Below are 57,428 nucleotides of genomic sequence, written 5' to 3'. Positions count from 1 at the left end.
GCCCGCCGAAATGATGATCGGCATCCGCCGCGTCGGCAGCTTCGTCATTTCGGTCAGTGCCTTGCTGATGGTGCTACGGGTCATCGGCGTCTCGGGCGGCACGTTGTGGACCGCATTCACCGGGTTCGCAGCCGTCGGCGCAGTGGCGTTCTTCGCTGCATGGAGCGTGCTGTCCAATATCTTCTGCACATTCCTGATCATCACCACGCGGCCATTTCGCCTGCACGATCACATCGAGGTTCTCGAAGGCGGCGACAAGCCCGGCTTGAAGGGACGTGTGATCGATATCAACGTGATCTACACCACGCTGGAAGAAACCGGCGAGCGTGCCGGCAGCGTACTGCAAGTTCCCAACAGCCTGTTTTTCCAGCGCACGACGCGTCGCTGGCGCGAGACCGGCAGCTTCAACGCCAACTAGGCGCAAGGCCAAGACGCGGTACTGCGGCGAGTTCGCCAGTGGCAGAACCCATACACGGCGATATCGGCAAGCGGCAACCTTCGACGACCGCAGTAGGCTCCACTGCGGCGCACGCTTGCGATAGCGGCGCCGTCTGCGGGGATTGCAGTCGCGGTCGCATCGCGGGCATGACCCATCAGCCACTCAACGCAGCTGACTGTCCTTGCTGCCGCGACGGTTGTAGCCGCTTTGCCCAGCCTGCTCCAGGTCATGCGCCTCTTGGCAGTGCACGCACAAGTGCACGCCGGGCACCGCCTTGCGGCGCGCCTCGGGAATCGGTGCCTCGCACTCTTCGCAGTGCGTCAGGCTCGGGCCGTGATGCAACTGACTCCGCGCGCGCTTGATCGCATCGTCGACAGTGGCATCGATCTGGTCCTGTACCGCTCCATCACCCGCCCATCCGGTCGCCATGATCGCCATACCTCGCTGGTCTGGACACATATATGGTCACTCGCGCAGGCAAATCCAAGCCGCGTGTGCACAGTACGCTCAAGCTGGTTGAACTAGCATCAAATCAACACCGCCGGCCGCCGCGCGCGGCAGTGACCAGTACTCCGCCATCCGCACCCACGAAGGAACAGCAATGGAACAGCCCGTCCACCCGTTTTCCGAACTCTTCGCCCAGCTTGGCCTGCCGTCCGACGAAGCCAGCATTCGCAGCTTCATTGCCGAGCACTCCCCGCTGCCGGGCGATATGCGCCTGGAAGAAGCGCCGTTCTGGACGCCTGCCCAATCCCAGCTATTGCGTGAAGAACGCCTCGACGATGCCGACTGGATCGTGACCATCGATCAGCTCAATATCGCCCTGCATACCACTGCCGACGATACCGGCGTTTGAGCCAGGCACGCGCTCGCGTGCGCCACGCTTGAGATCGCCTGCGGCTGACATGCTTGCCAGCGCATTGGTGAAAAAAAGGAGCGGCCAATGGGCCGCTCCTTTGCATCGCAGGCAGGACAGCGGGCAGCCACGCGCGTGCCCGGCCGTGCAACCTGCGTCAGGTCACTTTCTTGGCAATCGTCATGCCCAGCACGAACAGCACGATGGCGATGATGATGCCCGCCCAGAACAGGAACTTGGCGATACCCATCGCCGCGCCGGCCATGCCGCCGAAGCCCAGCGCACCGGCGATCAAGCCGATAATTGCGAAAATAATGGCCCACTTGATCATGATGTTGTCTCCTCATCGGCACCGTGCCGTTGTTCGATCGTGTGCTTGCGGCGCAGCGCCGCAGAACATGCACCGCACGCTACCGATTCGAATGTGCCGCACTCGTGAATACGCCTGACACACACTGCAATACACGCGTTGCATTCAGAGAGGAAGCGCCGTGTCCACGCGAGCGCACGCGCCCCTGGAGGGATCATCGCAGCTGCGCGCGGGGCCGTCCTTGCACGACGAAACACCACATGCGCATGGCATCGTGCAAGCCGCACTGGGCGCAACAGATGCACGCGCTTGCCGCATCGACTCTCAGCGCGCATGCGCGGCTGGTTCGTAGTCACGCATCTGCACGGATGGATTGGTCAGTGGCCGACACATCGGCGATCATGCGCGCCTGCCCGCGACAGATCGCCATGGACACTCTTCGCTACCTCACCGGCTACCCGCCCGCCGTCCTGGATCAGGTGCGCGAGCTGATCGCCCAGGACAAACTCGCCACCGTACTGGCGCGACGCTACCCCGACCGGCACGCGATCCGCACCGATCGCCATCTCTACGAGTACGTCAAGGCGATGAAAGAGCGCTACATGCGCTCATCGCCGACCCTGCACAAGGCGACGTACGACAATCATCTGCACGTGGTCAAGCACGCCCTGGGCACGCATACGGCGATCTCCCGCGTGCACGGCGGCCGCCTGAAGGCCAGCCGCGAGATCCGCATCGCGTCGGTGTTTCGCGACGCGCCGGAGCCGTTCTTGCAGATGATCGTGGCGCACGAACTGGCGCACCTGAAGGAGGCCGATCACAACAAGGCCTTCTACCAGCTCTGCAACCACATGACTCCGGACTACCATCAGCTGGAATTCGATCTGCGCCTGTATCTGACGCAATTAGCCCTGTCTGGCGATCGCTGAGCGTGCAGGACACGCGCAGGACTTGGCGCGGCTGACCGAACCACTGCGCTCACCGACAGGCGGGCGCGCACGCCATCGGTGCCCGGAATCGGCAAGTCTCCTTCGCACACTCTCGTACACTGCAGTTCCGAGCGCGCCGCCCACCTCCACCTGACGACCGCTCGCCACGTGGTGTTGGCCACTTTAGGATGCGCGCATGCAGCCCTCCTCTTTTGCAGACCTCACCCGCGCGGCGCAACGCCAGCAACCCGGCGCGATCAACGCGCTGGCCCAGGCGCTGGTGCGTGCCGGCCAACCGGAAGAAGCGCTTGTCTGGTATTTGCGCAGCGCGGCCGCCGGCGATGCGCTGGCGCAGGTCGAAGCCGGGCGCATGCGGGCCTATGGCGTCGGTTGCGAGGTGGACGTCGGTCAGGCGCGTGCGCACTGGGAGCTGGCCGAGCGGCAGGGCGCGGCAGCAGCACGCTATTTGCTGGCGACCCTGGCTGTGGGAGAGCAGCCGCTGACCCTGGCCGGCACTGCGCAGGATCGACTGCAGTCGGCAGCCAATGCCGACTACCCGCCAGCACTACGCGCCATCGCCATCCAGCACGGACGTGTGGCGCATCCGGAGCGGCAACGGCAGTGCGTCGCCTTGCTGGAACGCGCGGCGGCCGGCGGCGATGCCGTGTCGGCCGCCCTGTTGGCCGAGCGCCTGCTGCGCGGCGAAGGCGTGCCGCCCCAGCCCGATGCCGCTGCACAGCTCTTGCAGCAGTTGCAGCCCCTGGGCATGACCGCGCTACCGCCGGTGGACGTCGCGCCGCCGGACCCCGCAGACGACACCGCCGGTCACCGCATCGCATTCGCGCCGCGTGTTGGCCCGGTGCGACGCCACACAGCCCCACGCATCGAAGAATATGCCGCAGTCCTGTCGGCCGACGAATGCCGCTTGCTCATGCTGCTGGCGCGACCGCATCTGCGTGCCTCGAAGGTGATCGATCCCAACGATGCCAGCACCGGGCGCGCGCCGGTCCGCACCAGCCACGGCGCGACATTGGACCCCATCATCGAAGACTTCGCCGCGCGTGCCGCACAGTCGCGGTTGGCGGCCTGCGCGCAGCTCCCGCTCGCCCACGCAGAACCACTCTCGGTGTTGTGTTACGCACCGGGCGAGCAGTACCGCGCGCACCGTGACTACCTGCCGCCCGGAACGATCGCCGCCGACCGCCCCACCGCCGGCAACCGCCAGCGCACCGTCTGCGTCTATCTCAACGACGTCGGCGCCGGTGGCGAGACCGAATTCCCGGTCGCCGGCGTTCGCGTGCGGCCACGTCCCGGCACACTGGTCTGCTTCGACAACCTGCATGCCGATGGCCGCCCGGACGCCGATTCGCTGCACGCCGGCCTGCCGGTCACGGCAGGCAGCAAATGGTTGGGGACGCTGTGGTTCCGCCAGCAACGCTACCGGGATTGGTGAACAGATTCATACACACCCCCCTGCCGACGTGGTTTAAAATGTTGCAGCGCGACGTGATCGGACAGGATCTGCAAACGTCGCGTTTTTTGTTTCCCACGGCACGGGTGCACGCCCGGCTTCAGGGAAGGCACATCACGCAGCCCCGCGGAGCCTTCGATGCTTTTCGAAACCCTCGATACCACCGGCCACGAGCAGGTGATTTTCTGTCACAACCGCGACGCCGGGCTCAAGGCGATCATCGCCCTGCACAGCACGCGCCTTGGGCCAGCGTTGGGTGGCGTGCGGATGCGCCCCTATGCCAGTAGCGAGGCGGCACTCAACGACGCGCTGCGGCTGAGCCGCACCATGACCTACAAGAACGCCCTGGCCGGCCTGAATGTCGGCGGCGGCAAGGCGGTCATCATCGGCGACCCTCGGACCGACAAGACCGAAGCGCTGTTCCGCGCGTTCGGCCGGTTCGTCGATACCCTCGGCGGGCGCTACATCACCTCCGAGGACGTCGGCACGGACGTCAATGACATGGAGCAGATCTACCTGGAAAGCGAGTACGTCACCGGTGTGCACCAGGTGCACCGCGGCTCCGGCGACCCTGCCCCGTTCACGGCCTACGGCGCCCTGCAGGCACTGATGGCCTCGCTCAACCGCAAGCTCGGCCACGAAGAAGTCGGCAAGGCCAGCATTGCGATCCAGGGGCTGGGCCATATCGGCATGGAGTTGGTGAAGCTGCTCAAGGAGCGCGGCGCAAAACTCTATGTGGCCGACCTGAATCAGGCGCTGGTGGACCGCGCAGTGGCCGAATACGGCGCAGAAGCGGTGCGCCCGGATGAAATCCATCAGGTATCGGCCGACGTATTTGCTCCCTGCGCGCTGGAAGGCGCCATCAACGAAGACACGCTGCCGCAGCTCAAGGCCAAGATCATCTGCGGCACCGCCAACAACCAGCTTGCCAGCGCCGCCATCGGCGAAGAGCTGCACCGGCGCGGCATTTTGTATGCACCCGATTACGTGGTGAATGCCGGTGGGGTGATGAATGTGTCGCTGGAGATCGACGGCTACAACCGTGAGCGTGCGATGCGGCTGATCCGCAGCATCTATCACAACCTGGAAAAGGTCTTCGATCTATCCACGCAGCTGGACGTTTCGCCGCAGCAGGCGGCCGATCAGATTGCCGAAGCGCGCATTGAGGCCATCAGCAAACTCAAGCTGCCGCTGGGTCGTACTGCGCCGCGCTTCCTGCACAAACTACGCGGCGAGTAACTGGCAACAGATAGATTGGGCGTAGCGATCAGCGCAGTACGAGATTGCCGCTGAAAACGCCACGCCCGGGCATTGCGCCCGGGCGTCATGCACGCCGATCAGAAATCGGCGCTGTACTTCAGGCTCAACGCACGGTCGTCGCCGCGCTCGCCCACCCGCTGGTCGTAACCGAAACGCAGCTGGCTCTGCTGGCCAAGCGGTGCTGCAGCGGTGATGCCGAACAGACCCCCCGAACGTGCGGGCTGCATGCCACGCAGCGGCGCCCACGCATCCACCCCCACGAAGCTGGCATCTAGCGTCAAGCCATCGCTGCTCAGCGCCTGCTGCCATTCCGCATAGCCGCCCAGCTGGATACCGCGCCAGCGATACGCCGATCGCACACCGGCAAGCGCCTGCGTGCGCGATGACGTACTCGCGTCGGCACGCAAGCCGAAGCCATCGCCGCCGCTTTCGCGGAAACCGTCGCTGCGCAAACGCACGTAATCCAGGCCCATATACGGCGTCAGGCTTGCATGCGCGCCACCCAGGCGGTACCCGGTTTCCAGATTGCTGCTGAGGTAACTGCCGCTGTAGTCGCTGAAGGCGCTGCTGCGGTCTTCGCCCAGCTGCAGGGTGCGCTCGATCTGCCGATTGACGTTGCCAAAGCCCACCTGGCCCAGCGTGTACGCAGCGCCCAATGTCGTGCCCCAATACAGCTGCGCCTGCACCTGACGATCGCGCCCGCGTGCCCCATCCAGGTCGCCCAGACTACTGGAGCGCGTTTCGCCGAACGCAAAACCGGTGACCGCACCGGAAGCCAGACGCACATCGTTGCCCATCATCCAGCCGGAGGTGGCAAAGCCCGAAGTAGTTGCACCGCCCTCGCCCGGCCCGCCGAGTGCCCGTTGCCAGTTGCCCAACAGACGCGGCTGTTGCGAGAGCCCATCGAAATGCGCTGCCAGCGCGCGGCGACCCAGATCGATGGTGTCGAAGGTCATCGCCGCAGAGTCGGCATGCGCACGGCCGGACAGGCTGCGCAGCGAATCCGCCGCGACCTTGGCGGTTGGCGATTGTTGCAAGGCAGCTGCAGCGCGAATGAAGCCGCCGCTGAGCGCACCATTGCCCTGGAACTGCTGCGCATCAACCTGCTGGAACGCCTGCTCGACGCGGATGGCCGAATCCATCGACGCGGTGCCGATCGCGCCCAGCGACGCAGCGACCGCGGTGACATCCATGCGCTGCAGCGACACATACGCGGTGTTGGCGTCGTAACTGCGCGTGGCGCTCAGAAAGGTCACCGCCGGCCCGCTGCTCAGCGTGTCGAATGTGCCTTGCAAGCCATTGGTCGCCTGCAGCACCGCGTAGGTCGTGTTGTTGGCGACATAGTCGCGCCGACCGAGCAATTGCAGGTCGCCGGCGATGGTCGCCGTGCCCGCGACATTCAACCGGTCACCCACATTCAGTGCCAGGCGACCATTGCTGGCCTGCGTGTAGTTGCCGGCAATGGAGGCGGTCGCGCCGTTGACCTGCAAGGTTCCGGCGTTGTCGACCCGACCACCGATGTTGCCCGCGCCAACCAGGCGCGCGCCATTGGCGACGCTCACTCGCGCACTCTGCAAACTGGCGGTCTGCAAGGTGCCGCCAAGGACCTGGGTGTCGCCGCTGAAGGTATTGGCCGTGCTGCTCAATACCAAGGTGCCGGTGCCGCGCTTGGTCAGGCCGCCGGTGCCACTGATGTCGTTGGCCCAGGTCGAACGCAGGGTCGTGACATTGACATCCACCGTGCCCCAATCAAAGCGTGCCGGCCCCAATACTGCCTTGCCGACGTTGAGCAGGCCGTAGCCGAAGACCGGATCCACGCCCGCAGCCCCCAAGTCGGTGGCGGTTCCCAGCAGCGTCTGGCGCACCAGATCATTGTTGAAATACGGAAATGCCTGCCACACCAGCGCAGCCGCACCGGAGACCAGCGGCGCTGCGAACGAGGTGCCGCTGCCGTAGAAATAACGGATGTTGCCGGCAGTGGCGTCCGGGTCGATGAACAGCGAAGTGCCTGGCGCGACCAGGCAGTAGCGCATCGCCACACCACAGGCGTTGGAGTACGACGCCAGTTGCGTCGGGTTGGCGGTATCCAGCGCGCCGACCACCAACCAACCGCGCTCCAGATCGGCCGCCGGTAGCGTCCCGTTCGGGCCAGGCTGACTGGGCAGCGCCGCCGTATCGGAGGGCTGCGAGCGCGATTCATTGCCCGACGCGAACACCACCAGCCCATCGTTGCTGAGGATGAAAGGGCGGTATTCCTGGGCAATCTGATTGGTCACCGTCGGGTCGTTCCAATACAGGCCGCCCCACGAATTGTTCATGATGCGCACACCGGCACTGATCAGATCGGCATGCACCGGCCCCAGACCGAGCGGTTCATCGACCTCGTTGCCGTCGCCGCTGCCGTCATCGTCCGGCGCACGGTCGCTGATGATGCGCGCAGACACCAGGCCCGCACCCGGCGCGATGCCGCCGGGCCATTGCCCGACCGCACGCCCGGCGGCCAGCTCGGCCACCACGGTCCCGTGCCCGACCACATCGCCCACTGCGGTGTTGTTGGTGCGTGGATCCACATAGATGAAGCTGTCGCTGACGCGTCCCTGCAACGCCGGATGATTGGCATTGATGCCGGTATCGATGACACCGATGCGGTACCCCGCGCCGGTAAAGCCAAGCGCCTGAGCCGCACGCGCGTTGGTCAGCGCCAGATGCGCATCGATCGCCGGCTCCGGCGTCGTTGGCGTTGTCACCGGTGGCGGCGGTGATGTTGGCGGCGGAGGCGGTGGTGGCGAGGTCACCGGCGGTGCGGCCGGGGTGCTTGGACGGATACCACCTCCGCCACCACCACCGCCACACGCGGTCAACGCAACAGCCAGCGCCGAGGCCAGCACGGTCCTGGCGACGTCTTGCTTCTTCATTGGTGTTCTCCCCGAACCCATTCCATGGATGGGGCCCAATCGGGCCCGAATAACGCTTTGCTTACTTTAATCGGAAAGCGTGCGCGTGGGGCGCGTGCTGGCGCGGCGCCGCCATGAGGCAGATAATCGTTTCACTTTAAACGGTATCTGCTCATGTCCGACATCGTCATCGTTGCTGCCAAACGTACTGCCATCGGCTCGTTCCTCGGCCAATTCAACGCGGTGCCGGCACCCACGCTTGCCGCGGCTGCCATCCGGGGGGCGCTCGCGCAATCGGGTATCGCGCCTGCCGATATTTCCGAAGTCATCGTCGGCTGTGTGCTGCCGGCCAATCTCGGCCAGGCACCTGCGCGCCAGGCCGCGATTGCCGCAGGCATTCCTACCTCGACCGGCGCCACCACCATCAACAAGGTGTGCGGCTCGGGCATGAAGGCGATCATGTTGGGACACGACCTGATCAGGGCCGGCTCGGCCAGCATCGTGGTGGCCGGCGGCATGGAGTCGATGAGCAATGCCCCGCATCTGCTGCCCAACTCGCGCACCGGCAACCGCTACGGCAATTTCCAGGCGGTCGATCACATGGCCTGGGACGGCCTGACCAACCCGTATGACGGCCAGGCCATGGGCGTATTCGGCGAAGCCACTGCGGAGAAGTTCGGCTTCAGCCGCGCCGACCAGGATGCGTTCGCGATCGCCTCGGTGGAACGCGCGCAGGCGGCGCAGCGCAGCGGCGCGTTTGCCGACGAAATCGTGCCGGTGACGGTCGCCACGCGCAAGGGCGAAGTCGTCGTGGACAGCGATGAGCAGCCGGGCAAATCCGACGTGGCCAAGATTCCGACGTTGAAGCCAGCCTTCAAGAAGGACGGCAGCGTGACCGCGGCCAGTTCCTCGAGTATTTCCGATGGCGCGGCAATCACCGTACTGATGAGCGCGGACGACGCGCAACGCCGCGGCGTGACGCCGCTGGCGCGCATCGTCGGCCATGTCACCCACTCGCAGGAGCCGGAATGGTTCACCACCGCACCGGTCGCTGCGATTCAATCGCTGCTCGGCAAGCTCGGCTGGCAATTGGACGATGTGGACCTGTTTGAAATCAACGAAGCCTTCGCCGTCGTGGCGATGGCGCCAATCAAGCAACTTGGCATCGCGCACGACAAGGTCAATGTGCATGGCGGCGCCTGCGCATTGGGTCATCCGATCGGTGCATCCGGCGCGCGTTTGGTGGTGACATTGGTGAACGCGTTGCGCAGCCGCGGAGGCAAGCGCGGAATCGCAACGCTATGCATCGGCGGCGGCGAAGCGACCGCCATCGCTATCGAATTGATTTAATTATCTTTAACGGCGATTTTGCAAAACTGAATGCGCGTGCGCTTGACACTCGTCTTGTGGCCGTCATCATGTCGGGGGCGCGCAATAGCGCGTTGCCTAATCTAACGACGAGGATTGAAACAATGACCATCAACAAGCTGCTGATCGCAATGGCTCTGGGCCTGGCCCTGACCGCTTGCTCGAAGCCGGAACAGGCTCAGGACGCTGCTGCTTCGGCTAACGAAGCTGCTGCCGACGCTCAGACCGCTGCCGACCAGGCTGCTGCCTCGGGCTCGCAGTCGGCTGACGCCGCTCAGGCTGCTGCCAACACCGCTGCTGCTTCGGCCGACACCGCTGCTGACGCTGCTCAGGCTGCTTCCGGCGCCGCGACCGACGCTGCTGCTGACCAGGCTGCCGACGCTGCCAAGACGGCTGAAGACACCGCCAAGGCTGCTAAGGACACCGCAGAAGAAGCCAAGAAGTAATCACTTCTTGACTCCAAGCGAGTTCGGAAAAAGCCGCTGGTTTCCAGCGGCTTTTTCTTTGCCTGCGATTCAAACCTCGCACGCCGTGCCCGCCGACAGGAACACGAACAACCTGCGAGATTGCGCCTGTCTCCCCGGCGGCTGAATGGCCGGCTGCGCATTGACGCAGACTGCATCGCCTCCTGCATAAGCTCCGGCTTCCAACACCGGAACAGGAACAGGACCACCCATGAAGACGATCCACATGCTGTCGTTGAACGCCATCGCCGCCCTTACCCTTGCTGCCTGTCAGGGCCCGGACGCCGAGCAGGCCCGCCGCGATGCCGCTTCTGCCGCCAAGCACGCCGCCGCCGCGACCGAACAGGCCGCCGACCGCGCGGCAGTGGAAGCGAAGGCCGCCACCGCCGACGCACGCGTGGCTGCGCGCGAATTGGCCGCAGACGCCAGCCGCGCCACCGCCAATGCAGCCGATGCCACCGCCGACAAGACGCGCGAAATGGCCAACAAGGCCGAACAGAATGCCGACAAGCACGACGCCGACCACGCGCAGCACTGAGTCCGTCCCCCCCCTTTCGCAGCACCCGCAACGCGCCGGCCATGTGCCGGCGCGCTTGTCTCGGCCGACGGATGGCTCGTGTTGTCGAGGCCGGCAGGCTAGCATTCGCATATGTCCTCTTCTTTTACGTCGCGCCGCCGCAACCAGCTGGCGCTGATTTTTTCTGCGCTGATCTTCGTCGTCATCGGAATCGGCATCTTCGTCGGTGCCCGCCGTTCGCTGGCCGATGCCGCGCTGGTGTCGCACACCCACGAGGTGATCGGGCGGGTCGACGAGATCCAGGCGCGCCTGCTCGATGCCGAGTCGGCGCAGCGCGGCTTCCTGCTCACCGGCAACGACGCCTACCTGCTGGGCTACCAAACCAGTGTCGAACGTCTGCCGATCCTGCTGGACAACCTGCGCCGCCTGATCGTCGACAACCCCGCACAGGAGCAGCACCTGGCGCAGTTGCAACGGCTGGTGGAAACCCGCCTGCGGCAGATTCAGCACGTGCTCGACATTTATACGCAAAGTGGGCTGGAGCCGGCACGTGCCGACATCCGGCAGAGCGCCTTCCGCACCACCAGCGCGATCCGCGAGCTGGCATTGGCGATGGTGCAGCGCGAACAGGAGCTGCTGGCACAACGCGCGCGAAGCAGCGAACAAAGCGCCAACCTGTTGCTGGCACTGGCATTGGCCGGCATTCCGTTCGGGCTGTTGGTGGTGGGCATGGTCTATGCGCTGTTGATGCGCGAACTGCGCCACCGCGCGCAGGCAGAACAGCTGGCGGCGCAGGCCAATCGCGAGTTGGGCGAGAGCATCGAGGCACTGCAGCGCAGTACCGCCGATCTCAACCTGCTCAGCCGTTACACCGGCCTGCTGCAGAGCTGCATCAGTGCCGAAGAAGCGTTGATGGTCAGCAGCCGTACCCTGGCCGGCCTGCTGCCGGGCGTGGCGGGAAGCGTGTACCTGCTGCGCGCCTCGCAGGACCGCGCTGAGGCGATCAGCCACTGGGGCGAGCCGCTGGTGCGCAGCGCGCCGCATCTGTCGCCCGAGCAGTGCTGGGCGCTGCGCCGCGGCCAGCCGCATATCGTCCAAGACCTGGGCCGGGATGCGCTGTGTGCGCATATCGAAGAACCCGCACACGATGCATCCGTCACCACCGCGTGCCTGCCGATGTCGGCGCAAGGCACCCAGCTCGGGTTTCTGTTCCTGTCTGCCGCCGGCCCGGGGCCGATGCCGCGGCTGGAAATCGCCGAGGCGGCCGCCGAACAGTTGTCGTTGGCGCTGAGCAACCTGCGCCTGCGCGAGTCGCTGCGCCGGCAGTCGATCCGCGATGCGCTGACGGGGCTGTATAACCGCCGCTATCTGGAAGAATCGCTGAGCCACGAGTTGGCGCGGTGCGCACGGCGTGGTCTGCCGTTGTCGGTCTTGATGCTGGACGTGGACCATTTCAAGCAGTTCAACGACAGCCAGGGCCATGCCGGCGGCGACCTGTTGCTGGCAGCGGTGGGCGAATTGCTGCTGACCCGCCTGCGCGCCGAGGATGTGGCATGCCGCTACGGCGGTGAGGAATTCACCGTCCTTCTGCCCGAAGCCGATGGCGAAGAAGCCATGCGCGTGGCCGAGCAGATTCGCAGTTACATCGCCGCGCTGGCGGTCAGCGACGGTGCGCGCGCCTTGCCGAAGGTGACTGCCTCGATCGGCGTGGCCAGCTTCCCTGCCGATGGCGAACAGGGTGCGAGCCTGATCCAGAAAGCCGACGCAGCGCTGTATCGTGCCAAGCATGCTGGGCGCAACCGGGTCGAGCGATACGGTGCTGCTACAGACAGTGCGGACTGAAGGCAGCTGACAAGGCCACGGCGGGCAGCCAGGCGCGGCCGCGCCCGAAGCCGGGAGGTAGCACGCGGAGACTGTGGCCCTGGTGCGCCGCGCGCACCCACTTGACGGCTGCTCGCAGCGTTTGCCGACAGCTTCGTAACGCGCGCCGTCCATCCCGGTTTGCGGAGTTCGTCACACAAAAGATCCAGTTGCGCAGCGATAGTCGGCCTCGACCCCTAAAGCGAGGCAGTCCGATGTCGATGTGGCGCGATCAAGGTCCCAATAAGAAAGACGGCGTTCCGGTCACCCCCGAGGTTCCTGCGGCCGATGGCAGGCTCTTCACCGCCGAGGCCAGCCCCGCGCCGCCGGTGCCCGCCGCCGCAGCGCCCAGCGTCGCGCCGGCAGCTGTGGCCACGCAGCGTCACAGCGAAGCGAAAGAGTCGCTGATCGCTGCCGACATCAGCATCGAAGGCAAGATCGAAGGCGCCGGCCATGTGCGTCTGGCCGGCCGCTTCAAGGGCGATGTCAACGTCAAGGGCGATCTGACCATCGAACGCGGCGCCAAGCTCAATGGCGGCGTGCGCGCCAACAAGGTGATCATCGCCGGCGAGCTGGAGGGCAACATCGAATCTGCCGCGCAGGTCGAACTGCAGACGTCCGGTGTGTTGGTCGGCGATGTCAAGGCCGGCAGCCTCACGGTGGCCTCGGGTGCGCGCATGCGCGGCCAGGCCGATTTCGGCTGGGGCGATGATGGCGGCAAGCCGGTCACTGCCAGCAAGCCAGTGGTCAGCGGAGACAGCGACGCCACATGAGTGCACCTCGCCCGGGCACGCCCGGCGCCACGCGCAGCTGCCCGCACTGCAAGGCGACGATCCTGGAAAGCGCCAGCGTCTGCCCTGCGTGCAAGCACCACCTGCGCTTCGATTCGGCGGCTGCGCAACACGCGCAGCCGGCGCCGATCGTGCCGCTCAAGGTCGACGGCACCATCCGCCACCCGGCCGACGGCGATCCGTGGGAATACACGGTGGTGGTGGTGGTGCGCAACGGGAAGGGCGAGGAGATCCGTCGCCAGGTGGTCGATGTCGGCGCCATGCACGGCGGCGAAGAACGCGGCTTCACCCTGGCGGTGGAAGCGAGCGCGGTGCGTTCGCCCGGGCGGCGTACGCGGCATTGAGAACAGCTGACAAAACGACTGCGCAGCGGCCAGGCGGGCGCGGCCGGTGCTCGGAATCGGCATGTACCACGCGTACACCGCGGCTCCTTCGTAGCGTCCACGCCACCTGACGGCCGCTCGCTACGTTTTGTTGGCCGCTCTGAGGCGTCCACGATCCACGCGGCCGCCAACACTCTAAACGCGCACTGCCGGACGAACGTGGCGGTGAGTTCATTGGTATGTGCCACGTGCACCCGTAGCCTCCTCGCACCGTCCACGCCCGTCCGGCGGCTGCTCGCGAGGGAGTGGCACCTGCCGGTAAGCGCGCGCCGCGCGAAGGCACCGCCGCACGCGGTTCCCATTCTCAGGATCTGCACACCGGCTTGGCCAGAGTTGCCGCATGCGCAACGGCAACGATGAGACATCTCACACACGCGGCGATCTGGTGGTGCTCGGGCCGGAGGGCCTGTATTGCCCGCAAGGCGATTTCCATATCGACCCGTGGCGGCCGGTGCCGCGCGCGGTGATTACGCATGGTCACGGCGACCACGCCCGCAGCGGCATGGGCGAGTACCACTGCACGCGCGAGAGCCTGTCCATCCTGCAATGGCGTCTGGGCGAACAGGTCTATCACACGCATGCGGACGCTGAAGCGTTTCAGTTGGGGCGTGCGCGCGTGTCGCTGCATCCGGCCGGACACGTGCTGGGATCGGCGCAGGTGCGCATCGAAGTGGATGGCGAGGTCTGGGTCGCCTCCGGCGACTACAAGCGCCAACCCGACCCCACCTGCAAGCCGTTCGAAGTGGTGCCATGCGACACCTTCATTACCGAAGCGACCTTCGGCCTGCCGGTGTACCGCTGGCCCGACACCTCCCAGGTTGCGGCCGATATTTCTGCCTGGCGCCGCGAATGCGCCGAACGCGGCGAAGCGGCCATCCTGTACTGCTATGCGCTGGGCAAGGCGCAGCGCGTATTGGCCGAATTGCGCGCGTGGGAGACGCAGCCGGCATTGCTGCATGGCGCGGTCGCGGCGGGTGTGGAGGTCTATCGCCAGGCGGGCATCCCGATGCTGGATACCCAGCCGGTCAGCGAGCATGCGCGCGGCGCCGACTATGCCGGGCAATTGGTCATCGCGCCGCCATCGGCGGCCGGCAGCGCCTGGATCCGCCGTTTTCGCAGCGCACAGCAGGGTTTTGCCTCCGGCTGGATGCGCATCCGCGGCAATCGCCGCAGGCGCAATTACGATCGGGGCTTTGTGGTCTCCGACCATGCCGACTGGCCCGATCTGCTGCGCACCATCGAAGAAACCGGCGCGCAGCGCGTCATTGCCACCCATGGCAATACCGATGCATTGATCCAACACTTGCGGGAACGCGGCGTCGCAGCAGAAGCCTTCCGCACCGATTTCGGAGCCGAGGAATGAACCCGCTGCCCGCACGTCGTTACGTTCGCGCGCGTCCGCGCATTCGCTTGAGCGGCGCGCTCGCGTTCCGCCGTCATGCCTTGGCGTTTTGCGTGCATCGCAACGCGCCAGCGGCCACCATCGGCCCACCGCGACCGCTGCGGCGCCCACGCGTGCTTGCCGCGTTTACCCGACGCGCACTGGAGCTGCGTGCTGCCGACAGGCGCGCAGCGACACAGGCGCTGCCGTGAAGCGTTTCGCGGCGTTGTACCGCACCCTGGACCGCAGCACCGGCACGCTCGACAAGCGCGCTGCGCTGGTTGCGTATTTCCGCGATGCGCCCGCGCTGGACGCGGCATGGGCGCTGTATCTGCTGGCCGGTGGCAAGGTGGCCAGCGCGCGCATGCGCATTGCCAGCAGCGGCGAACTGCGTGAATGGATCACCGACACCGCCGGCGTTGCCGATTGGCTGGTCGCCGACAGCTACGACCATGTCGGCGATCTGGCCGAAACCCTGGCCTTGCTGCTGGACGACCCGGTCGCCGAGGCGGCCGATCTGCCATTGGCAGAATGGATCGAACAGCGGCTGCTGCCGATCGCCAACCAGGACGTGCAAGTCCGCAAGGCCTGCATCGTGCAGGCGTGGCGCAGCCTGGCCTTCGACGAGCGGCTGGTGTTCAACAAGCTGCTGACCGGCGCATTGCGGGTTGGGGTGTCGCAACGGCTCGTGCAGCAGGCGCTGGCCGAATTGTCGGGCGTGGATATCGCGCGCATTGCGCAGCGCATGCTCGGCAGTTGGCGGCCGCATCCAACCTATCTTGCAGACCTGTTGACCAGCGAAGAACTGCCCGGCGACCGCCAGCAGCCCTATCCGTTCTTTTTGGCATCGCCGCTGGAAGCGGAGGTCGACACGCTGGGCCCCATCGACGACTGGCTGCTGGAATGGAAATGGGACGGCATCCGCCTGCAGCTGATTCGCCGCGCCGGCGAAGCGGCGCTGTGGTCGCGCGGCGAAGAGCGTCTGGATGGACGTTTCCCCGAAATCGAACACGCCGCACTGCAATTGCCGGACGGCACCGTCATCGATGGCGAGCTGCTGGCCTGGCAACCCGAACAGCCCCTGCCAATGCCGTTTACCGCGTTGCAGACGCGCATCCAGCGGCTCAAGCCCGGGCCCAAGACCTTGGCCGCCGCACCGGCGCGCGTGGTGGCCTACGACCTGCTGGAACTGGCGGGCGAAGACCTGCGCGAGCGCCCGTTGCAGGAGCGGCGCGCACTGCTGGAAGGCGTGCTCGCCACGCTGGCAGATCCGCGCATCGTTGCCTCGCCGCTGGTGCAGGTCAGCGATTGGCAGGCCGCAGCGCACGTGCGCGTGGAAGCGCGCGAACGCGGCGTGGAGGGGCTGATGCTCAAGCGCGCCAGTTCGGTGTATCAATCCGGTCGCCGTCGCGGCGATTGGTGGAAATGGAAGATCGACCCACTGACCATCGACGCGGTGCTGCTGTACGCGCAGGCCGGCCACGGCAGACGCAGCACGCTCTACACCGACTACACCTTCGGGCTATGGCACGAGGGCCAACTGGTGCCGATCGCCAAGGCCTATTCGGGCCTGGACGACAAGGAAATTCTTCAACTGGATCGCTGGATCCGTGCCAACACCACCGAGCGCTTCGGCCCGGTGCGCGCGGTCACCGCCCATCATGTGTTCGAGCTGGGATTTGAAGCGGTGAACCGCAGCGCGCGGCACAAGTCCGGCATCGCGGTGCGCTTCCCGCGCATCCTGCGCTGGCGTCACGACAAGCCGATGGCCGAAGCCGATCATCTGAGCACCCTGCAGGCACTGGCGCGGTGAGCGTCACGCAGCACACGTATGGCACGCCACTGCAACAGTGGCGTGCCTGGTTCGCGCAGCGCGGCTGGGCGCCACTGCCGTTTCAACGCGATGTGTGGAAGCGCTATCTCGACGGCGAATCGGGCCTGCTGCATACGCCCACCGGCAGCGGCAAGACGCTGGCGGCATTTGGCGGGCCGTTACTGGAGGCATTGGCCGCGCGTGGGCGCAAATCCCCGCGCAAACCGGGCAAACCCACCTCCCCTGCGCGCCGCCAGCCGCAACGCAATCTGCAAGTGTTGTGGATCACGCCACTGCGTGCACTGGCCGCCGACACCGCACGCGCGCTGCGCGAGCCGGTGGACGCATTGGGGCTGGATTGGCAGGTGGGCCTGCGTACCGGCGATGCCAGCGCGCGCGACAAGCGGCTGGCACGCAGCGGCAAGCTCGACGTGCTGGTCACCACGCCCGAATCGCTGGCATTGCTATTGTCGTATCCGGATACCGCGCCGCAGCTGTCGGCATTGCGCTGTGTGATCGTCGACGAATGGCACGAGCTGCTGGGCAACAAGCGCGGCGTGTTGCTGCAATTGTGTCTTGCGCGCTTGCGCGGATGGACGCCGCACCTGCGCATCTGGGGGCTGTCGGCGACGCTTGGGAACTTATCGCAGGCACGCGATGTGCTGTTGCCGCATTGCCCCGAGGCGGCGCTGGTCTCCGGCGTCAAACCGCGCACCATGACGCTTGAAACCTTGCTGCCGGACAGTGGCGAGCGCTTTCCCTGGGCAGGCCACCTTGGTCTGGCGCAACTGGCGCGCGTGCTGCAAAAGATCATGCAACAGCGCACCAGCCTGGTGTTTACCAATACGCGCGCGCAGGCCGAGTTGTGGCATCAGGCCTTGAGCGCGGTGTGGCCGGAGGAGTTGACCACGCTGGCGCTGCATCACGGCTCGCTGGATCCATCGCTACGCGCGGCCGCCGAACGCGGGCTGGCCGACGGCAGCCTGCGCTGCGTGGTCGCCACCTCCAGCCTGGATCTGGGCGTCGACTTCCCGGCCGTGGATCAGGTGCTGCAGGTCGGCAGCCCGAAAGGCATCGCGCGCCTGCTGCAACGCGCCGGGCGCGCACGCCATCGCCCCGGCGAATCCGGGCACGTGGTGTGCGTGCCTTCGCATGCGCTGGAATTGGTCGAATACGCCGCGGCACGTCGCGCGCTGGTGCACGGCCATATCGAAGCGCGTCCACCGCCACGGTTGTCGCTGGACGTACTGGCGCAGCACTGCGTCACCCTCGCCCTCGGCGGCGGCTTCCACGCCGATGCGTTGTTCGAGGAAGTGCGCGGTACCGATGCCTTCGCCGCGCTGGAGAAAACCACCTGGAACGCGGTGCTGGATTTCATCGTGCAAGGCGGCAGCGCGCTGGCGCATTACCCGGACTTCCACAAGGTGGTGCGCGACGACGAGGGTCTGTACCGCGTGATCGACCGACGCGTCGCGCTGCGGCACCGGCTGTCCATCGGCACGATCACCAGCGACGGCAGCGTGCGCGTGCAGTTCCTGCGCGGCGGGCGGCTGGGCGCGGTGGAAGAACAATTCATCGGCCGCCTGCGCCGCGGCGACCGCTTCCAGTTCGCCGGCCGCCTGCTGGAACTGGTGCGCCTGGAAGACATGACCGCCTACGTGCGCGTGGCCAAGGGCGGCAGTGGCGTGGTGCCGAAATGGATGGGCGGGCGCATGCCGTTGTCGTCGGCGCTGGGCCGCGAGGTGGAAGCGGTGTTCGCCGACCCTGGCGATGCGCCGGAGATGCAGGCACTGGCGCCGTTGCTGCACCTGCAAGGCTCGCTTTCTTCGCTGCCTGGGCCGGACCATCTGCTGGTGGAAAGCGTCAAGGCGCGCGACGGCCGCCACGTCTTCGTCTACCCCTTCGCCGGCAGGCAGGTCAACGAAGGCCTGGCCGCGTTGCTCGCGGCACGCTGGGGCCGGCGCCAACGCAATACCTTCAGCTTCGCTGCCAATGACTATGGATTTGTGCTGTCGCCGGCGCAGGATGTCGACATCGATGCCGATGTACTGCAAGCCCTGCTCTCGCCGGTGGGCCTGTTCGACGATCTGCGCGACAGCCTCAATCTGGGCGAGTTGGCGCGCCGGCAATTTCGCGAGATCGCGCGCGTGGCGGGATTGTTGTCGCCCTCGTTGCCTGGCCGTGCGCCGCGCAGCCTGCGTCAGCTGCAGGCCTCCAGCGGCTTGCTGTACGACGTATTGCAACGCTTCGACCCCGATCACCTGCTGCTCGCCCAGGCCGAACGCGAAGTGTTCGAAGGCCAGCTCGAACTGGCGCGGCTTGCACATGCGCTGGAAGACTGCGCGCGCCGCGCGTTGCGCCTGTGCAAACCGCGCAGCCTCACACCATTATCGTTTCCGCTGTGGGCAGAACGCGTGCGTGGGCAACTGAGTACCGAAGACTGGAAGGCCCGCGTCTTGCGCGCTGCCCAACAACTGGAGCGCAAGCATGGGCGATAGCGTGCAGCTGCAGCTGGCCGGCGAAACCGTGGAATTGCTCGGCGAACGCGCGTTGTATCGGCCGGCACAACGTGCGCTGTTGATCGCCGATCTGCATCTGGGCAAGGCCGATGTGTTCCGACGTGCCGGCATCGGCTTGCCGGCCGGCGGCACCGCGCACGATCTGGAGCGGCTGGATGCGTTGCTCGATCAACGCGATGTCCAGGCGCTATGGATTTTGGGCGACCTCTTGCACGGCCCTGCCCCACGCGCGGCCTGGCACCGACGCTGGAGCGCATGGCGCGAACGGCATTGCGCGTTACGCGTGATCGCCATTCGCGGCAATCACGACCGCGCCCTGGCCGGTGCGGAGTTGCACATCGAAGCGGCCGGCGAACAGGTCGAAGATGGCCCGTTCGTGCTGCGCCACGACCCGTTGCCGCATCCCAGCGGCCACGTGCTGTGCGGGCATCTGCATCCATTGGCCAAGCTACCGGGGCTGTCGCGGCGCTGGCCGGCGTTCTGGTTGCGCGAGCGCGTCACCATCCTGCCGGCGTTCTCGCAGTTCACCGCAGGCATCGTGCCGACGCTGGCCGAAGGCGAGCGCCTGGTTGCCTGCGTGGAAGGCGATGCGCTGGCACTGCCGGTGCGTTAGCCAATGACGCACGCACCGGCCGATGCTACGACTGCGCAGCTGCTTCGGCGTTAGCGTCGGCCAGCCGCGCGACTGGTCGCGCCAAAGCCTCGACGAATTCCGGCGCCAGCGCCAGCTTGCCGAACCAGCCATGCTGGGTGCCGCTGAGCACGCGCAGCATGTGCCCGCGCCCGCCCGGCACGCGCCCCATCGGGCGTAGCAGCAGGTCGCGGCCATGTGCCCACAGATCGCGTTCGGACTGGAACAGCGGCGTCAGCCAGCGGCTCCAGCGGTGATAGATCGCCACGTGCGCCTGGCGTTCGCGCTGGTAGCGCTGCAAGGCAGCGTCCAGATCGGCGCTGGCGCGCAAGGCATCGCGCATCGCCAACGCATCCAGCAGCGCCATGTTCACGCCCTGCCCCAACTGCGGGCTCATCGCATGCGCGGCATCGCCTGCAAGCACGAAACGGCCGCGATGCCAGCGCGACACCACCGCATCGCGATAGCTCGCGCGCGCCAGAGCACCATGCACCTGCACCGTGGCAAGCCGCGCATGCGCCTCTGGCCACATCTGCGCCACCTCATCGCGCCAGGCGGCAATGCCGCGCTGTTCCCACGCAACGAAATCGCTGCACGGCAGGCTCCAGAAAAAACTCAGCCGCGGCGTGTCGTCGCCCGGGCGCGTGCCCACCGGCAACAGGCCGATCATCTTGCGTGCGCCGATATAGCGCTGGCGCAATTCGTCTACAAACGGCCAGTCTTCGCGCGGCAACAGGCACCACAGCGCCCCCCATGGATACACCCGATCCAGCTGCGTTCCCTGTGCCTGCGCACGCAACGTGGAAGCCGAGCCATCGGCGGCGATAATCAGATCGAAGGGGCCATGCCACTGCCCACGTTGATCCTGCACGCGCACGCCCGCGTGATCGATCGCGGTGATCTGCGTATCCACATGCAGTTGCGCGTGCTGCGGCCAGGCCTCGCGCAGCAGCGTAAACAACGCGCCGCGCTGCATGCCCACACCCATCAGGCGCGTATCCAGATCGCGGTACTGCATGTCCATCACCGCGCGCCCGCGCGGCGTGTCGCCATACAAGCGGCGCACCGGCGCGCCATGCGCGAGCGCCTGCGGCAGCAAGCCCATGTTCCAGAGCACCTGCAACCCGCTGGGTTGCAGCAGAAAACCGGCGCCCACCGGCCCGGGTGCAGCTGCGCGCTCGAATACCTCCAGCTGATGCCCATCGGCGCCCAGCAGCACGGCCAATGCCTGCCCCGCGGTTCCGTAGCCCACCACTGCAATACGTAATGCTCGTTGCATCGTCCCTGCTCTGTTTGGCTATTGCTGCCCGCGCACAACCGGCGCAAAAAAAACCCCGCCGTGGCGGGGTTTTTCAACCGCACAATCGAGTCAGATTACTCGACCGGCGTGATGTTCGAAGCCTGGGCACCCTTGGGGCCCTGGGTCACGTCATAACTGACGCGCTGGCCTTCCTGCAGGCTGCGGAAGCCCTTGGAATTGATCGCGGAGAAGTGCGCGAAGACATCGGCGCTGCCGTCCTCCGGTGAGATGAAGCCAAATCCCTTGGCGTCGTTGAACCACTTGACGGTACCGTTCGGCATGGTGATGCGAGACCTTTGCAATAATTAATGGGTGGTGTACGGCGGTGCGTACGCGCCGAGTATGCAAAGCTTATGCCCCGATGACAATCACCCGCGTGCAAGTTCGCCAATCAGCTCGGGCAGCCCGGACGACGCCGCATCGACGTTGGCCAAGACTTCGGCCATGGTGATTTCCAGCGCGTCGCCACAGCCGGCCGCCCAGTTGGCCACGATCGCCAAACACGCATATTCCAGGCCTTTTTCGCGCGCCAGGCCCGCTTCGGGCATGCCGGTCATGCCCACCAGATCGCAGCCGTCGCGACGCATGCGTGCGATCTCTGCAACCGTTTCCAGTCGTGGTCCCTGCGTTGCGCCGTAGCAGCCGCCGGCCACCAGCGTGACGCCGGTCACCTTGGCTGCCGCAATGACCTTGCTGCGAAACATCGGCGAATACGGATGGCCGAAATCCACATGCTGTACCTCGCTGCCGGGCTCTTCGCAGAAGGTGGACACGCGGCCCCAGGTGTAATCGATCAACTGATCCGGGCACGCCAACACGCGCGGGCCAAACTGTTCGGTGATACCCCCCACGGTGTTGAGCGCCAGCACGCGCGAGGCGCCGATTTGCTGCAATGCAGCGATGTTTGCGCGGTAATTGACCTTGTGCGGCGGCAGCGAGTGGCCTTCGCCATGGCGTGCCAGGAAGGCGACGCGATGGCCGAGCAGCATGCCGACGCGGATCGGCCCGGACGGCGCGCCATAGGGCGTTTCGACGTCGTGCGACTGCACATCGTCCAGCTGCGCGAGCTTGTAGACACCAGTGCCGCCGATGACGGCCAATGCGATGGAATTTGCGGACACAACCGACCTCTGCAGCGAAAGACATGATGGGGCGCGCAGGCGTGCGCGCCGATCTGCCCGCAACGATGCGGGCATGGATTTGCAGCGTTACTGCTTCATCGCATAGATGGCAGGAATGCCGCGCAACTGCTCGTTGACGTCCATGCCGAAGCCGAATACGTAACGGTCGGGCACTTCCACGCCCACGTAGTCGGCAGTCACGCCCGGCACGCACCGGTCGTGCCGCTTGACGGTCAACACCGCCACGCGCACGTCGGTGGCGCCCTGCTCCAGGCACCACTGGCGCACGCCCTGCAGCGTGTAACCCTCGTCGAGAATGTCGTCGACCAGGATCACGCGGCGGCCGAACAATGCGGTGGCCGGGCGGTGCTTCCACACCAGTTCGCCGCCGGTGGTTTCGCCGCGGTAACGGGTGGCATGCAGGTAATCGAACTGCAGGTCCTGGCCACGTGCGCCCAGCTCCAGCGCCAGCTGGCCGGAGAACGGCAGCGCACCGTGCATGATGGTGAGATACACCGGCACTTCGCCGGCATAGTCGCGTGCGATCGCATCGGCGATGGTGGCAACGGCGGCATCGATGGCCGGACGGTCGACCAGCAGATCGGCTTGGGCCAGGGCCTGGGAAATGGTGAGCGTGGACATCAGGCAGTTGTTCCGAAATGGGCAGAAGGAGGAGTGGTAAATGAGGCGTCGGTGCCGGCAAGCAGGCCATCCCAGCCTAGTGCGCCGCGGCCGATCAGGCCGATCAATGCAGCGGTATTGAGGCTGCGGCCCTGCACGGCCTGCAGCGATTCGGCGACCAGCTCCGGATGGCACACCAGCACCACGTCGCAGCCGGCATCCAGATGCGCATGCACCCGGCCCGCCACACCGCCGGCACTGAACGAGGCAGCCATGCCGATGTCGTCGGAAAAGACCACGCCGCGGAAGCCCATCTGGCCGCGCAGGATCTGCTCGATCCAGCGCTGCGAATAGCCGGCCGGCTCCGGCGCGACCTGCGGGTAGACCACGTGCGCCATCATCACGGCGTCGGCGCCGGCCTCGATCCCCGCCACGAACGGCACCAGGTCTTCGGCCTGCAGCACCTCCAGCGGCCGCGGGTCGCTGGCGTGGTCGACATGGGTGTCTTCCAGCACGGTGCCGTGGCCGGGAAAATGCTTGAGCGTGGCGGCCATGCCGGCGCCGTGCAGCGCCTGCACATAAGCACGCGTGAAGGTGGCCACGATCTGCGGGTCGTCGCTGAAGGCGCGATCGCCGATGGCGCGGTTGCCGCGCCCCAGGTCCACCACCGGGGCAAAGCTCAGGTCCACGCCGCTGGCGCGGACCTCGCTGGCCATCAACTGCGCATGCGCGCGCGCGGCGGCCAGTGCAGACTCCGGGTCTTGCGCGTACTGCGCACCGAAGCTTTGCAGCGGCGCCAGCGCGCTGAATCCTTCGCGAAACCGCTGCACGCGCCCACCTTCCTGGTCCACGCAGACCAGCACCGGGCGCGGCGCGGCGGCGCGAATGGCAGCCGACAGCTCGGCCACCTGGGTGCGCGAGGCGAAGTTGCGCTTGAACAGCACCACGCCGGCAACCGCATCGTGCTGCAGCCAATCGCGTTCCTGCGCGCTGAGTTCGGTACCGGCAACGCCGATCAGAAGCATGTTGGGGACTCCCGGGCCAGGCGCCACGGTGGCGCAGCGCGGCATTGTCGCAGATGCGCGTGGCAGCGTCAGATCGCGCATTCAGGTGCGTGCCCTGCGGGCGCGGCGGGCAGGCTTACAGCACCTCGAGGTGGGCGCGCCAATGCGCGGCCTGGGCCTGCACCTGTGCCAGCACTTCGGGGGCCATACCGTCGAGCTGGCGGTACGGCAGCGCCAGGCGTTCGTTGGCGCCCAACAGCAGGCGCTGGCGCTGCAGAAAGTCCCAGTACAACGCGTTGTACGGGCAGGCGTTCGGCCCGACCCGCAACTTGCGCTGATACCGGCAACCACCGCAGTAATCGCTCATGCGATCGATATAGGCCGCACCGCTGATATACGGCTTGCTGCCGAGCAGGCCGCCATCGGCGAACTGGCTCATGCCCACCGTATTGGGCAGCTCCACCCACTCGAAGGCGTCGATATACACGCCCAGGTACCAGCGATGCAGCGCCTGCGGGTCCAGCCCCGCCAGCAGCGCAAAATTACCGATCACCATCAGCCGCTGGATGTGATGCGCATGCGCATTGGCCAACGAATTGCCGATCGCATCTGCCAGGCAGCGCATGCCGATCTGCCCGTCCCAGAACCAGTGTGGCAGCGCTGCATGCTGATCGAGATGATTCGAGTCCGCATAGCCGGGCATCTGCGACCAATACACACCGCGCACGTACTCGCGCCAGCCCAGAATCTGCCGGATGAAGCCTTCCACCGCCGCCAACGGCGCATGCCCTTGCCGCCATGCCGCTTCGGCGCGCGCGATCACTTCGCGCGGGTGCAGCATCTTGACGTTGAGCGCGAACGAAAGCAGCGAATGGAACAGGCGCGGGCTACGCGTGCTCATCGCATCTTCGTAGCGGCCGAAATTGGGCAATGCATGCGCGATGAAAGCGTCCAGATGCTGCAAGGCTTCGTCGCGATCCAGCGGCCATGGCAGGGCGTGCGCATTCGGTGCGCCAAAACTGCGCACCCCGGCGGCTTCGATCGTGCGCCACAGCGCGCTGTGGTCGTGGGTCGTGCGCCAATCCTGTGGGGCAGGCGGGTCGCCCGGCCACGGCGCACGGTTGTCGTGATCGAAGTTCCAGCGCCCGCCTTCCGGCTCGCCCGCGGCATCGAGCAGGATGCCATGCTGGCGCCGCATGCGCCGATAAAACACTTCCATGCGCCACGGGCTGCCGGCGCGAAAACAGCCGGCGACTTCACTGCGTGCGGTCAAAAAATGTTCGCTGCCGAGCATGCGCGTGGCAAAGGGCTGCGCGGCGCTCCAGTGCTGTAGTGCTTCGTCCAGCCGCCATTCGTCTGGGGCCTGGTACTCCAGATGGCCGGCGCGGTAATGCGCCATCAACGCCTCGAGGTTGTGCGGGATCGACTGCCGGTTGCTGGCATTGTCGATCGTCACATAGCGCACCCGATGCCCGGCACGCCGCAGGCCGGCAGCGAACGCGCGCATGGCCGCGAAGATCGCCAGGACCTTCTGCGCGTGATGCAGCACGTAGTCGGTTTCCTGCCGCACTTCCATCAATACATAGACCACGCCTGCATCGCGCGTCGCGAACCAGCTGTGTTGCGGATTGAGCTGGTCGCCCAGAACCAAACGCAGCGTATGGGCCGGCGTTTGTGGGGTGGTTTGCGCGACAAGTGCGCTGGAATCATGCATCAAAGTGACGCCCGATGATGCGGGGCGCATGGGCGCGTCCGTGCCGACGCGGCGCATGGGCATGCCTTGGACCCGAAAAAAACACTCGAATCACCGGCAACGCATGCACCAACGACTGCCATGACCGCGGTATGGACTTGCATCGCACTGCCCTTTAGTTCTGCGCTGCCCGGCACAGCGTCAGTGGCCAGCGCTGTACAGCACATCGCCGGCAGACACGCGCCGGGCCAACGCCATTGCGCTCTGCCATGCGCCCTCCACCTTGCCGCCGGCCAGCCAGTCGCCGCACATGCCCAAGCCCAGCTGCGCATCCCAGACGCAGCCAAGCTGCAATGCCGGGTCGCTGCTGGCAACCTTCCAAAAAAAAGCATCGCAGGACTGCGGCATTGGCAACCCGAGCGCTGCAAGCTCCGGCACCAGGCTGGCGCTGACGTGCCCAGGCATGGCATCGCACTGCGCCTGGCTCCACTCGGCCGTTGCATGCGCCAGCCAGGTCTCCGCACCCGCACGCGCGGGCTTGCTGGAGTTGCGCGCCACCCAGCGTAACGCGCCGGCGTTGACGAACAGCGCGTCGTAGCCCGGATCGATGGGCGCATCGAAGTGCGCCATCACCGCCCACGCAGGCTGCATGCGCACCTGCTCGGCAATCCTCGCCAGCGCAGGCGCAGCCTGCGCGAGTAACCCAGCCGCACTCGGCGCCGGGACGGCCAGCAACACCGTATCGAACAGATGCTCTGCAGCGGCTTGCGACACCGACAGGCGCCATCCCTGCCGGCTGCGCCGCAGCGCGCGCACCTCGGCACTCAGACGCACATCCAGCTGCGCGGCAAGCGTACGCGCCGGCGCGGTCATCTCGGGCACACCCACATAGCGCATCAGCGCGTGCTGGGATCGGCGCAACTGCGTGCCGTCCCAGCTTGCGATGCGCGCCTGCCAGGGCGCGGCAATACCCGCATCGATCCAGGCATCCACGACCGCTGCAAATGCAGGATCGCGCGCGGTGAAATACTGCGCTCCGTGATCGCATTGCCACTGCTCGGCGCTGTAGTGGCGCATGCGGCCGCCCGGGGTCTGCGCCTGATCGAACACCGTCACTGCATGGCCTTCCATCTGCAGTTGCTGCGCGCAGGCCAACCCCGCCAGCCCGGCGCCGATCACGGCGATCGTCTGTGCGCGGTCGGGCAGTGTCATGCCATCGCGCACGTGCCGGGGCATGCGGCAGGCATGCGGGTCACACCGGGCAGCCGTCAGGCCCGCAGGCATCGGGCCCGCCGACTGGCGTCGATTCGGCCGCCAATTGCAGCAGCGCCTGCGCAAAACTTTCCGGCGGTTGCGCGCCCTGGATCAGCGCACGGCCGTCGATCACGAAACTGGGCACTGCACGGATGCCCAACGCGGCGGCCTGCGCTAGCTGCGCTTGCACCTCGACGGTGCCTTCGTCCGATTCCAGCATCGCCTGCACACGCGCCGCCGTAAGGCCACCGGCCTCACCGGCACGCACCAGCGTGTCGGGCGCGCCCACGTTTTGGCCTTCGGCAAAATGCGCATGGAACAGCGCTTCCATGACCGCATCCACATCGCCCTCGTGGCTGGCCAGCCAGATCAAACGATGCGCACGCAGCGTGCTGACCTGCACCTGCCCACGGCGGAAATCCAGCGGCAAGCCTTCCGCCTGCGCGGTGGCCTGGGTCTGCGCCAGGATCTGTTCGACGCGTGCCGTACCGCCGAACTTCGACGCCAGGGCCGCGCGCAATGGCGTGGGCTCCAGGCCGGCATCCGGATCAAGCTGGAACGCGTGGTAATGAATGTCCAAGGCTGGCGCCTGCGGGCCAAGTGCCGCAAGGGCGGCCTGGAAACGGCGTTTGCCGATCCAGCACCAGGGGCACACTACGTCGGACCAGATGTCGATGCGCATGAGCTGGGATTCGTTTGTGGGATTGGGATTGGCAGAGCATAGACGGGATTCTGCAATCGCAAAGCGTTCGCCAGTGCCGAAACCGGGGAGCGATGATCAAGCATTGCAAGGCGGCCTGGCGCCGCGCACTCATCTGTTCTACGCATCAGCGATCCACCTCACGCATCAGGCCTCCAAGGCACCGGGCTGCGTGTCCGCCTTTGCGAGTCCAGATCCCGCATCACAAATCCTCTTTCCACTGCTTGAATGGATGCGAGGCCAGGGCCAGGTTGTAATAGCGCACGTCGTCGGTGACTTCGGTCCCAATCCATTCCGGCGTGGCGAATGCTTCGTCGGAGCGTTCGAGTTCGATCTCGGCCACGATCAGGCCGGCGTTGTCGCCGAGGAATTCGTCCACTTCCCACACATGTCCCTGGTAGGCGACCAGATGCCGGCGTTTGTCGATCAGGCCGCCTACGCACAGCGCCAGCAATGCGCGTGCATCAGCCAGTGGAATCGGATATTCGAACTCCTGCCGCGTATGCCCTACCTCGCGCGATTTTAGATTGAGAAATGCGCTTTCGCCCTGAATCCGCACCCGTACCGAGGCATTTTGCGTGCCACTGCGCAGCGCCGCCTGGTCGTTGATATAGCCCTGCGCCATCGGAATCACCGCATGCGCGGCGTCGCGCCAGCCATCGCCGGTAACCAGGAATTTGCGTTCGATTTCTACAGGCATGGGAATCGGGAATCGAGAGTCGGGAATGGCAAAAGCATAAGCCGTTCGCCGTTACGATTCCCGATTGCCTCCTCCTGATTCACCGCCTCTCAAACACCGCAATGCTTTCCACGTGCGCGGTGTGCGGGAACATGTCCATCGCGCCTGCCGAAACCAGCGTGAAGCCCTGCTCGTTGACCAGATAGCCGGCGTCGCGCGCCAGCGAGCCCGGGTGGCAGCTCACATAGACGATGCGATCGAACGTTTTCAACGGCAGCTGCTGCAGCACTTCCAGGGCGCCGGAGCGCGGCGGGTCCAGCAGCAGCTTGTCAAAGCCCTGGCGCATCCAGGGTGCGCTGCGCTGATCCTGGGTCAGGTCGGCGGCGTGGAACTGCGCATTGTCCAGGCCATTGCGCTGGGCGTTCTCTTTGGCCCGTGCCACAAGTCCGGCGTCGCCTTCCACCCCCACCACCTCACGCACCACGCGCGCCAGCGGCAGGGTGAAGTTGCCCAGGCCGCAGAACAGGTCCAGCACGCGGTCGTCGGGCTTGGCCTCCAGCAGCGCAACCGCATGGGCGATCATCTTCTGATTGAGCGACGCGTTGACTTGAATGAAATCCAGCGGCCGGAACGCCAGTTCCACCTCCCACTGCGGCAAGCGGAACGATAGCGGCACGTCCTGCGGCCACAGCGGATGCACGCTGTCCACCCCGCCGGGCTGCAGGAAAATCGCAAAGCCGTGCTCCTGGGCAAAGGCGACCCAGGCCTGGCGATCGCGCTCGCTGAGCGGCTGCATATGCCGAATGGTCAAGGCCACCGCATCGTCGCCGGCGATGAATTCGATCTGCGGAATGTCGCGCTTGCCGTCCATGCCTTCGATCAGCGCGGCAAGCAAGGGGATCTTCTCGCCGATCTGCGGAATCACCGTGTAGCAGATCGACAGATCGGCCACGAACCGCGGGTCCAGCTCACGAAAGCCGACCAAGGTCTTGTCCTTCTTCTCGACGCGACGCACCGAGAACCTGCCCTTGCGCCGATACCCCCAGTTGTCGCCGGTCAGCGCAGGCAGCACGGCTTGCGGAGTGACGTGACCGATACGTTCCAGGTTGTCCATCAGCACGCGCTGTTTGGCCACGATCTGCTGCGACTCCTCCAGATGCTGCAACACGCAGCCCGCGCAGACGCCAAAGTGCGGGCAGCGCGGGGTGACCCGCTGCGGCGATGCCTCCAGCACCTCCACGGTCTTGGCCTCATCGAAATGCCGGCTACGGGCGGTGGGTTCGGCGCGCACCAACTCGCCCGGCAAGGCGCCGCTGATGAAGGTGACCTTGCCGCCCTCGCCGTCGCGGCGGGCGACCCCGCGGCCGTCATGGCTCAGGTCGGTGACCGCGGTCTGGAAGGGGGTACGGTCGAGACGGTTTCTGGTTCTGGCCACGTGGCGACAAGCTGCGGGCAAAAAGGGTGCGTATTGTCGCAGATGCGACCGACGGAGGCCGCGCCGGTCAGCGCAACAATTGTCGCGCCCCGCAAACACAGGCAAACTTCCGCTGCGCGCGACAAATCAGGACGCGGCATCGCTGACAAGGAGGCAGCATGAACATGGCCACACGCCAGGAACCCCACCCACGCCTACTGCTGGTGGAAGACGACCCGATCAGCCGCGGGTTCTTGCAGGCTGTGCTTGAAAGTCTTCCGGCCACGGTCGACTGTGCCGATTCCCTTTCTTCCGCACTCGACCGCGCGCGCGAACGTCGCCACGACCTCTGGCTGATCGACGTCAACCTCCCCGATGGCACCGGTAGCGGGCTACTGCGTGCATTGCGCCTGCTGCACCCGGACGTGCCGGCACTGGCGCACACCGCCGACGCGACCATGTCGATGCAGCACAGCCTGCAGTCCGACGGGTTCCTGGAAATGCTGGTCAAACCACTGACCTCCGAGCGCCTGCTGCAGGCGGTGCGGCGCGGCCTGGCACGCGGTCGCTACAGCGTGGCCCCGGTGGGCGTGCTGGACATCGCCGCCAGCGACTGGGACGAGACCGCTGCGCTGAGCGCGCTCAACGGCCAGCAGCATCATCTCAATGCCCTGCGCGAGCTGTTCCTGGCCGAGCTGCCGGGCACCCGGGATGCGGTGGATTCGGCCTTGCAGATCAGCGACGAACAGGCACTGCGCAGCCATCTTCATCGGTTGCAGGCCAGCTGTGGCTTCGTCGGCGCGGCGCGGCTTGCCGGCGCAGTGCGCCTGCTGCGTGGCGACCCGCACTCGCGGACCGCACGCACCCAATTCCACGCGGCGGTGGCTGCATTGCTGCATTGAGCGAATCGAGCGCAGCACCTCCTTGCCAGAGGAGGTGTGCCAGACGCCGGCGTCGGTGTGCTTCCGGCTCGCCGCCGCGGTCGATGCATCGTCGTCCTGCCGATCGAGCTGCGTATGGCAGGCAGCACCGGCTCCAGTTGCTGGCGTTTGACTGCCTGGATGATCTACAGCTCGACGCAGGGCATATGCAGTTGCTGCTCGCCCGGTCCATGTCGGTGACGAGAGTGGCGCTCGTGGTCGAGGGCAGGCGAAGGGCTTTCTAAACCGACGGGCACGGGTGCTGTCTGCCGGTTTTCCGAGCGCCCGCTTCGCTCAATTCGCTGCTGGCTCGTGGGATCGCCGGTCGCTGCTGGACTTTTGTCCAGCGCTATCACGCATGGGCCTCCAGCACTCCGCGCCATTAGCGGCGGCGCGCCAGGTCCTCGAGCATTTGCCAGGATTTCAGACCACGCCCGCCCAGATGGTGCAGCAGTACCCCGCGCATGCTGCGCCGCAGGCCTGGCATGTCGTCGGCATCCGGCATGACGTCTTCGCCCAGCGCCAGCAGCGCCGCACCGGTGACGGTTTCGCGGCGGTCCTGGGCTAGCCGTTCGCTCAACACGCGCAAGGCGCCCTCCTGCGGATCCAGCCGATACCGCGCCGCCGGGTCGATCGGCTGCCCGTCGCTGTCATGCTGCAGATCGAAGGCGAACCCCAGCCCGTCCAGCACGTCGCGCTCGAACCGGCGCAGCCCCCACGCCAACGGCAGATCGGACGCCAGGTAAGTACGTGCCTGCGCATAACAGGCATAAAGTTCGGGCACCGGATCGTTACGCGGGGCCAGGCGCAGCAGCAATTCGCTGATATAAAAACCAGCCAGCATGGTGTCGCCGACCAGTCGCGGCGCGGTGTCCAGCGCTTCGGCCTGGCGCAGCTGGGCCAGCTCGCCGCGCTGCACGGCACTAAACTGGATCAGCTGCAAGGGCTGCAAGGCCGCGCGCAGCGCCTGCTTGCGCGGCCCCTGCACACCGCGCGCCAGCAGTCCCACCCGCCCGTGCTGCTCGGTCAGCACTTCCACCAGCAGGCTGGTCTCGCGCCAGGCCCGTACGTGCAAGACGAACCCGCGCTCGTGCTCGATCAGCATGGGGGGAAGAGCCGGGACCGGGGACACGGGACCCGGGACCCGGGAAAAGCACCGGATCGGCCATCGGAGGGCCGCGCGGGGTAGCGACGGGGGGCCGAGCCAATGCCGTCAGCGCAGCACGCGAATCTGAAAAATGCGAAAAGCCGCCTCCCCCGCAGTATGCAGACCACCTGCCTGATCCAGCTCTTCCCGGGACCCTGGTCCCGGGTCCCGGGTCCCGGCCTTCCCGGCCTCATTCGTAGCCGAACGCCTTCAGCGCAGCCTCGTCGTCCGACCAGCCTTCGCGCACGCGCACCCAGGTTTCCAGGAACACCTTGGCACCGAACAGGCGCTCCATCTGCAGGCGCGCCTTGCCGCCGATTTCTTTCAAACGGGTGCCGCCCTTGCCGATCACGATGGCCTTCTGGCCTTCGCGCTCGACCCAGATCACCGCACCGATGCGCAGCAGCGCGCCATCTTCGGCGAAGCGCTCGATCTCGACGGTGGTGGCGTACGGCAGCTCTTCGCCGAGCTGACGCATCAGCTGTTCCCGCACCAGTTCGCCAGCCAAAAAGCGCTGGCTGCGGTCGGTGATCTCGTCTTCGCCAAACATCGCCTCGGCTTCGGGCACCAGCTTGAGCAGGTCGCCCACCAACGCGTCCAGGCCCTTGCGCTTGAGCGCGGACACCGGATGCACGGCGGCGAAGGTGCGCCCCTCGCTGACCTGGGCCAGGAACGGGAACAGCGCGGTCTTGTCCTTGAGCCGGTCGACCTTGTTGACCACCAGCACCACCGGCACGCCGGCGTCGCTGAGCACGCGGAACGCCAGCGTGTCTTCCTCGTCCCAGCGGCCGGCTTCAATCACCAGGACCGCCGCGTCCACGCCCTCGAGCGAGCCGCGCGCAGCGCGATTCATCACCCGGTTCATTGCGCGCTTCTGCTCGCGGTGCAAGCCCGGTGTGTCGACCAGCACCAGCTGCCCTTCTGGGAAGGTGGCGATGCCCAGCAACCGATGACGCGTGGTCTGCGGCCGGTTGGAGACGATGCTGACCTTCGCGCCGACCAGGGCGTTGGTCAGGGTGGACTTGCCGACGTTGGGCCGGCCGATCACCGCAACGCTACCGCTGCGGTGGGGGGAAGAGGTTTCGCTCACGTGTTTGAATCCAGTTGTGCGATGACAAGAGTCGCCGCCTGTTGCTCTGCGAGGCGACGCGAAGTGCCCTGGCCCTCGGCGCGGGCGACGGGCTGCTCCAGAATGCAGGCGACGTGGAACTGCTTGGCATGCTCGTCGCCGCTCTCGCTGATCAGCGCGTAGCTGGGCAGCGGCAGTTGCCGTGCCTGCAGCCACTCCTGCAGCCGGGTCTTGGGATCCTTTTCTGCCTTGCCCACCGGCAATGCCGCCAGCGACGCTTCGAACCACGGCAGCACCACTGCACGGCAACGCTCGAAACCGCAGTCCAGATAGATGGCTGCGACGATCGCCTCGACCGCATCGGCCAGGATCGAATCGCGCCGGTGACCTCCGGACTTCAGCTCGCCTGGCCCCAGCGTGAGGCGCTCGCCGAGGTTTAACGTGCGTCCGATCACTGCCAGCGCACCTTCGCGCACGAGCTCGGCACGTGCACGGGTCAATGCGCCTTCGTCGGCCTTGGGCCACCGTTGATACAGCGCCTCGGCGATCAGCAGGTTGACGATGCCGTCGCCGAGAAATTCCAATCGCTCGTTATGCGGCGTCCCGGCGCTGCGATGCCGCAGCGCCTGGGCGAGCAGAGCCGGATCGGCGAATGCGTGCCCGATCGGATCACCGCGTTGGAAGGTTCTATTCGACACCGCGCTTCGTCAGATCCTGTGCCGTATCGAACTTGCCGACCACATCCAGATTGCCAACCAGCTCGCGGCGGACTTCGTAATTGACCTTCATGCGCCAGCCGCCTTCGATCCGCTCGAACTTGACGTCTTCCTTTTTGACATTTTCAGAATAGTTGATGTACAGGCGCTTGAAGAACATGTCCTGCAACTTGGACGGATCCATGTCGGAAGTGCCTGCTTCATTTGCCAAGCCCTTCATCGACGTACGCACTGCGTAATATTCCTGATACATCGGGAACAGCTTCATCCCGATGTACAAACCGAACCCCACTACCGCCAGCACCACCACGAACGACGTCAACGTCATACCGCTTTGCTTGCGCTTCATTGTGCTTCCCCTGGCACGCCGTGCGTGCATTTACTGGATTCCAGTCCCGATCCGCGATGGATCGAAACTCCCCTTGCAGAACCACCCTTCGCAATTGAGCCAGATCAGGAACGCCTTGCCGCGCAGATTGGCTTCCGGCAGAAAGTGCGTCTGGGTCCAGAACCGGCTGTCCTCGCTGTTGTCGCGATTATCCCCCATCACGAAATAGCTGTCCGCCGGCACGGTCCAGTCGCCCTGCCCGGCCGGCATGTTGCGGTCCAGCCATTCCAGCACGGTGTGCGTGCGGCCCGGCAGGTCCTCGACCAGAAGCGTGGTGCCGGTCATCTCGGCGCCCTTGCCCTTGCCGATGTACTCGCCCTTGACCGTGTAATGCATCGGCTTGTCGTTGATGTACAGCGTATCGCCGTGGAAGCCGATCTTGTCGCCCGGCAGGCCAACCACGCGCTTGATCCAGTTCTGGTCCGGCGCGTGCGGCGGCTTGAACACCACCACGTCGCCGCGCTTGGGCTCGCCGGTGGGAATGAACTTGGTATTGGTGATCGGCAGACGGAAGCCGTAGGCGAACTTGTTGACCAGGATGAAATCGCCGATCAGCAGGTTGGGCATCATCGAGCTGGACGGAATCTTGTACGGCTCGGCCACGAAGCTGCGCAGGATCAGCACCACCGCCAGCACCGGGAAAAAGGCGCGCGAGTAATCGATGATCGCCGGCTCGCTGTCCAGCAACCCGGCACGCGCCGCACGGCGCTTGGCCAGAAACAGCTTGTCCAGCAGCCAGATGAAGCCGCTGCCCAGCGTCAGGACAACCAGGATGATTTCAAACCATTTCATTGATGTTCCTTCGGAACGGGATTCGAGATTTGAGATTGGGGATTAGTAAGAGCAAGAGGATGGGCAAGCCGTTGCCAATCCCGAATGACGAATCCCGAATCCCTGCTACTTGTCCATCTGCAGGACGGCCAGGAAGGCTTCCTGTGGAATCTCCACGCGGCCGACCTGCTTCATGCGCTTCTTGCCTTCCTTCTGCTTCTCCAGCAGCTTTTTCTTGCGCGAAACGTCGCCACCATAGCACTTGGCCAGCACGTTCTTGCGCATCGCCTTGACCGTGGAGCGCGAGATGATCTGCGAGCCGATCGCGGCCTGAATCGCCACGTCGAACATCTGCCGGGGAATCAGGTCTTTCATCTTTTCGCACAGCTCGCGGCCGCGACGATCGGCGTGGCTGCGGTGCACGATCAACGACAACGCGTCGACCTTGTCGCCGTTGATCAGCACGTCCACGCGCACGAACGGGCCGGCATCGAACCGCACGAAGTGGTAATCCAGCGAGGCATAGCCACGGCTGACCGACTTGAGCTTGTCGAAGAAGTCCAGCACCACTTCGGCCATCGGCAGCTCATAGCTGATCTGTACCTGGCTGCCCAGGTAGTTGATGCCGATCTGGGTGCCGCGCTTTTCCTCGCACAACTTGATGATGTTGCCGATGTACTCCTCGGGCGTGAGGACGTTGGCGCGAATGATGGGCTCGCGGATTTCCTGCACCAGGTTCAACTGCGGCAACTTGGCCGGGTTGTCCATGTTGATGACCGTGCCATCGGTCTTGAGCACCTCATACACCACGGTGGGGGCGGTGCTGATCAGGTCCAGGTTGTACTCGCGCTCCAGGCGCTCCTGCACGATTTCCATGTGCAGCATGCCCAAAAAGCCGCAGCGGAAGCCGAAGCCCATCGCTTCGGAGCTTTCCGGCTCGAAGCGCAGCGCGGCATCGTTCAAGCGCAACTTGTCCAACGCTTCGCGCAGATCCGGGTAATCCTCGGCATCGACCGGAAACAGGCCGGCGAACACGCGCGGCTGCATTTCCTGAAAACCGGGCAAGGCGTGCGGCGCCGGGTCGGCCGCCAGGGTCAGGGTGTCGCCGACCGGGGCGCCGTGCACGTCCTTGATGGACGCGTTGATCCAGCCCACTTCACCGGCGCCCAGCGCAGGCAGTTCCTTACGCTTGGGGGTGAACACGCCAACCTTGTCGACCAGATGGGTGCGCCCGGTAGACATCACCAGGATCTTGCTGCCGGGCTTGATTTCGCCCTGCATCACGCGCACCAGCGAGACCACGCCCAGGTAGTTGTCGAACCAGGAATCGATGATCAACGCCTGCAGCTTGTCGGTCTCCCGCGGCTTCGGCGGCGGGATGCGATGCACGATCGCTTCCAGCACCAGATCGATGTTCAGACCGGTCTTGGCGCTGACAGCGACCGCGTCTTCGGCATCGATGCCGATCACCGCTTCGATCTCGGCCTTGGCGCGGTCGACATCGGCGGTGGGCAGGTCGATCTTGTTGAGCACCGGCACCACTTCCAGCCCCTGCTCCACCGCGGTGTAGCAGTTGGCCACCGACTGCGCTTCCACGCCCTGCGCGGCATCCACCACCAGCAGCGCACCTTCGCATGCAGCCAGCGAGCGGCTGACTTCGTAGGAGAAGTCGACGTGCCCGGGGGTGTCGATGAAATTCAGGTGGTAGGTCTGCCCGTCCTTTGCCGTGTACGGCAGGGACACCGACTGCGCCTTGATGGTGATGCCGCGTTCGCGCTCGATCGGGTTGGAGTCGAGCACCTGGGCTTCCATCTCGCGCGCCTGCAGGCCACCGCACAGCTGGATGATGCGGTCGGCCAGGGTGGATTTGCCGTGGTCGACGTGGGCAATGATGGAGAAGTTGCGGATATTCCGCATTGAATCAGAGGACATTGAGGTGGGCGCCGGCGCAGCCGTCGTCAGGGTAACGCAGCATTATCGCACGGCCGACCCCTCTGGGGCCGGGAATTGGGAATCGGGATTCGGGAATCGCAAAAGCAGGGGGGCCGCGTAGCGCGGACCCGCTGCTGCCAATCCCGAATCCCAAATCCCCAATCCCGGCCGCCCTTAGCCGCCGGCCTTCAAGGCCACGTAGCTGGTCGCCTTGCCGTCAGTCACCAGCAGCATGACCACGTCGCCCTTCTTGTAGCTGGACAGGGCGCGGTTGAGTTCGGCGACGCTGCCGACCTTGGTCCGGCCAACGCGGGCGATGACCAGGCCCGGCGACAGCGGCGGCTGGGTGCTGCGCGCCGCCGCGCCGGTGACCGCCGCAATGCGCACGCCCTCGCCCGCCTCCAGGCCCAGACGGCTGCGCTCGGCGGCGGTCAGGTCGGCAACTTGCAGGCCGAGCAATTCCACGCTGGCCGGGGCGCTGGGCTTGGCCTCATCGGCGGCGGTGCGCGGTGCGGCGTTCTCGCCGCCGTCCTGCAACGGTGCAAGGGTGACCGTCACCTTGCGCGGTTTGCCGTCGCGCAAGACGTCCAGGGTTACCTTGGTGCCAGGCGCCATCAGCCCGATCATTGGCGGCAGATCGCTGGCGACGTCGATCGACTTGCCATTCACTGCACGGATCACGTCGCCCACCTCGATGCCGGCCTTGGCTGCCGGGCTACCGGCCGGGATGTCGTTGACCAAGGCACCACGGCTGTCCGGCAAGCCCAGGCCCTGGGCCTTGAGCGAGTCGATCGGGCCGACCGCCACGCCCAGCATGCCGCGACTCACGTGGCCGGTGGCCTTGATCTGCTCGGCCGCGCTGAAGGCCAGGTCGATCGGGATCGCGAAACTGATGCCCATGTAGCCGCCCGACGCGGAGAAGATCTGCGAATTGATGCCGACCACCTCGCCACGCGTATTGAGCAGCGGGCCGCCGGAATTGCCCTGGTTGATCGCCACGTCGGTCTGGATGAAGGGCACGTAGCGCTGGTCGGCGTAGGGATTGCTACGGCCGGTGGCGCTGACGATGCCGGCGGTGACCGAGTGATCCAGACCGAACGGCGAGCCGATCGCCACCACCCACTGCCCCGGCTTGAGCGTGTTGGAATCGCCCAGGCGCACGGTCGGCAGGCCCTTGGCCTCGATCTTCAGCAGCGCCACGTCGTATTGCTCGTCACTCCCCACCACCTTGGCCTTGAATTCGCGGCGGTCGGTGAGCTTGACGGTCACCTCGCTGGCGCCATCGACCACGTGGTGGTTGGTCAGCACATAGCCGTCGGCCGAGATGATGAAGCCCGAGCCCATCGACTTGCCGGCGATGCCGCCGTCGTCATCGCCGCCACCCGGCCCCTGCCGCGGACCGCCCGGCATCTGGAAATCCGGCCCGAAGAAGCGGCGGAAGAATTCCGGCATCTGATCGTCATCGGGCATCGCGCCACCACCGCGACCACCCGGGCCGCTGCGCTGCTGACGTGCCATGGCGTCCTTGCGGGTGATGGTGGTTTCGATATTGACCACGCCCGGGCCGACCTGCTCGACCAGATTGGTGAAGTCCGGCAGCCCCGCCACCAGCTGCGGCGCCGGCGTGGCACTGCGGTTGGCGGCAATCGGGGCGAGGTCCTTGGCAGCAGGTGCGGGCTGCTGCGCGCAGGCGGCCAGCGGCAGGGTCATGGCGATCAGGCCGAACATCTGGTTGCGGATGCGATGGTTCATCAGGTTGCCTCCGATGGCAGGGCGACAGGGGCCAGAACCCGCGTAGCAACACGGGCCCGGCACGATAACGGGAGGGAGATTGCCGAACGGATGAAGGCCGGCGACAGGGTCAGTCCTGCGGGGCCTGCGCCGGCGCCGGCCGGTTCGGCGCCGGGCTGGTAACGGCCTGTGGCGCGGGTTCGAACGGATAGAACGCCGTGCCGGGCTGGCTCTGGCGGAAACTGGCATTGAGCGAGCTTTCGCCAGCCCCGGACAGGGCCGCGCGCGGCCACGGGCGTGCCTGCAGCGTGGTATCCGGATGCGTGAACGGGTTGGACGGCGTCGCCGCAACCGCAGATGCAGTGCCCGTCGATGCCGGTGCTGCCGCAGCGACCATACGGGTCGGCGCCTGCTGCTGACGCGCAGCCGCACTGCGTGCGACCTGCTGATTGCGCGTTGCCGCGCCGCGCCGGGTAGACGCCAGCGCAGCGGCAGGCACGGCTGCAGCAAGCGCGGCCACCTCATCCGGCGTCCCAGGAGCCGGCGCCGCCGGCACCTTCGGTGCCTCAGGTCCCTGCGGCGCTTGCGAGGCGGGCGGAAGCTGCGCAGCGGTGGCATAGACGGGGGTTGTTGCAGCACCCGGCGCGGTGGTGTCGGGCAGGCGCTCGCGCGCCAGGAACAAGGCAATTGCCGCGACCGAGGCGGCAATCGCTGCACCGCCGCCCCAGCGCCAACGTGCGCCAGGGCGGGTCGCCGGTTGCGCTTGCGGTGCCGGCTCCTCGGCAATGGCGCTGCGCACACGCGCCGCAAAATCCAGCGGCGCCGGCGCACTGGCCGCACCGCGCAGCACATCGCCGCACAACTGCCAGCGCTCGTGGCAGCCGGCCAATTCTTCGTCGTGGGCCAGACGGCGCAGCAGGAAGCGCGACTCGTCGGCGCTCAACTCGCCGTCGACCAGCGCAGACAGCTGCTGGCGATAGTGAAGCTCGAATTTGTCGGTGGTGGACATGGCAGGGTTCTGGTTCATACGCGGTGTCGCTCACGGGTAGCGCTTTCGGTCTCCAGCAGAGGCCGCAGCTCGATGTCGATGGCCTCGCGCGCCCGGAAGATGCGCGAGCGCACCGTTCCGATCGGGCAATCCATCTTTTGCGCGATTTCGTCGTAGCTCAGGCCCTCCACCTCGCGCAGGGTGATGGCCAACCGAAGTTCTTCCGGTAGCGCTTGGACCGCGCGCATCACCGTTTGTTCCAGCTCCTGTCGCATCAATTCACGCTCCGGGGTATCGGTGTCGCGCAACCGGGTCGCTCCATCGAATTGCTCGGCATCGCTGATCTCGATGTCGTCGGTGGGCGGGCGGCGGTTGTGCGCAACCAGATGGTTCTTGGCAGTGTTGACGGCAATGCGGTGCAGCCAGGTATAGAACTGGGCGTCGCCACGAAAACTGTTGATCGCGCGGTAGGCACGCACGAACGTGTCCTGGGCAACGTCCTGGCATTCGCTCCAGTCGGCGATGTAGCGCCCGATCAAGGCAACGATCCGATGCTGGTATTTGCGCACCAGCACATCGAACGCTGCGCTTTCGCCGCGCTGCACGCGCCGGACCAGTTCCAGGTCCAGCTCCTGAGGTGTATCGACTTCGGCCATGTCGGGCCGCACTCCTGTCAGCCCACCGAAGTCGGGCAATGAGACCGCCATTGAAAAGAAAAGTTCATACCGATCCGTACGACCGTCACGCATCAGGGTAGCGGCAGCGATGCACCGCTGGCGACGCCGCGCGCAACGCACGGATCTCCCCTGTCGACAGGTATGGGTATTTGACGTGAAGGAAACAACCTCTGGATGATAACGACCTTTCCTTCTATTGCCGGACGGCCAGACGCATGCTTCCAGGTTTCGACGGGCTCCGATTCAGCCATTGGCAGGCCGATCTGCGCGAGGACGGCGTGGTGGTGCTCAGCCTCGATCGGCAGGGCGCACCGGTCAACGCATTTTCGCAGGAGGTGCTGCTGGAGCTGGGCGCCGTGGTCGAGCGGCTGGCACTGGATCCGCCAAAGGGCGTGGTGCTGCGCTCGGGCAAGCCCAACGGCTTCATCGCCGGCGCCGATCTGAAGGAATTCCAGGAATTCGATCGCAAGGGTACGGTCAACGATGCGATCCATCGCGGGCAGCAGGTCTTCCAGAAGCTGGCCGAACTGCCCTGCCCGACCGTCGCGGCGATTCATGGCTTCTGCATGGGCGGCGGTACCGAAATCGCGCTGGCCTGCCGTTACCGCGTGGCTTCCGATGACGGTAGCACCCGCATCGGGCTGCCGGAAACCAAGCTGGGCATCTTCCCCGGCTGGGGCGGCAGCGCCCGCTTGCCGCGCCTGATCGGTGCGCCGGCCGCGATGGATCTGATGCTCACCGGCCGCACGGTATCGGCCAAGGCTGCGCGCGCGATGGGGCTGGTCGACAAGGTCGCCGCGCCTGCCGTGCTGGTGGATGTGGCAGCCAGCCTGGCGCTCGCCGGCACCACGCGTGCGCTCAAGCAGCGCGCCACTGCGTGGGCCACCAATACCTTGCTCGCGCGCAAACTACTGGCGCCGCAGATGCGCAAGCAGGTGGCGCGCAAGGCGCGCAAGGAGCATTACCCGGCGCCCTACGCCCTGATCAACGTCTGGGAGCGGGCCGGCGGCAGCGGCATCCAGGCGCGCCTGGCGGCCGAGCGCAAGGCGGTGGTCAAACTTGCCAGCACGCCGACCGCACGCAACCTGATCCGCATCTTCTTCCTGACCGAGCGCCTGAAAGCGCTGGGCGGCAAGGACGCAGCCGGTGCGGCGGCCCCGATTCGCCATGTGCATGTGATCGGCGCCGGCGTCATGGGCGGTGATATCGCGGCCTGGGCGGCTTACAAGGGCTTCGAGGTCACGTTGCAGGACCGCGAGCAGCGTTTTATCGATACGGCGCTGACACGTGGTGGCGAGCTGTTCGCCAAGCGCGTCAAGGACGACGCCAAGCGCCCGGCAGTGGCCGCGCGGCTGCGTGGCGACCTGACCGGCGCGGGCGTGACGCAGGCCGACCTGGTGATCGAGGCGATCATCGAAAACCCGCAGGCAAAGCGCGATCTTTACCAATCGATCGAGCCGCAACTCAAGCCGGATGCCTTGCTGACGACCAATACCTCGTCGATTCCGCTGACCGAATTGCGTGGCCACATCCAGCGCCCGGCGCAATTTGCCGGCCTGCACTACTTCAACCCGGTGGCGATGATGCCGCTGGTGGAAATCGTGCAGCACGATGGTCTGGATCCGGCCAACGTCGCGCGCCTGGCTGCGTTCTGCAAGGCCTTGGACAAGTTCCCGGTGCCGGTGGCCGGCACGCCGGGATTCCTGGTCAACCGGGTGCTGTTCCCCTACCTGCTCGAGGCGGCCACCGCGTATGCCGAAGGCATTCCTGGCCCGGTGCTGGACAAGACGGCGGTGAAGTTCGGCATGCCGATGGGGCCGATCGAATTGATCGACACCGTGGGCCTGGATGTGGCGGCGGGCGTAGGCGCGGAGCTGGCGCCGTTCCTGCGTTTGCCCATCCCGGCGGCACTGGCGACCGTGGAAGCCGGCAAGCGCGGCAAGAAGGACGGCCAGGGCCTGTACAAGTGGGAGAACGGACGCGCCGTCAAACCCGAGGTTGCCAGCGGCTACACCGCACCGGCGGATTTGGAAGACCGCCTGATCCTGCCGCTGCTCAACGAAGCGGTGGCCTGCCTGCACGATGGCGTGGTGGCCGACGCAGACCTGCTGGACGCCGGGGTCATCTTCGGCACAGGCTTCGCACCTTTCCGTGGCGGCCCGATCCAGTACATCCGCAGCGTCGGCGCAGACGCGCTGCTGGAGCGCCTGCACGCGCTGCATGCACGCTATGGCGAACGCTTCGCGCCGCGCCCGGGTTGGGACTCGCCGTTGTTGCGGGAAGCGGTGGCCTGAGGCCGGCAGGCATCTATCGACAAGTCTAATTTGCAAGAAGGCTGCCGTTGGCAGCCTTCTTTTTTGCGCCAAGACCGCAGCGTGCAGATGCTGGCACCGATTACCTGGCAGTCGGAGTCGATCTGGATATGTCGCGCCAGGGCCGGACAGGTGCGGTGGATTGCGCAGGTCGAAACGCGCTGATTCGACGACCTGCCGACCTGCTGCTACCAGAGGTTAATGATGGGAATGCCCATGCGCATGACTGTGCCCATGGTGCGCGTCATGGCCAGCGTCTGCAGCCGGCTTTGGTGTGCCGCAGGGTTCAGTGCCGCAGTGGCCGCTTTCCACCTGCAAGGTGACGTGGGCGATGTCGAAGCGGTCGTGCAACAGGGCGCCGAGCGCATCACGCAGGCGGTCGCGGTCGGTGGCCTCATTGACCACCACGTGCGCTGTGAGCGCGGGCGTGCTGGAGGCCAGCGCCCAGACGTGTAGGTCATGCACGTCTTCGACGCCGGGATGGCTGGTGAGTGCCTGCTGCACCTGGGCCAGGTCGATCCCCTTGGGCACGCCTTCGAGCAACACGTTGATCGCCTCGCGCAGCAACACCCAGGTGCGCGGCAATACCCACAGGCCGATCAGCACGGCCAGCACCGGGTCGATCCATTGCCAGCCGGTCCAGCGGATCAGCAGGGCACCGATGATCACTGCCACCGAGCCGAGCATGTCGCTCCAGACCTCCAGATAGGCACCCTTGACGTTAAGGCTTTCGCCGCTGCCGGCGTGCAGCAGCTTCATGGCGACCAGATTGATCACCAGGCCGAAGCCGGCGATCAGCAGCATGCCGCTGTACGCGATGTCCTGCGGAGCGCGGAAGCGTTGCGCGGCCTCCCACAGGATGTAGCCACCCACTACGAACAACAGCGCGCCATTGGCCAGTGCGCCAAGCGCTTCGAGCCGCACATAGCCATAGGTGCGACGCGCGTCGGCCGGACGACGACTCAAGCGCACCGCGACCAGCGCGATCATCAGGCCGACGGTGTCGGTGGCCATATGCGCAGCGTCGGACAGCAGCGCCAGGCTGTTGGTCACGAATGCGCCGATGATCTCTGCCAGCAGGAAGGTGGCGGTCAACCCCAGTGCCCACCACAAGGGGGCTTCGTGACGGATTTCGCTGGGTGCGTGGTTGTGGTCGTGTCCCATGGGTGTCGTGGCCTGCTGCAATGCGCGCACCTTAGGCGCACGCGATGGCGGAGACTATTACACCTGCGCGTAATGACATCACATCACGCGAGTCGTGCAGCGGGCCGCACAAGGCGCAGTGGTTGCGCTATTTGCGGGGCGAAAGAAGTCACGCTCTGGAAGCATGCCCCCTCGCACCGCCAATCCAACACTCCGCGGCGCGAGCGAATCGCCTGTTATATCTTGGCGACCAGCTTGACCACGCTGGAAAAATCCAGCGCCCCGTTGCCTGCCTGGCTGTTCATCGCATACAGGTTGCGCGCCAGCTCACCGAGCGGAATCGAGACGCCGGCCTGCACCGCCGATTCGGCAACCAGGCCCAGATCCTTGAGCATCAGGTCGTTGCCGAAGCCGCCGCTATACCCACGCGACGCCGGCGCATTGGGCAGCACGCCGGGCCACGGGTTGCACACCTCGGTAGCCCAACTGCGGCCGGTACTGACCGCCATCATCTGCGACAGCACCGCAGGGTCCAGGCCCTGCGCGACGCCAAGCGCCAGCGCTTCACCGGTGGCGGCCATGATCACGCCCAGGGCCATGTTGTTGCATAGCTTGGCGACCTGCCCTGCCCCGTTGTCGCCGACATGGAAGATGTTCTTGCCCATGGCCTGCAGCACCGGGCGGGCGCGCTCCAGCGCATCGGCAGCGCCGCCGACGATGAAGGTCAGCGTGCCGGCTGCAGCCCCGGCCGTGCCACCGGAGACCGGGGCGTCGAGCATCGTCAGGCCACGCGCCTTGGCCGCATCGGCCACCCTGCGCGCAGACACCGGCGCGATGGTGCTGCAGTCGATGACTAGGGCGCCATCCGGGATCTGCGCCAGGATGCCGGATTCGCCCAGGTACACACCTTCGACGTGGCGGCTTGCAGGCAGCATCGAGATCACGACCTCGGCATCGGCCAGCGTGTCCTGCGCGGAGCTGGCAGCATGCGCACCAGCCGCCGAGGCAGCCTCCAGGGCGGCCGGTGCGAGATCGAATACCCGCAGCTGATGCCCGGCCTTGATCAGATTGGCAGCCATTGGCCCGCCCATATTGCCCAGGCCGATAAAAGCGATCTTGCTCATGGTGTCGGTTTCCAAAATAGGACCATCTTCAACAGATGGCCGGGATCATCGCGGATTGGGCGCGCGGAGCCACCGCCGGTTTTCAGCTGCGACGACGCAGGTCAGAGATGGCAACCGCACTGCAATCCGACGTGAGCCGAACGTGCTTCGCAAATTGCCAGCCACTCACTGCACACCCAGCTCGCCTGCCCCCAGATCGGCAAGCGGATGCGATGCAGGCGACCAGGGCGCAACAAAGAAGGCTGCGGCCCACTGCGCATCGGCTGCTTCCAGCGACGCCGGTTGCCAGTGCGGTTGACGATCCTTGTCGATCAACAGCGCGCGGATGCCTTCGGCAAAATCGCCGTGCGCCGCCGCATGCAATGCGACCACGTATTCGGTACGGAAGGTGTCGGCCAACGTCGTGGTGCCCGCATGGCGATGCAGCTCCCAGGCAAGGCGTGCCGAGCCCGGAGCACCCGCGGCCAAGGTGGCACGTGCAGCCTGCAGCCAGCCGTCTTCGCTTTGCAGCGCGAGGATCGCAGCGACAACGTGCTCCAGTGATTCGCCGGCCACCAACTGTTCGATCAACTGTGCGTGGACTTGCAGCGGGCCCGGCTCGGTCGGTTGCGCGATGCCATGCAGAAATGCACTGAGCTGGGTGCGGTCGTTGTCCGCATTGCCTGTCCATGCGTGCGCGCTCAGCGCATCCAGCACTGCTGCGTACTGCGCATGCTCCAGGCGCACATCTGCCAGCCCCACGTAAATGGCATCACTGGCATCCAGCGGCGCGCCAGTCAGCGCCAGAAACAGGCCGGCCCCCTGGGGCACGCGGCGTAACAGCCAGCTGCCACCCACATCGGGAAACAGCCCCACGCTGATCTCCGGCATGGCAAGTCGCGAGCGTTCGGTGACCACGCGATGGCTGGCGCCGGACATCAAGCCGATGCCACCGCCCATCACGATGCCGTGGCCCCAGCACAGCAGCGGCTTCGGATAGGTATGGATGCGGTAGTCGAGCCGGTATTCCTCTTCGAAAAATGCGGCCGCCTGCGCGTTGGCCTGCGGCGCTGCGCGTCGCGCTGCACTGTCGGGCACTGCATCGCGGTGCGCACGCATGCTCTGGTACAGGCCATGCAGATCGCCACCTGCACAGAACGCTTTTTCGCCGGCGCCACGCAACACCACGCACGTGATCTGCGCGTCGTCGGCCCACGCGCGCAACTGCGTCTCCAGTTGCCGGGTCATCTGCAGCGACAGGCCGTTGAGCGTCTTGGGCGCATTCAAGGTGGCAATGCCGATGCGATGCCCATCGGCGCACGCACGCTGCTCGAACAGCACCGGTGCCTCGTCGGTTGCGCTGACCTGCCCCATCAGCGGTTGCTCCACTGCGGCGCGCGCTTGTCCAGAAACGCGGCCACACCTTCGGCCTGATCGGCGTGCTCGAACAGATCGACGAAGGCTTCGCGCTCGGCAATCAACGCCGCTGCGTGGGTGCCATGGCGCGTGGACTGCACCAGCTGCTTGCACGCCGCCACACTGACCGGGCTCTGCTTGCCGGCACGTTGCGCCCAGGCAACCGCCAGCGCGCGCGACTCGCCCTTGCCGACCACCTCTTCCACCAGGCCGATGCGCTGCGCGGTTGCCGCATCGATACGTTCGCCCAACAGGATCATGCGCTTGGCCCAGCCCTCGCCCACCAGACGCGGCAGGTTCTGGGTGCCACCGGCACACGGCAGCAAGCCAACGCTGGCTTCGGGCAACGCGAGCTGTGCATGCTGCTCGGCAATGCGCAGATCGCAAGCCAATGCGCACTCCAGCCCGCCGCCCATCGCATAGCCGTTGATGGCGGCAATCGACACGCCGCGGAACGCACTCAAGGCTTCGAATGCTTCGCCGAACCGGCGCGCGGCCTGGCGTGCATTGGCCTTGTCGCCGTCGGCGAACTGCTTGAGATCGGCCCCGGCGCTGAAGAACTTCTCGCCTTCGCCGGTGATCACCAACGCATAGATGCTGCGGTCGGCATCCAGTGCGCGCACCAGGTCGCGCAGGGCCGCCAGGCTGTGCACGGTCCAGGTGTTGGCCGGTGGGTTGCTCAAGGTCACGATGGCCACGTGCCCATCGCGCTCGACCTGCAGACCGGTATGGAGACATCCTTCCCAATCGCTCATCGCAATTCCTCCTCGCCATTGAGCAGGTGACGCGCCACGATCATGCGCATCACCTCGTTGGTGCCTTCCAGAATGCGGTGCACGCGGCTATCGCGCAGCAAACGCTCGATCGGGTATTCGCGGATATAGCCGTAGCCGCCATGGATCTGCAAGGCATCGTCGCAGATGGCAAAGCCGGCATCGGTGGCGAAGCGCTTGGCCATCGCACACCACACGGTGGCGTCGTGGCTGCCGGCATCGAGCTTGCGCGCGGCGGTGTGCACCATCTGCCGCGCGGCCACCAGCTGCGTGGCCATGTCGGCCAGCTTGAACTGCAATGCCTGGAAATCGGCCAGTTTCTTGCCGAACTGGCGCCGCTCGCCCATGTAGCGACGCGCGGCATCCAGCGCGCCTTGCGCGGCGCCCAACGAACATGCGGCGATATTGATGCGGCCACCATCCAGCGCCTTCATCGCCATCTTGAAACCTTCGCCTTCCCTGCCCAGCAGGTTCTCGGCCGGAATACGCACGTTTTCGAAGCTCACACCGCGCGTCGGCTGGCTGTTCCAGCCCATTTTCTCTTCCTTGCGACCGTAGCTGATGCCAGGCGCATCGGCCGGCACCACGAAGGCGCTGATGCCACGCGCACCGTCTTCGCCGGTGCGTGCCATCACCACCAGCACGTCGGTTGCGCCAGCGCCGGAAATGAAGGCTTTGCTGCCATTGAGCACATAGCTGTCGCCGTCGCGCTGGGCGCGCGATTTCAGCGATGCCGCATCCGAGCCGCTGCCCGGTTCGGTCAGGCAGTACGAGCCCAGCTTGGCGCCGCTGGTCATCGCCTGGCCCCACTGCGCGCGCACCGTCTCGGTGCCGTAGCTGGCGATCAACCAGGTGGCCATGTTGTGGATGCTGATGAACGCCGAGGTGGATGGATCCACCGTGGCCAGTTCTTCGAACACCACTGCGGCATCGAGGCGGCGCATGCCCAGGCCGCCCACGCCTTCGTCGGTGTAGAGACCGCAAAAGCCGAGCTCGGCGGCCTTGGCGATGGCCTCGCGCGGGAAGTGACCTTCTGCGTCCCACTGCGCTGCATGCGGGGCGAGTTCCTTGTCGGCGAAGTCGCGCGCGGCAGCGCGGAAGGCTTCCTGCTCATCGTTCAAATCGGCCGCGTTGGGGTGGAGCTGGATGGCTGCATTCATGGCGATCGGGTCACTTGAGGGAGATGGTGGTGTTGACGCCATGGGCCAGCGTCTGATCGTCGAACCAGCGCGCGGTCACGGTCTTGGTCTGGGTGTAGAACATCACCACCTGCTTGCCGTACGGGCCCAGGTCGCCGAGCTTGGAAGCGCGCGAGCCGGTGAAGGAAAACAATGGCACCGGCACCGGAATCGGCACGTTGATGCCGACCTGACCTACATCGATGTCTTCCTGGAAACGCCGCGCAGCCGCGCCGGACTGGGTGAACAGCGCCGTGCCGTTACCGTTGGGGTTGGCGTTGACCAAGGCGATGGCCTCGTCCAGCGTGGCGGCTTCCAGAATCACCAGCACCGGCCCGAAGATCTCTTCGTCGTAGATCCGCATGCCGGGTTTGACGCCGGAAAAGATGGTCGGGCCAACAAAGTTGCCCTGCTCGAAACCCGGCACCTGTGGCGCGCGGCCATCCAGTTCCAGGGTGGCGCCCTGCTCCACGCCGGAGGCGATCAAGCCTTCCACCCGCTCGCGTGCGGCGCAGGAAATCAGCGGACCGACCTCGGTGCCCGGCGCGTTGCCGGCGCCGATCTTCAAACTCTTGGCCTTGGCCACCAACTCCGGAATCCAGGTACGGGCGTCACCGACCAGGACCAGCGTGGAGGCGGCCATGCAGCGCTGCCCGGCGGCGCCGAACGCGGCACCGACCATCGCATTGAGCGTCTGCTCGCGGTTGGCGTCGGGCAGCACCACGGCGTGATTCTTGGCGCCCATCATGCATTGCACGCGTTTGCCGGCCAGCGAGGCACGTTGATAAACGTGCGTGCCCACCTTGGTGGAACCGACAAACGACAACGCCTTGATGCCGCGGTGATCGCACAGCGCATTGACCACTTCCTCGCCGCCATGCACGACGTTGAGCACGCCCTTGGGAATGCCGGCTTCCAGCGCAAGTTCCACCAGCCGCATGGTCACCATCGGGTCTTGCTCGGAGGGCTTGAGCACGAAGGTGTTGCCGGTCGCAATCGCCATCGGAAACATCCACAGCGGAATCATGGCCGGGAAGTTGAACGGGGTGATGCCCGCGCACACGCCCAACGGCTGCAGCAGGCTGTAGGTGTCCACGCCGTTGGCGACGTTGTTGGCCAGCTCGCCCAGTTGCAGGTTGCCGATCGCCGCGGCGTGCTCCACCACTTCCAGGCCACGGAACACATCGCCTTCGGCATCGGCCAGGGTCTTGCCCTGCTCGGCGCTGAGCAGCGCAGCCAGTTCGGGCATGTGTTCCCGGATCAGCTGCTGGTATTTGAGAAAAATACGCGCCCGGGTGCCAATCGGCGTCTTGCGCCAGGTCACGAAGGCGCGGCTGGCCGCCGCCACTGCGGCATCCACTTCGGCGGTGGTGGCGAACGGCACCTGGGCCAACACCGATTGGTCGGCCGGGTTGACCACGTCCTGCCACTGCGTGCTGGCGGACGCCACCATTTCGCCATCGATCAACAGGGAGACGCGGGGGACGGACTGGCTCATTGCAGGGCTCGCTTGTTGAGAAGGACATCGGGCCGTTGCAGGCCAATACTTCGCATTGTTTGCATCGACACCCTCCATTCCCAGCCCGCGATTGCTTAATCGCGCTAAGCTGGCGACACAATTTTGCGAATCTTGCGAATGCCCCAGTCGCACGCTCAACTCCGCCACCAGCTTGGGCTGCGCCTGCAGCGGCTGCGCCAGCGCCATGGCCTGACCCAGGCCGAGCTGGCGCGCCGGCTCGAACTGTCGCCGAGCTATCTCAACCAGATCGAGCGCAATCAGCGCCCGCTCACCCTGGCCATCCAGCAGCGGCTCAAGAGCGCGCTGGGCGACCTGGACGGCCTGCTGGACCTGGACGACCCGGCCGCACTGGTCGAGCCGCTGGACGCATCGCTGCGCAGCCTGGGCCATACGCTGTTGCCGGCCGAGCTGCGTGCGCTGACCGGCAATCTGCCGCAGGTAGCGCAGGCGCTGCTGGACCTGCACCGCGCCCATCAGCATCTGCTCGAACGCAACGCGGCGCTGGAACTGCAGATCGGGGTCGAGCACGCGGCAATCCCATCGCTATCGCCCGGCGAGCAGGTACGCGACTATTTCAACCGCGCGCACAACTATCTGCCGGAACTGGACGAGCGCGCCGAAGCGCTTTACGCCGAACTTGGGTTGACCCCGGAAAATCTGCCGCTGCGGCTGCGCCAACGCCTCGCTGATCGCCACGGCCTGCTGGTGCAGGACGCTCCCGACCTGCACAGCGACAAACGCAGCATGGATGCGCAGGCGCGTGTGCTGTGGCTGCCGGCGCACTTGCGGCCGGGCCAGCAGGCATTCCAGATGGCCGCACAGCTGGCCTTGCTGGAATGCGCGCCGCTGCTGGACGCGCGCATTGCCGATGCCGGTTTCGAGGACGCCGAGCGCATCGCGCTGTCGCGGATTGGCCTGTCGAACTATTTCGCCGGCGCGCTGGTGATGCCCTACAGCGCGTTCCTGCACAGCGCGCAAACCTCGCGCTACGACATCGAATGGCTGGCCGACCGCTTCGACGTGGGCTTCGAAGCGGTGTGTCACCGGCTCAGCACCTTGCAGCGGCGCGGGGCAGCCGGTTTGCCGATCTTCTTCATGCGGGTGGACCGCGCCGGCAATGTCTCCAAGCGCCACTCGGCCACCGATTTCCATTTCTCGCATGTCGGCGGCGCCTGCCCGCTGTGGATCGTGTACGAGGCGTTCAACCAGCCTGACCGCATCCTCACCCAGATCGCGCGCATGCCCGACGGCCGGCGCTATTTCTGGCTGGCCCGCCAGGTCAGCAGCGGTCCGCCGGGGTATGGCCGCCCGCGCAAGACCTTTGCCCTGGCAATGGGCTGCGACCTGCGCCACGCCGATCAGTTGGTGTATGCGCGGGGTTGGGATCTGAACGCGGTCGACGATGCGGTACCGATTGGCCCGGGCTGCCTGACCTGCGAACGCAGCGACTGCGTGCAGCGCGCGTTTCCTGCGCTGCCGCGCCTGCCCGCGCGCGCGCGTTAGCGAGTTGGTGGAAGTGGATCTGGTTGTCGGACGTAGCCGTGCGTCGGCCCGCGATCGCAACGACAGACACACTGCACCTGGGCTATTGCATTGGCCACTCTGGCGCTCCCGCCGCGTGCACAAGCGGCAACAGCCTTGGGCAATCGCATCAGTCCACGTCAGCCAAGCACCCGCCCCGATGCCAAAGCTTCTGCCGCATCACCGCCTTACCTTCAGGGACCAAGCAAGCGCGAGTGCCGCAGCGCAGCATTCCAAGCCGAGATAGCTGCCGCAAAATGCTTCATTGGAATGGAATGGCTTGCGCTTCTACCCTGAAGCGGACACATGCAAGACAGGGGGGACGCGAGCGCGCCGCAGCGCGCGTGCGGCGTCACGCACCGAACGACCAACAGCGATCACGCAGCACAGCACCACTGGCCACACCCGCGCAGATGCGCCCGCCCCGCTCCATGCGGCTGGCCGCACCAGCAGCTACCACCGTATTCGGTCACTTTGTCCTGGGAGGGATCAACCGATGCCTGTTCACCATACCGGCCACCCGGCCAGTCGGCGCCTGCGCCGCACGCCCGTTCGCGCCATCCTGTGCACCACCATCGCTTGCGTGCTGGCCACAGCGTTCGGCGCGCATGCACAGGACACTGCACCCGCCGCGCCGCCGGCCAACGACACCAGCAGCGCCGCCAGCAATGGCCAGGCGCCGGTCACGTTGGACAACATCACCGTGATCGGCCAGCGCGCCAGCCTGAATCAGGCGGTGCAAGCCAAGCAGATGTCCGATCATGTCGTGGAAGTGATTTCCGCAGACAACATGGGCCAGATGCCCAACGTCACCGTGGCCGAGGCGCTGGTGCGGCTGCCCGGCGTCAATGGCACCCGCGACCGCGGCAACGAGAGCCTGGCCACCGTGCGCGGCCTGGGTCCGCGCATGACCATGGGCACCGTCAACGGGCGCGAAATCGCCTCCTCCGAGCCCAACCGCGCCGTGCGCTGGGAAGTGTTCCCCACCGAGATCGTCTCCACCGTCAAGGTCTACAAGACCCAGTCGGCTGATCTGGTCGCCGGCGGTCTTGCGGCCACCGTGGACATCTCCACCATCAGCCCGCTGGACTACACCGGGCCGGGATTCGTCGGCACCGCCGGCCCGGTGTTCTACGACCACGCCAAGGATGTGGACGGCTACAGCCCGTGGGGCAGCCGCTTCGGCGCCAGCTGGGTGCACAAGCTCAACGACAACCTGGCGGTCGCCTTCGGCGCCACGTACCAAAAGCAGAAGAACGCCAGCTCGTCGATCGGCAGCTGGGGCTATACCGATGCCACCACCTCCCGCGATGTGGATGGCGATGGCACCGTGGACCCGACCCCGTGGGGCGCGGCCGACCAGCTCAAGCTGATCGACCAGACCCGCACTGGCGCGATGGGCACCGTGCAGTGGCGCTCGGGCAATGTCGAATTGAAGTTCGACGGCCTGTATTCGCGCATCGAAATCGACGAAGACCAATTGCAGAACTGGTTCAACGGGCTGGCCTTCAGCACCTTCTCCGGCAGCACCAATCCATACACCACGCCGGGCTCGTCCTACACCATCGTCGATGGCGATGTGGTGGCCGGCACGCTGGCCAATTCGAACCTGCAGGTCGACCATGTGGTCAGCCACTACAACGAGGTCAAGACACTCACCGCCGGCGGTTTGAACGCCAAGTGGAGCGGCGATGTATGGACCTTGGGCAGCGACCTGTCGTTTTCGCAGGCCAAGCGTGACAACACCTGGCAGGCGGTGCGTTTCGGCAGCAACCCGGACACCATCTCGTTCGATTTCCGCCGCAGCGTCACCCCCACCATCCGCACCAGCTCGGACACGCCCGAATACGGCATTGCCGGGCAGACCGAGCCGCAGGCGCTGCGCGACAAGATCGCTGCGCTGGCACTCAACGCCAGCCGCGCCGTGGATGCCGGCCCGTTCACGTCGCTGGAACTGGGCGCACGCGTCGCGCGTCGCGAAAAGCAGAACCGTCGCTTTCTCAGCAACCAGTCCGGCTACGATCAGCCGATCTCGGCGTATCAGGACCTGATCTACCCGGTCACCATGCCCGACTTGAACGTGCCCACGCTGACCGGCGGCAACATGGCCGAGATCGCACGCATCGGCTTTGGCGGGTTCGATCCGAACACGCTCGACGAACAACTGCTCGACCATTGGAACGTCAAGGAAGACGTGCGCGAAGCCTTCGCCAAAGCTGTCTTCAGCTCGCAGCTGTTCGGCACCGATGTCACCGGCAATGTCGGCGTGCGCCTGGTCAACACCAGGACCACCAGCGAGGGTTTCGATTCGGTCGGCAGCACCATCCAGCCCAGCACCGGCAGCAAGGAATACACCGACGTGCTGCCCAGTGCCACGCTCAATTTCCTGATCGACGACCAGCGCATCCTGCGCTTTGCAGTGGCCAAGGTCATCGCGCGTCCGCCGCTGGACGAACTGCGCACCGGCCGCCGTCTGGACGACCCCAGCGTGACCGTTGGCCAGCTCACCGGCAGCGGCGGCAACCCGCAGCTGGACCCGTTCAAGGCCACCCAGGTCGATGTCTCTTACGAGTGGTACTTCCACACCGAAGCGCTCGCCGCCCTGGCGGTGTATCGCAAGGAAGTGGATTCGAGCATCGGCTACCGCACCGACCGCGAAACGATCAACGGCCTGGATTACCTGGTCAGCGCGCCGTTCAATGGCGGTGGCGGCTACATCAATGGCGTGGAGCTCACCTTCCAGACGCCGTTCTACTTCATCCCGCACATGGAAAACTTCGGCGTCTACTCGAACTATTCGCTGGTCGATTCCAACCTCAAGGAATTCTCGCCGGAAGACAACCCGCTGCCGTTGAGCGGGCTGGCACGCAAGACCGGCACCTTCGACCTGTGGTACAGCAACGGCACCTTCGAAGCGCGCGTGGGCTACAAGTACCACAGCCCCTACACGGTGGTGTACGGCTGGAATGCCGCACGGCTGGCGCGCCTGCAAAGCGAAGGCACGGTGGATCTGAGCTTGAACTGGCAGTACAGCAAGCAGCTCGGCTTCCGTTTCCAGGCCAGCAATCTCACCAACGAGCCGTTGCGCGCCTATACCGACAACACGCCCAACCGGCTGGCCAATCAGGACGATGGCGGCTACCAGGTATTCGGTCGCCGTTACCAGTTGGAAGCAACCTACAAGTTCTAGGCGTCGCTTGATCGGCTGCACATGCTGCTGCGCAGCCGATCTGATTGCACCTGCATAACACCGCAGCTACTAGGTGGAATCCAATCTGCAAGCCACGTTTGGACTCTGCACAGCGGCCGTGCAGCAGCACGGCCGCCTGCGGCATGCTGTCACCCGCTCCACGTTGTCTCTGTCGAGGAATTGCATGCGCTCACCACGCCGTCTCTGGACACCCGCGCTCCTGGCGCTGGCCATTTCCACCTTCGCACACGCCGCCCCGGCTCCGGCCACGTTGTATCTCGGCGCGGACCTGTCCTACGTCAACGAGATGGAAGAATGCGGTGTGCAATACCGCGAGAACGGCGTGGTCAAAGATCCGTTCGAACTGTTCCATGCGCACGGGGCCAATCTGGTGCGCGTACGCTTGTGGAACGATGCGCGCTGGACCCGCTACAGCGACCTGGCGGACGTCAAGAAGACCATTGCACGTGCACGCGCGCAAGGCATGCAGGTGCTGCTGGATCTGCACTACTCCGACGATTGGGCCGACGGCGAAAAGCAATTGATCCCCAAGGCCTGGGCCAGCATCACCGACACCGATGAACTGGCACGCACGCTGTACGGCTTCACCTATGACACGCTCAGCGCGCTCGACCGTGCCGGTCTGATGCCCGAGCTCGTGCAAGTGGGCAACGAAAGCAATTCCGACCTGATGGACAGCACGCCCTGGGACAAAAAACGCCCCATCAACTGGCAGCGCAATGCCAAGCTGTTCAACGCCGGCATCAAGGCGGTGCGCGACATGAGCGTACGCTCGGCGATCAAACCGCGGGTGATGCTGCATATCGCCCAGCCGGAAAATGTGGAGCCGTGGTTCGCCGACGCCACCAAGGCCGGCGTCACCGATTTCGATCTGATCGGCATCAGCTACTACCGTAAATGGTCCACGCAATCGATGGCCGAGCTGGGCAAGACCATCAGGCGTTTGCGCGGCCGCTACGATGCCGATGTGGTGGTAGTGGAAACCGCGTACCCGTGGACGCTGGACTCCGGCGACACCTCGCACAATCTGCTCGGCGAGGATTCGCTGATTGCCGGCTACCCGGCCACGCCGCAAGGCCAGGCGCGCTACATGGTGGACCTCACCCAACTGGTCATCGATACCGGCGGCGCCGGCGTGGTGTATTGGGAGCCGGCATGGACCAGCAGCCATTGCAAAACGCGTTGGGGCACCGGCTCGTCGTGGGAAAACGCCAGCTTCTTCGACTTCAAGCACGGCAACGAGGTGTTGCCGGCGATCGACTTCATGCGCCACCCGTATACCGGTGTGCCTGCATCGCGTGCATCCGACGCGGGCAAGCATGATGCGAGCGCGCCAGAGAGTTCTGTAGATGCCGGCAAAAGGACGCAGCCATGAGTGGTATCAATCGACGCGAGTTGCTGCGCGGCATGCTGGCCAGTGGGGTAAGCGCCGCACTGCCGATGGGCGCAGCCGGCACTTTGGCATCGCCTGGCGCGACGGCTGCACCTGCGGCCAAAAACACCGTATCGACAGCGGCATTAGGCGATGCAGCACTGGCGCCGCGGGAGCGTCTGCTGTTCGACTTCGGTTGGCGCTTCCACCTGGGCCATGCCAGCGATGCACCGCGCGATTTCGAATTCGGCACCTTCCAACGCACCTTCGCCAAGGCCGGCAAGGACACCGCGACCGCCGCGCAACTGGCATTCGACGACAGCGCCTGGCAGCAGGTGGACTTGCCGCACGACTGGGCCGTCGGTTTGCCATTTCGGCAGGAGCCGATCTCGGCCTTCATGACCGAGGAAGACCCGGCCGCTGCACACGGCTACAAGCCGCTGGGCACGAGTTTCCCGGAGAACAGCGTGGGCTGGTACCGGCGCACGCTGCAGATTCCGGCAAGCGATCTGGGCAAGCGCATCAGCCTGGTGTTGGATGGCGTGTTCCGTGAGTGCATCGTGTTCTGCAATGGCCACATCGTCGGCCGTCATGCGAGCGGTTACTGCGGCTTCGAAGTCGACCTCAGCGAAGTGCTCGACTACGGCAAGCCCAACATCATCGCCATCCGCGTGGATGCCACGCTGGGCGAAGGCTGGTTCTACGAAGGCGCCGGCATCTATCGGCATCTGTGGCTACAGAAGACCGACCCCCTCCACATTCCGCAAGACGGTGTGTTCGTACGCAGCAGCGTGCAGGACGGCAACGCCACTGCGCAGCTCTCCACCGAAGTGCGCAACGACGGCACCGCGCCACGCCAGTGCGTGGTGCAGGCGCGCATTGCCGCGCCGGACGGACGCACCGTGGCGCAGGCGGCCAGCGCAGCGATCACGGTCGCGCCCGGCCAGGTGCAGGTGGTCGAACAGACCTTGCCGCTCGGGCAGGCGGCGCGGTGGTCGATCGACACCCCGCAGCTCTACAGCCTGACCACCAGCGTGCACAGCGACGGCACCGCGCTCGATGCGCTGGTGACGCCGTTCGGCGTGCGCAGCATCGCCTTCGATGCGCAACGCGGTTTCCTGTTGAACGGCGCACCGCTCAAGCTGCATGGCACCAACAATCACCAGGATCATGCCGGTGTCGGCACCGCCATTCCGGACGCCTTGCACGCCTGGCGCCTGCGCCAGCTCAAGTCGATGGGCTGCAACGCGTATCGCAGCTCGCATAATCCGGCCACGCCGGAATTGCTCGCGCTGTGCGACCGCCTCGGCATGTTGGTGATCGAAGAAACCCGCCGCATGTCGACCGACCCCGAAGCGATGGGCGAACTGGAAACGATGGTGCGGCGTGGCCGCAATCATCCCAGCGTCATCCTGTGGTCGCTCGGCAACGAAGAGCCGCAGCAAGTGACCGAGCGCGGTGCACGCATCGTGACCCGCATGCAACAACGTGTGCGCCAGCTCGATCCCACCCGCCCCACCACCTTCGCGATGGACAAGGGCTTCGGTGATGGCGTGGGCCAGGTGGTGGATGTGGTCGGCTTCAACTACCGCACCAGCCAGATGGATGGCTTCCACGCGCAATATCCCCACATCCCGATCTACGGCAGCGAAACCGGCAGCACCGTGTCAGTGCGCGGCAACTATCAGCGCGACGACCAACGCGGCTATACCCGTGCCTACGACCTGGACCACCCCTGGTGGGCCAGCACCGCCGAAGCCTGGTGGAGCTATGTCGCGCAACGCCCATACATTGCCGGCGGCTTCATCTGGACCGGCTTCGACTATCGCGGCGAGCCCACGCCCTACAACCGCTGGCCGAATGTGGCTT

The 57,428-nt window shown here is 65.8% G+C and carries 50 protein-coding genes and 2 other RNA genes (2 of these 52 only partly in view); 24 read left to right on the top strand and 28 right to left on the bottom strand.

From position 1 onward, the window contains the following. On the top strand, positions 1-418 hold the 3' portion of the coding sequence (locus ACDH77_RS06540) for a mechanosensitive ion channel family protein (protein ID WP_029818992.1). It extends 176 nt beyond the left edge of the window; the window shows 418 of its 594 coding nt (coding positions 177-594); the start codon falls outside the window, past its left edge; it ends in the stop codon at positions 416-418. A 183-nt stretch (positions 419-601) separates the two neighbouring features. Here the strand turns inward: ACDH77_RS06540 and ACDH77_RS06535 are convergent, their stop codons facing one another. Then, positions 602-868: a DksA/TraR family C4-type zinc finger protein gene (locus tag ACDH77_RS06535; protein ID WP_011346842.1), complete on the bottom strand. Its 267-nt coding sequence runs from the start codon at positions 866-868 to the stop codon at positions 602-604. A 172-nt stretch (positions 869-1,040) separates the two neighbouring features. Between ACDH77_RS06535 and ACDH77_RS06530 the strand changes: the two genes are divergently transcribed. Further along, positions 1,041-1,295, top strand: coding sequence for a DUF2789 domain-containing protein (locus ACDH77_RS06530; protein ID WP_008578215.1), 255 nt, complete (start codon positions 1,041-1,043; stop codon positions 1,293-1,295). Positions 1,296-1,452: 157 nt separating this feature from the next. On the opposite strand, the gene ACDH77_RS06525 is transcribed toward ACDH77_RS06530, so the two are convergent. After that, the gene (locus ACDH77_RS06525) at positions 1,453-1,626 is read right to left on the bottom strand and encodes a DUF1328 domain-containing protein (RefSeq protein ID WP_003489471.1); all 174 of its coding nucleotides are present in this window, start codon (positions 1,624-1,626) and stop codon (positions 1,453-1,455) included. Positions 1,627-1,904: 278 nt separating this feature from the next. Here ACDH77_RS06525 and ACDH77_RS06520 point away from each other — a divergent pair, with 278 nt between their 5' ends. The 4 genes from ACDH77_RS06520 (at position 1,905) to ACDH77_RS06505 (ending at position 5,244) form a co-directional block, all read left to right on the top strand. Beyond that, positions 1,905-2,534 (top strand): M48 family metallopeptidase, encoded by a 630-nt coding sequence (locus tag ACDH77_RS06520; RefSeq protein WP_011346840.1) that lies wholly within the window; start codon positions 1,905-1,907, stop codon positions 2,532-2,534. A 102-nt stretch (positions 2,535-2,636) separates the two neighbouring features. After that, positions 2,637-2,714: non-coding RNA, sX9 sRNA (locus ACDH77_RS06515), on the top strand. A gap of 16 nt (positions 2,715-2,730) precedes the next feature. Further along, positions 2,731-3,987, top strand: coding sequence for a 2OG-Fe(II) oxygenase (locus tag ACDH77_RS06510; RefSeq protein ID WP_031421806.1), 1,257 nt, complete (start codon positions 2,731-2,733; stop codon positions 3,985-3,987). A 156-nt stretch (positions 3,988-4,143) separates the two neighbouring features. Then, positions 4,144-5,244, top strand: a complete 1,101-nt coding sequence (locus tag ACDH77_RS06505; RefSeq protein WP_005924809.1) for a Glu/Leu/Phe/Val dehydrogenase dimerization domain-containing protein — start codon at positions 4,144-4,146, stop codon at positions 5,242-5,244. A 98-nt stretch (positions 5,245-5,342) separates the two neighbouring features. Here the strand turns inward: ACDH77_RS06505 and ACDH77_RS06500 are convergent, their stop codons facing one another. Then, the gene (locus ACDH77_RS06500) at positions 5,343-8,180 is read right to left on the bottom strand and encodes a S8 family serine peptidase (protein ID WP_338338682.1); all 2,838 of its coding nucleotides are present in this window, start codon (positions 8,178-8,180) and stop codon (positions 5,343-5,345) included. 153 nt (positions 8,181-8,333) lie between these two features. On the opposite strand from ACDH77_RS06500, the gene ACDH77_RS06495 reads away from it, so the two are divergent. The 12 genes from ACDH77_RS06495 (at position 8,334) to pdeM (ending at position 19,868) form a co-directional block, all read left to right on the top strand. Next, positions 8,334-9,509 carry a thiolase family protein gene (locus tag ACDH77_RS06495; protein ID WP_046937576.1) on the top strand — a complete coding sequence of 392 codons (1,176 nt, stop codon included), beginning with the start codon at positions 8,334-8,336 and terminating at the stop codon, positions 9,507-9,509. 122 nt (positions 9,510-9,631) lie between these two features. Beyond that, positions 9,632-9,973 (top strand): hypothetical protein, encoded by a 342-nt coding sequence (locus tag ACDH77_RS06490; RefSeq protein ID WP_003489455.1) that lies wholly within the window; start codon positions 9,632-9,634, stop codon positions 9,971-9,973. Positions 9,974-10,202: 229 nt separating this feature from the next. Continuing rightward, positions 10,203-10,529, top strand: coding sequence for a hypothetical protein (locus ACDH77_RS06485; protein ID WP_008578208.1), 327 nt, complete (start codon positions 10,203-10,205; stop codon positions 10,527-10,529). 111 nt (positions 10,530-10,640) lie between these two features. Next, the gene (locus ACDH77_RS06480; RefSeq protein WP_014089702.1) at positions 10,641-12,350 is read left to right on the top strand and encodes a diguanylate cyclase; all 1,710 of its coding nucleotides are present in this window, start codon (positions 10,641-10,643) and stop codon (positions 12,348-12,350) included. Between the two features lie 233 nt (positions 12,351-12,583). After that, positions 12,584-13,141 carry a polymer-forming cytoskeletal protein gene (locus tag ACDH77_RS06475; protein WP_014089701.1) on the top strand — a complete coding sequence of 186 codons (558 nt, stop codon included), beginning with the start codon at positions 12,584-12,586 and terminating at the stop codon, positions 13,139-13,141. Then, positions 13,138-13,503, top strand: coding sequence for a hypothetical protein (locus tag ACDH77_RS06470; RefSeq protein WP_008578205.1), 366 nt, complete (start codon positions 13,138-13,140; stop codon positions 13,501-13,503). Before ACDH77_RS06475 ends, ACDH77_RS06470 begins: the two co-directional genes overlap by 4 nt. Before the next feature lie 61 nt (positions 13,504-13,564). After that, a non-coding RNA gene (locus tag ACDH77_RS06465) (sX9 sRNA) lies at positions 13,565-13,639 on the top strand. A gap of 243 nt (positions 13,640-13,882) precedes the next feature. Continuing rightward, positions 13,883-14,905, top strand: a complete 1,023-nt coding sequence (locus ACDH77_RS06460; protein ID WP_031421797.1) for a ligase-associated DNA damage response exonuclease — start codon at positions 13,883-13,885, stop codon at positions 14,903-14,905. Further along, a complete protein-coding gene (locus ACDH77_RS06455) occupies positions 14,902-15,135 on the top strand; it encodes a hypothetical protein (RefSeq protein WP_029818981.1) in 234 nt (77 codons plus the stop codon). The genes ACDH77_RS06460 and ACDH77_RS06455 overlap by 4 nt, the downstream gene beginning before the upstream one ends. Further along, positions 15,132-16,736 (top strand): ATP-dependent DNA ligase, encoded by a 1,605-nt coding sequence (locus tag ACDH77_RS06450; RefSeq protein WP_031421796.1) that lies wholly within the window; start codon positions 15,132-15,134, stop codon positions 16,734-16,736. Before ACDH77_RS06455 ends, ACDH77_RS06450 begins: the two co-directional genes overlap by 4 nt. Next, entirely contained in the window at positions 16,733-19,234 is a 2,502-nt protein-coding gene (locus tag ACDH77_RS06445; protein WP_031421795.1) for a ligase-associated DNA damage response DEXH box helicase, read from the top strand. Before ACDH77_RS06450 ends, ACDH77_RS06445 begins: the two co-directional genes overlap by 4 nt. Next, positions 19,224-19,868: a ligase-associated DNA damage response endonuclease PdeM gene (gene pdeM / locus ACDH77_RS06440; protein WP_031421794.1), complete on the top strand. Its 645-nt coding sequence runs from the start codon at positions 19,224-19,226 to the stop codon at positions 19,866-19,868. Before ACDH77_RS06445 ends, pdeM begins: the two co-directional genes overlap by 11 nt. 25 nt (positions 19,869-19,893) lie before the next feature. Here pdeM and ACDH77_RS06435 read toward each other — a convergent pair whose 3' ends face one another. From ACDH77_RS06435 to rlmD, 10 genes are all read right to left on the bottom strand, one after another. Next, positions 19,894-21,165: an NAD(P)/FAD-dependent oxidoreductase gene (locus ACDH77_RS06435; protein WP_031421793.1), complete on the bottom strand. Its 1,272-nt coding sequence runs from the start codon at positions 21,163-21,165 to the stop codon at positions 19,894-19,896. A 95-nt stretch (positions 21,166-21,260) separates the two neighbouring features. Beyond that, positions 21,261-21,467, bottom strand: a complete 207-nt coding sequence (locus ACDH77_RS06430) for a cold-shock protein (RefSeq protein WP_003488188.1) — start codon at positions 21,465-21,467, stop codon at positions 21,261-21,263. Between the two features lie 87 nt (positions 21,468-21,554). Next, the gene (locus ACDH77_RS06425; protein WP_011346828.1) at positions 21,555-22,307 is read right to left on the bottom strand and encodes an S-methyl-5'-thioinosine phosphorylase; all 753 of its coding nucleotides are present in this window, start codon (positions 22,305-22,307) and stop codon (positions 21,555-21,557) included. Positions 22,308-22,394: 87 nt separating this feature from the next. Then, positions 22,395-22,949 (bottom strand): hypoxanthine-guanine phosphoribosyltransferase, encoded by a 555-nt coding sequence (locus tag ACDH77_RS06420; protein ID WP_003488192.1) that lies wholly within the window; start codon positions 22,947-22,949, stop codon positions 22,395-22,397. Next, positions 22,949-23,953, bottom strand: coding sequence for a beta-N-acetylhexosaminidase (nagZ, locus tag ACDH77_RS06415; protein WP_014089694.1), 1,005 nt, complete (start codon positions 23,951-23,953; stop codon positions 22,949-22,951). Before nagZ ends, ACDH77_RS06420 begins: the two co-directional genes overlap by 1 nt. A gap of 115 nt (positions 23,954-24,068) precedes the next feature. Then, positions 24,069-25,709: a cryptochrome/photolyase family protein gene (locus tag ACDH77_RS06410; protein ID WP_372353772.1), complete on the bottom strand. Its 1,641-nt coding sequence runs from the start codon at positions 25,707-25,709 to the stop codon at positions 24,069-24,071. Between the two features lie 117 nt (positions 25,710-25,826). Further along, the gene (locus tag ACDH77_RS06405; protein ID WP_277574944.1) at positions 25,827-26,861 is read right to left on the bottom strand and encodes an NAD(P)/FAD-dependent oxidoreductase; all 1,035 of its coding nucleotides are present in this window, start codon (positions 26,859-26,861) and stop codon (positions 25,827-25,829) included. A gap of 16 nt (positions 26,862-26,877) precedes the next feature. Continuing rightward, a complete protein-coding gene (locus tag ACDH77_RS06400; RefSeq protein ID WP_277574943.1) occupies positions 26,878-27,561 on the bottom strand; it encodes a DsbA family oxidoreductase in 684 nt (227 codons plus the stop codon). A gap of 220 nt (positions 27,562-27,781) precedes the next feature. Continuing rightward, entirely contained in the window at positions 27,782-28,279 is a 498-nt protein-coding gene (locus ACDH77_RS06395; RefSeq protein WP_011346823.1) for a CYTH domain-containing protein, read from the bottom strand. A 79-nt stretch (positions 28,280-28,358) separates the two neighbouring features. Further along, positions 28,359-29,693, bottom strand: a complete 1,335-nt coding sequence (gene rlmD, locus ACDH77_RS06390; protein ID WP_008574275.1) for a 23S rRNA (uracil(1939)-C(5))-methyltransferase RlmD — start codon at positions 29,691-29,693, stop codon at positions 28,359-28,361. 158 nt (positions 29,694-29,851) lie between these two features. Between rlmD and ACDH77_RS06385 the strand changes: the two genes are divergently transcribed. Beyond that, positions 29,852-30,574 carry a response regulator gene (locus ACDH77_RS06385; RefSeq protein ID WP_008574276.1) on the top strand — a complete coding sequence of 241 codons (723 nt, stop codon included), beginning with the start codon at positions 29,852-29,854 and terminating at the stop codon, positions 30,572-30,574. 400 nt (positions 30,575-30,974) lie between these two features. Here the strand turns inward: ACDH77_RS06385 and recO are convergent, their stop codons facing one another. The 9 genes from recO to rpoE form a co-directional block, all read right to left on the bottom strand. After that, positions 30,975-31,697, bottom strand: a complete 723-nt coding sequence (gene recO / locus ACDH77_RS06380; protein ID WP_008574279.1) for a DNA repair protein RecO — start codon at positions 31,695-31,697, stop codon at positions 30,975-30,977. Positions 31,698-31,929: 232 nt separating this feature from the next. After that, entirely contained in the window at positions 31,930-32,829 is a 900-nt protein-coding gene (era, locus tag ACDH77_RS06375) for a GTPase Era (RefSeq protein ID WP_014089686.1), read from the bottom strand. Then, positions 32,826-33,506 (bottom strand): ribonuclease III, encoded by a 681-nt coding sequence (gene rnc / locus ACDH77_RS06370; protein WP_071118742.1) that lies wholly within the window; start codon positions 33,504-33,506, stop codon positions 32,826-32,828. Before rnc ends, era begins: the two co-directional genes overlap by 4 nt. After that, complete coding sequence (locus ACDH77_RS06365; RefSeq protein WP_016850781.1) at positions 33,496-33,903, bottom strand: DUF4845 domain-containing protein; 408 nt, start codon at positions 33,901-33,903, stop codon at positions 33,496-33,498. The genes rnc and ACDH77_RS06365 overlap by 11 nt, the downstream gene beginning before the upstream one ends. Beyond that, the gene (lepB, locus tag ACDH77_RS06360) at positions 33,904-34,704 is read right to left on the bottom strand and encodes a signal peptidase I (protein WP_007970507.1); all 801 of its coding nucleotides are present in this window, start codon (positions 34,702-34,704) and stop codon (positions 33,904-33,906) included. A 105-nt stretch (positions 34,705-34,809) separates the two neighbouring features. After that, positions 34,810-36,600 carry a translation elongation factor 4 gene (lepA, locus tag ACDH77_RS06355; protein ID WP_008576898.1) on the bottom strand — a complete coding sequence of 597 codons (1,791 nt, stop codon included), beginning with the start codon at positions 36,598-36,600 and terminating at the stop codon, positions 34,810-34,812. A gap of 189 nt (positions 36,601-36,789) precedes the next feature. Continuing rightward, on the bottom strand, positions 36,790-38,367 hold the full coding sequence (locus tag ACDH77_RS06350) for a DegQ family serine endoprotease (RefSeq protein WP_109290631.1): 1,578 nt from the start codon (positions 38,365-38,367) through the stop codon (positions 36,790-36,792). Positions 38,368-38,476: 109 nt separating this feature from the next. Then, positions 38,477-39,373 (bottom strand): RseA family anti-sigma factor, encoded by an 897-nt coding sequence (locus ACDH77_RS06345; RefSeq protein WP_218195491.1) that lies wholly within the window; start codon positions 39,371-39,373, stop codon positions 38,477-38,479. Further along, positions 39,370-39,990, bottom strand: a complete 621-nt coding sequence (gene rpoE / locus ACDH77_RS06340; RefSeq protein ID WP_003488227.1) for an RNA polymerase sigma factor RpoE — start codon at positions 39,988-39,990, stop codon at positions 39,370-39,372. The genes ACDH77_RS06345 and rpoE overlap by 4 nt, the downstream gene beginning before the upstream one ends. A gap of 236 nt (positions 39,991-40,226) precedes the next feature. On the opposite strand from rpoE, the gene ACDH77_RS06335 reads away from it, so the two are divergent. Continuing rightward, the gene (locus tag ACDH77_RS06335) at positions 40,227-42,305 is read left to right on the top strand and encodes a 3-hydroxyacyl-CoA dehydrogenase NAD-binding domain-containing protein (RefSeq protein ID WP_218540219.1); all 2,079 of its coding nucleotides are present in this window, start codon (positions 40,227-40,229) and stop codon (positions 42,303-42,305) included. Between the two features lie 216 nt (positions 42,306-42,521). Here the strand turns inward: ACDH77_RS06335 and ACDH77_RS06330 are convergent, their stop codons facing one another. The 6 genes from ACDH77_RS06330 to ACDH77_RS06305 all read right to left on the bottom strand — a co-directional run bounded on the left by ACDH77_RS06330 (position 42,522) and on the right by ACDH77_RS06305 (position 49,434). Beyond that, on the bottom strand, positions 42,522-43,487 hold the full coding sequence (locus ACDH77_RS06330; protein WP_029818966.1) for a cation diffusion facilitator family transporter: 966 nt from the start codon (positions 43,485-43,487) through the stop codon (positions 42,522-42,524). A gap of 215 nt (positions 43,488-43,702) precedes the next feature. Beyond that, complete coding sequence (gene mmsB / locus ACDH77_RS06325; RefSeq protein ID WP_031421779.1) at positions 43,703-44,605, bottom strand: 3-hydroxyisobutyrate dehydrogenase; 903 nt, start codon at positions 44,603-44,605, stop codon at positions 43,703-43,705. 150 nt (positions 44,606-44,755) lie between these two features. Continuing rightward, positions 44,756-45,943, bottom strand: coding sequence for an enoyl-CoA hydratase/isomerase family protein (locus ACDH77_RS06320; protein WP_372353771.1), 1,188 nt, complete (start codon positions 45,941-45,943; stop codon positions 44,756-44,758). Continuing rightward, positions 45,943-46,740: an enoyl-CoA hydratase gene (locus tag ACDH77_RS06315; RefSeq protein WP_372353770.1), complete on the bottom strand. Its 798-nt coding sequence runs from the start codon at positions 46,738-46,740 to the stop codon at positions 45,943-45,945. Before ACDH77_RS06315 ends, ACDH77_RS06320 begins: the two co-directional genes overlap by 1 nt. Next, the gene (locus ACDH77_RS06310; RefSeq protein WP_219196783.1) at positions 46,737-47,918 is read right to left on the bottom strand and encodes an acyl-CoA dehydrogenase family protein; all 1,182 of its coding nucleotides are present in this window, start codon (positions 47,916-47,918) and stop codon (positions 46,737-46,739) included. The genes ACDH77_RS06315 and ACDH77_RS06310 overlap by 4 nt, the downstream gene beginning before the upstream one ends. A 10-nt stretch (positions 47,919-47,928) precedes the next feature. After that, complete coding sequence (locus tag ACDH77_RS06305; RefSeq protein ID WP_218488362.1) at positions 47,929-49,434, bottom strand: CoA-acylating methylmalonate-semialdehyde dehydrogenase; 1,506 nt, start codon at positions 49,432-49,434, stop codon at positions 47,929-47,931. A 138-nt stretch (positions 49,435-49,572) separates the two neighbouring features. Between ACDH77_RS06305 and ACDH77_RS06300 the strand changes: the two genes are divergently transcribed. From ACDH77_RS06300 to galA, 4 genes are all read left to right on the top strand, one after another. After that, on the top strand, positions 49,573-50,958 hold the full coding sequence (locus ACDH77_RS06300; RefSeq protein ID WP_008574314.1) for a short-chain fatty acyl-CoA regulator family protein: 1,386 nt from the start codon (positions 49,573-49,575) through the stop codon (positions 50,956-50,958). Positions 50,959-51,472: 514 nt separating this feature from the next. Then, on the top strand, positions 51,473-54,166 hold the full coding sequence (locus ACDH77_RS06295; RefSeq protein ID WP_372353769.1) for a TonB-dependent receptor: 2,694 nt from the start codon (positions 51,473-51,475) through the stop codon (positions 54,164-54,166). A 184-nt stretch (positions 54,167-54,350) separates the two neighbouring features. Next, complete coding sequence (locus tag ACDH77_RS06290; protein ID WP_014089677.1) at positions 54,351-55,562, top strand: arabinogalactan endo-beta-1,4-galactanase; 1,212 nt, start codon at positions 54,351-54,353, stop codon at positions 55,560-55,562. Next, on the top strand, positions 55,559-57,428 hold the 5' portion of the coding sequence (gene galA / locus ACDH77_RS06285) for a beta-galactosidase GalA (RefSeq protein WP_109290625.1). Its footprint extends 695 nt past the window's final position; 1,870 of the gene's 2,565 nt are visible here — the first part of the coding sequence; its start codon is at positions 55,559-55,561; its stop codon lies off the right edge, out of view. Before ACDH77_RS06290 ends, galA begins: the two co-directional genes overlap by 4 nt.

This window comes from Xanthomonas axonopodis pv. maculifoliigardeniae, assembly GCF_041519315.1.
Taxonomy (GTDB): domain Bacteria; phylum Pseudomonadota; class Gammaproteobacteria; order Xanthomonadales; family Xanthomonadaceae; genus Xanthomonas; species Xanthomonas euvesicatoria.
Note: the sequence above shows the minus strand (reverse complement) of the source record. Positions and strands in the feature narration are given on the sequence as shown.

Excerpts from the sequence above, each read along its gene's own strand:
- ACDH77_RS06535 (WP_011346842.1), bottom strand. The coding sequence starts at position 868 with ATGGCGACCGGATGGGCGGGTGATGGAGCGGTACAGGACCAGATCGAT.
- ACDH77_RS06530 (WP_008578215.1), top strand. The coding sequence starts at position 1,041 with ATGGAACAGCCCGTCCACCCGTTTTCCGAACTCTTCGCCCAGCTTGGC.
- ACDH77_RS06525 (WP_003489471.1), bottom strand. The coding sequence starts at position 1,626 with ATGATCAAGTGGGCCATTATTTTCGCAATTATCGGCTTGATCGCCGGT.
- ACDH77_RS06520 (WP_011346840.1), top strand. The coding sequence starts at position 1,905 with ATGCACGCGCTTGCCGCATCGACTCTCAGCGCGCATGCGCGGCTGGTT.
- ACDH77_RS06510 (WP_031421806.1), top strand. The coding sequence starts at position 2,731 with ATGCAGCCCTCCTCTTTTGCAGACCTCACCCGCGCGGCGCAACGCCAG.
- ACDH77_RS06505 (WP_005924809.1), top strand. The coding sequence starts at position 4,144 with ATGCTTTTCGAAACCCTCGATACCACCGGCCACGAGCAGGTGATTTTC.
- ACDH77_RS06500 (WP_338338682.1), bottom strand. The coding sequence starts at position 8,180 with ATGAAGAAGCAAGACGTCGCCAGGACCGTGCTGGCCTCGGCGCTGGCT.
- ACDH77_RS06495 (WP_046937576.1), top strand. The coding sequence starts at position 8,334 with ATGTCCGACATCGTCATCGTTGCTGCCAAACGTACTGCCATCGGCTCG.
- ACDH77_RS06490 (WP_003489455.1), top strand. The coding sequence starts at position 9,632 with ATGACCATCAACAAGCTGCTGATCGCAATGGCTCTGGGCCTGGCCCTG.
- ACDH77_RS06485 (WP_008578208.1), top strand. The coding sequence starts at position 10,203 with ATGAAGACGATCCACATGCTGTCGTTGAACGCCATCGCCGCCCTTACC.
- ACDH77_RS06480 (WP_014089702.1), top strand. The coding sequence starts at position 10,641 with ATGTCCTCTTCTTTTACGTCGCGCCGCCGCAACCAGCTGGCGCTGATT.
- ACDH77_RS06475 (WP_014089701.1), top strand. The coding sequence starts at position 12,584 with ATGTCGATGTGGCGCGATCAAGGTCCCAATAAGAAAGACGGCGTTCCG.
- ACDH77_RS06470 (WP_008578205.1), top strand. The coding sequence starts at position 13,138 with ATGAGTGCACCTCGCCCGGGCACGCCCGGCGCCACGCGCAGCTGCCCG.
- ACDH77_RS06460 (WP_031421797.1), top strand. The coding sequence starts at position 13,883 with ATGCGCAACGGCAACGATGAGACATCTCACACACGCGGCGATCTGGTG.
- ACDH77_RS06455 (WP_029818981.1), top strand. The coding sequence starts at position 14,902 with ATGAACCCGCTGCCCGCACGTCGTTACGTTCGCGCGCGTCCGCGCATT.
- pdeM (WP_031421794.1), top strand. The coding sequence starts at position 19,224 with ATGGGCGATAGCGTGCAGCTGCAGCTGGCCGGCGAAACCGTGGAATTG.
- ACDH77_RS06435 (WP_031421793.1), bottom strand. The coding sequence starts at position 21,165 with ATGCAACGAGCATTACGTATTGCAGTGGTGGGCTACGGAACCGCGGGG.
- ACDH77_RS06430 (WP_003488188.1), bottom strand. The coding sequence starts at position 21,467 with ATGCCGAACGGTACCGTCAAGTGGTTCAACGACGCCAAGGGATTTGGC.
- ACDH77_RS06420 (WP_003488192.1), bottom strand. The coding sequence starts at position 22,949 with ATGTCCACGCTCACCATTTCCCAGGCCCTGGCCCAAGCCGATCTGCTG.
- nagZ (WP_014089694.1), bottom strand. The coding sequence starts at position 23,953 with ATGCTTCTGATCGGCGTTGCCGGTACCGAACTCAGCGCGCAGGAACGC.
- ACDH77_RS06410 (WP_372353772.1), bottom strand. The coding sequence starts at position 25,709 with ATGCCCATGCGCCGCGTCGGCACGGACGCGCCCATGCGCCCCGCATCA.
- ACDH77_RS06405 (WP_277574944.1), bottom strand. The coding sequence starts at position 26,861 with ATGCCCCGGCACGTGCGCGATGGCATGACACTGCCCGACCGCGCACAG.
- ACDH77_RS06400 (WP_277574943.1), bottom strand. The coding sequence starts at position 27,561 with ATGCGCATCGACATCTGGTCCGACGTAGTGTGCCCCTGGTGCTGGATC.
- ACDH77_RS06395 (WP_011346823.1), bottom strand. The coding sequence starts at position 28,279 with ATGCCTGTAGAAATCGAACGCAAATTCCTGGTTACCGGCGATGGCTGG.
- ACDH77_RS06385 (WP_008574276.1), top strand. The coding sequence starts at position 29,852 with ATGAACATGGCCACACGCCAGGAACCCCACCCACGCCTACTGCTGGTG.
- recO (WP_008574279.1), bottom strand. The coding sequence starts at position 31,697 with ATGCTGATCGAGCACGAGCGCGGGTTCGTCTTGCACGTACGGGCCTGG.
- ACDH77_RS06365 (WP_016850781.1), bottom strand. The coding sequence starts at position 33,903 with ATGCACGCACGGCGTGCCAGGGGAAGCACAATGAAGCGCAAGCAAAGC.
- lepB (WP_007970507.1), bottom strand. The coding sequence starts at position 34,704 with ATGAAATGGTTTGAAATCATCCTGGTTGTCCTGACGCTGGGCAGCGGC.
- lepA (WP_008576898.1), bottom strand. The coding sequence starts at position 36,600 with ATGCGGAATATCCGCAACTTCTCCATCATTGCCCACGTCGACCACGGC.
- ACDH77_RS06350 (WP_109290631.1), bottom strand. The coding sequence starts at position 38,367 with ATGAACCATCGCATCCGCAACCAGATGTTCGGCCTGATCGCCATGACC.
- ACDH77_RS06345 (WP_218195491.1), bottom strand. The coding sequence starts at position 39,373 with ATGAACCAGAACCCTGCCATGTCCACCACCGACAAATTCGAGCTTCAC.
- rpoE (WP_003488227.1), bottom strand. The coding sequence starts at position 39,990 with ATGGCCGAAGTCGATACACCTCAGGAGCTGGACCTGGAACTGGTCCGG.
- ACDH77_RS06335 (WP_218540219.1), top strand. The coding sequence starts at position 40,227 with ATGCTTCCAGGTTTCGACGGGCTCCGATTCAGCCATTGGCAGGCCGAT.
- ACDH77_RS06330 (WP_029818966.1), bottom strand. The coding sequence starts at position 43,487 with ATGGGACACGACCACAACCACGCACCCAGCGAAATCCGTCACGAAGCC.
- ACDH77_RS06320 (WP_372353771.1), bottom strand. The coding sequence starts at position 45,943 with ATGGGGCAGGTCAGCGCAACCGACGAGGCACCGGTGCTGTTCGAGCAG.
- ACDH77_RS06315 (WP_372353770.1), bottom strand. The coding sequence starts at position 46,740 with ATGAGCGATTGGGAAGGATGTCTCCATACCGGTCTGCAGGTCGAGCGC.
- ACDH77_RS06310 (WP_219196783.1), bottom strand. The coding sequence starts at position 47,918 with ATGAATGCAGCCATCCAGCTCCACCCCAACGCGGCCGATTTGAACGAT.
- ACDH77_RS06305 (WP_218488362.1), bottom strand. The coding sequence starts at position 49,434 with ATGAGCCAGTCCGTCCCCCGCGTCTCCCTGTTGATCGATGGCGAAATG.
- ACDH77_RS06300 (WP_008574314.1), top strand. The coding sequence starts at position 49,573 with ATGCCCCAGTCGCACGCTCAACTCCGCCACCAGCTTGGGCTGCGCCTG.
- ACDH77_RS06295 (WP_372353769.1), top strand. The coding sequence starts at position 51,473 with ATGCCTGTTCACCATACCGGCCACCCGGCCAGTCGGCGCCTGCGCCGC.
- ACDH77_RS06290 (WP_014089677.1), top strand. The coding sequence starts at position 54,351 with ATGCGCTCACCACGCCGTCTCTGGACACCCGCGCTCCTGGCGCTGGCC.